General features: G+C 53.6%; 50 protein-coding genes (2 of these 50 running past the window's edge). 35 read left to right on the top strand and 15 right to left on the bottom strand.

Translation table 11 applies throughout. The features are described 5' to 3' along the window. The 6 genes from purT to gyrA all read left to right on the top strand — a co-directional run. Positions 1-285 carry the end of a formate-dependent phosphoribosylglycinamide formyltransferase gene (purT, locus tag F556_RS0108990; protein ID WP_020616605.1) on the top strand. It extends 900 nt beyond the left edge of the window, so 285 of the gene's 1,185 nt are visible here — the last part of the coding sequence; its start codon lies beyond the left edge, outside the window; it ends in the stop codon at positions 283-285. A 168-nt stretch (positions 286-453) separates the two neighbouring features. After that, positions 454-1,365: a GDSL-type esterase/lipase family protein gene (locus F556_RS0108985; protein ID WP_020616604.1), complete on the top strand. Its 912-nt coding sequence runs from the start codon at positions 454-456 to the stop codon at positions 1,363-1,365. Positions 1,366-1,381: 16 nt separating this feature from the next. Beyond that, complete coding sequence (locus tag F556_RS0108980) at positions 1,382-2,341, top strand: ABC transporter ATP-binding protein (RefSeq protein ID WP_020616603.1); 960 nt, start codon at positions 1,382-1,384, stop codon at positions 2,339-2,341. Then, positions 2,334-3,323 (top strand): ABC transporter permease, encoded by a 990-nt coding sequence (locus F556_RS0108975; protein WP_020616602.1) that lies wholly within the window; start codon positions 2,334-2,336, stop codon positions 3,321-3,323. The genes F556_RS0108980 and F556_RS0108975 overlap by 8 nt, the downstream gene beginning before the upstream one ends. A 291-nt stretch (positions 3,324-3,614) precedes the next feature. After that, entirely contained in the window at positions 3,615-5,603 is a 1,989-nt protein-coding gene (gene parE / locus F556_RS0108970; RefSeq protein ID WP_020616601.1) for a DNA topoisomerase IV subunit B, read from the top strand. Beyond that, positions 5,600-8,047, top strand: coding sequence for a DNA gyrase subunit A (gene gyrA, locus F556_RS0108965; RefSeq protein WP_020616600.1), 2,448 nt, complete (start codon positions 5,600-5,602; stop codon positions 8,045-8,047). The genes parE and gyrA overlap by 4 nt, the downstream gene beginning before the upstream one ends. Here gyrA and F556_RS38310 read toward each other — a convergent pair. Continuing rightward, positions 8,038-8,205 carry a hypothetical protein gene (locus tag F556_RS38310; protein ID WP_020616599.1) on the bottom strand — a complete coding sequence of 56 codons (168 nt, stop codon included), beginning with the start codon at positions 8,203-8,205 and terminating at the stop codon, positions 8,038-8,040. The genes gyrA and F556_RS38310 overlap by 10 nt on opposite strands. 176 nt (positions 8,206-8,381) lie before the next feature. On the opposite strand from F556_RS38310, the gene F556_RS0108955 reads away from it, so the two are divergent. After that, positions 8,382-8,828, top strand: a complete 447-nt coding sequence (locus F556_RS0108955) for a MarR family winged helix-turn-helix transcriptional regulator (protein WP_020616598.1) — start codon at positions 8,382-8,384, stop codon at positions 8,826-8,828. 113 nt (positions 8,829-8,941) lie between these two features. Here F556_RS0108955 and F556_RS0108950 read toward each other — a convergent pair whose 3' ends face one another. Further along, the gene (locus F556_RS0108950) at positions 8,942-10,123 is read right to left on the bottom strand and encodes a hypothetical protein (protein ID WP_026297189.1); all 1,182 of its coding nucleotides are present in this window, start codon (positions 10,121-10,123) and stop codon (positions 8,942-8,944) included. A 261-nt stretch (positions 10,124-10,384) separates the two neighbouring features. Between F556_RS0108950 and F556_RS0108945 the strand changes: the two genes are divergently transcribed. Both F556_RS0108945 and F556_RS0108940 read left to right on the top strand, forming a co-directional pair. Next, entirely contained in the window at positions 10,385-11,254 is an 870-nt protein-coding gene (locus F556_RS0108945) for an AraC family transcriptional regulator (protein WP_020616596.1), read from the top strand. A gap of 57 nt (positions 11,255-11,311) precedes the next feature. Beyond that, a complete protein-coding gene (locus F556_RS0108940; protein WP_245583038.1) occupies positions 11,312-11,758 on the top strand; it encodes a GNAT family N-acetyltransferase in 447 nt (148 codons plus the stop codon). 833 nt (positions 11,759-12,591) lie between these two features. Here F556_RS0108940 and F556_RS0108930 read toward each other — a convergent pair. Genes F556_RS0108930 through F556_RS0108920 form a run of 3 tightly spaced genes read right to left on the bottom strand, consistent with a single transcriptional unit; the run spans position 12,592 to position 14,925 of the window. After that, positions 12,592-13,338: an RluA family pseudouridine synthase gene (locus F556_RS0108930; RefSeq protein ID WP_020616593.1), complete on the bottom strand. Its 747-nt coding sequence runs from the start codon at positions 13,336-13,338 to the stop codon at positions 12,592-12,594. After that, the gene (locus tag F556_RS0108925; RefSeq protein ID WP_020616592.1) at positions 13,335-14,207 is read right to left on the bottom strand and encodes a class I SAM-dependent methyltransferase; all 873 of its coding nucleotides are present in this window, start codon (positions 14,205-14,207) and stop codon (positions 13,335-13,337) included. Before F556_RS0108925 ends, F556_RS0108930 begins: the two co-directional genes overlap by 4 nt. Before the next feature lie 4 nt (positions 14,208-14,211). Then, positions 14,212-14,925 carry a response regulator transcription factor gene (locus F556_RS0108920; protein WP_020616591.1) on the bottom strand — a complete coding sequence of 238 codons (714 nt, stop codon included), beginning with the start codon at positions 14,923-14,925 and terminating at the stop codon, positions 14,212-14,214. 80 nt (positions 14,926-15,005) lie between these two features. Between F556_RS0108920 and F556_RS33600 the strand changes: the two genes are divergently transcribed. Continuing rightward, positions 15,006-17,093: a sensor histidine kinase gene (locus tag F556_RS33600; RefSeq protein ID WP_083937936.1), complete on the top strand. Its 2,088-nt coding sequence runs from the start codon at positions 15,006-15,008 to the stop codon at positions 17,091-17,093. Between the two features lie 54 nt (positions 17,094-17,147). Here F556_RS33600 and F556_RS0108910 read toward each other — a convergent pair whose 3' ends face one another. Then, positions 17,148-17,858 (bottom strand): hypothetical protein, encoded by a 711-nt coding sequence (locus F556_RS0108910; RefSeq protein WP_020616589.1) that lies wholly within the window; start codon positions 17,856-17,858, stop codon positions 17,148-17,150. A 126-nt stretch (positions 17,859-17,984) separates the two neighbouring features. Between F556_RS0108910 and F556_RS0108905 the strand changes: the two genes are divergently transcribed. Beyond that, entirely contained in the window at positions 17,985-18,482 is a 498-nt protein-coding gene (locus tag F556_RS0108905; protein ID WP_020616588.1) for a hypothetical protein, read from the top strand. Between the two features lie 18 nt (positions 18,483-18,500). On the opposite strand, the gene F556_RS0108900 is transcribed toward F556_RS0108905, so the two are convergent. Further along, a complete protein-coding gene (locus F556_RS0108900) occupies positions 18,501-18,821 on the bottom strand; it encodes a helix-turn-helix domain-containing protein (RefSeq protein ID WP_020616587.1) in 321 nt (106 codons plus the stop codon). Between the two features lie 174 nt (positions 18,822-18,995). On the opposite strand from F556_RS0108900, the gene F556_RS0108895 reads away from it, so the two are divergent. Next, a complete protein-coding gene (locus F556_RS0108895) occupies positions 18,996-19,202 on the top strand; it encodes a hypothetical protein (RefSeq protein ID WP_020616586.1) in 207 nt (68 codons plus the stop codon). 25 nt (positions 19,203-19,227) lie between these two features. Next, positions 19,228-19,851 (top strand): MBL fold metallo-hydrolase, encoded by a 624-nt coding sequence (locus tag F556_RS0108890; RefSeq protein ID WP_020616585.1) that lies wholly within the window; start codon positions 19,228-19,230, stop codon positions 19,849-19,851. A gap of 460 nt (positions 19,852-20,311) precedes the next feature. On the opposite strand, the gene F556_RS0108885 is transcribed toward F556_RS0108890, so the two are convergent. After that, positions 20,312-21,418, bottom strand: a complete 1,107-nt coding sequence (locus tag F556_RS0108885) for an AI-2E family transporter (RefSeq protein WP_020616584.1) — start codon at positions 21,416-21,418, stop codon at positions 20,312-20,314. Between the two features lie 231 nt (positions 21,419-21,649). On the opposite strand from F556_RS0108885, the gene tnpB reads away from it, so the two are divergent. From tnpB to F556_RS0108825, 12 genes are all read left to right on the top strand, one after another. Then, positions 21,650-22,738, top strand: coding sequence for an IS200/IS605 family element RNA-guided endonuclease TnpB (gene tnpB, locus F556_RS0108880; protein WP_020616583.1), 1,089 nt, complete (start codon positions 21,650-21,652; stop codon positions 22,736-22,738). Positions 22,739-23,295: 557 nt separating this feature from the next. Beyond that, a complete protein-coding gene (locus F556_RS0108875) occupies positions 23,296-24,171 on the top strand; it encodes a fumarylacetoacetate hydrolase family protein (RefSeq protein WP_020616582.1) in 876 nt (291 codons plus the stop codon). Between the two features lie 28 nt (positions 24,172-24,199). After that, positions 24,200-25,660, top strand: a complete 1,461-nt coding sequence (gene gucD, locus F556_RS0108870; protein WP_020616581.1) for an alpha-ketoglutaric semialdehyde dehydrogenase GucD — start codon at positions 24,200-24,202, stop codon at positions 25,658-25,660. A gap of 28 nt (positions 25,661-25,688) precedes the next feature. Further along, entirely contained in the window at positions 25,689-27,713 is a 2,025-nt protein-coding gene (locus F556_RS0108865; protein ID WP_020616580.1) for a YjhG/YagF family D-xylonate dehydratase, read from the top strand. After that, a complete protein-coding gene (locus F556_RS0108860; RefSeq protein WP_020616579.1) occupies positions 27,710-29,281 on the top strand; it encodes a glycoside hydrolase family 43 protein in 1,572 nt (523 codons plus the stop codon). The genes F556_RS0108865 and F556_RS0108860 overlap by 4 nt, the downstream gene beginning before the upstream one ends. Before the next feature lie 211 nt (positions 29,282-29,492). After that, positions 29,493-30,236: a GTP pyrophosphokinase gene (locus tag F556_RS0108855; RefSeq protein ID WP_026297187.1), complete on the top strand. Its 744-nt coding sequence runs from the start codon at positions 29,493-29,495 to the stop codon at positions 30,234-30,236. A 25-nt stretch (positions 30,237-30,261) separates the two neighbouring features. Then, entirely contained in the window at positions 30,262-31,104 is an 843-nt protein-coding gene (locus F556_RS0108850) for an STM4015 family protein (protein ID WP_020616577.1), read from the top strand. A gap of 3 nt (positions 31,105-31,107) precedes the next feature. Further along, positions 31,108-32,343: an STM4014 family protein gene (locus F556_RS0108845; RefSeq protein ID WP_020616576.1), complete on the top strand. Its 1,236-nt coding sequence runs from the start codon at positions 31,108-31,110 to the stop codon at positions 32,341-32,343. Then, the gene (locus F556_RS0108840; protein ID WP_020616575.1) at positions 32,331-33,116 is read left to right on the top strand and encodes an STM4013/SEN3800 family hydrolase; all 786 of its coding nucleotides are present in this window, start codon (positions 32,331-32,333) and stop codon (positions 33,114-33,116) included. Before F556_RS0108845 ends, F556_RS0108840 begins: the two co-directional genes overlap by 13 nt. A 222-nt stretch (positions 33,117-33,338) precedes the next feature. Next, on the top strand, positions 33,339-34,712 hold the full coding sequence (locus F556_RS0108835; protein WP_020616574.1) for an STM4012 family radical SAM protein: 1,374 nt from the start codon (positions 33,339-33,341) through the stop codon (positions 34,710-34,712). Further along, positions 34,709-35,581 (top strand): STM4011 family radical SAM protein, encoded by an 873-nt coding sequence (locus tag F556_RS0108830; protein ID WP_020616573.1) that lies wholly within the window; start codon positions 34,709-34,711, stop codon positions 35,579-35,581. Before F556_RS0108835 ends, F556_RS0108830 begins: the two co-directional genes overlap by 4 nt. 1,080 nt (positions 35,582-36,661) lie before the next feature. Continuing rightward, positions 36,662-36,850 (top strand): hypothetical protein, encoded by a 189-nt coding sequence (locus F556_RS0108825; RefSeq protein ID WP_020616572.1) that lies wholly within the window; start codon positions 36,662-36,664, stop codon positions 36,848-36,850. 109 nt (positions 36,851-36,959) lie between these two features. Here the strand turns inward: F556_RS0108825 and F556_RS0108820 are convergent, their stop codons facing one another. Together F556_RS0108820 and F556_RS0108815 are read right to left on the bottom strand one after the other, a co-directional pair. After that, entirely contained in the window at positions 36,960-38,147 is a 1,188-nt protein-coding gene (locus F556_RS0108820) for an anti sigma factor C-terminal domain-containing protein (protein WP_020616571.1), read from the bottom strand. Further along, a complete protein-coding gene (locus F556_RS0108815; RefSeq protein ID WP_020616570.1) occupies positions 38,144-38,716 on the bottom strand; it encodes a sigma-70 family RNA polymerase sigma factor in 573 nt (190 codons plus the stop codon). The genes F556_RS0108820 and F556_RS0108815 overlap by 4 nt, the downstream gene beginning before the upstream one ends. A 210-nt stretch (positions 38,717-38,926) precedes the next feature. Here F556_RS0108815 and F556_RS0108810 point away from each other — a divergent pair, with 210 nt between their 5' ends. Together F556_RS0108810 and F556_RS0108805 are read left to right on the top strand one after the other, a co-directional pair. Further along, the gene (locus F556_RS0108810) at positions 38,927-40,645 is read left to right on the top strand and encodes an ABC transporter ATP-binding protein (RefSeq protein WP_020616569.1); all 1,719 of its coding nucleotides are present in this window, start codon (positions 38,927-38,929) and stop codon (positions 40,643-40,645) included. 137 nt (positions 40,646-40,782) lie between these two features. Then, complete coding sequence (locus F556_RS0108805; RefSeq protein WP_020616568.1) at positions 40,783-42,618, top strand: glycoside hydrolase family 9 protein; 1,836 nt, start codon at positions 40,783-40,785, stop codon at positions 42,616-42,618. Between the two features lie 102 nt (positions 42,619-42,720). Here F556_RS0108805 and F556_RS0108800 read toward each other — a convergent pair whose 3' ends face one another. Next, positions 42,721-43,125, bottom strand: coding sequence for a CBS domain-containing protein (locus tag F556_RS0108800; RefSeq protein ID WP_020616567.1), 405 nt, complete (start codon positions 43,123-43,125; stop codon positions 42,721-42,723). A gap of 209 nt (positions 43,126-43,334) precedes the next feature. On the opposite strand from F556_RS0108800, the gene F556_RS0108795 reads away from it, so the two are divergent. Then, positions 43,335-44,864 (top strand): FAD-dependent oxidoreductase, encoded by a 1,530-nt coding sequence (locus tag F556_RS0108795; protein WP_020616566.1) that lies wholly within the window; start codon positions 43,335-43,337, stop codon positions 44,862-44,864. Between the two features lie 40 nt (positions 44,865-44,904). On the opposite strand, the gene F556_RS0108790 is transcribed toward F556_RS0108795, so the two are convergent. Beyond that, positions 44,905-46,017 carry a DUF1648 domain-containing protein gene (locus F556_RS0108790; protein ID WP_020616565.1) on the bottom strand — a complete coding sequence of 371 codons (1,113 nt, stop codon included), beginning with the start codon at positions 46,015-46,017 and terminating at the stop codon, positions 44,905-44,907. 46 nt (positions 46,018-46,063) lie between these two features. Next, a complete protein-coding gene (locus F556_RS0108785; protein ID WP_020616564.1) occupies positions 46,064-46,447 on the bottom strand; it encodes a GntR family transcriptional regulator in 384 nt (127 codons plus the stop codon). A gap of 172 nt (positions 46,448-46,619) precedes the next feature. Here F556_RS0108785 and F556_RS0108780 point away from each other — a divergent pair, with 172 nt between their 5' ends. From F556_RS0108780 to F556_RS33595, 5 genes are all read left to right on the top strand, one after another. Further along, positions 46,620-48,674 (top strand): molybdopterin-containing oxidoreductase family protein, encoded by a 2,055-nt coding sequence (locus tag F556_RS0108780; RefSeq protein WP_020616563.1) that lies wholly within the window; start codon positions 46,620-46,622, stop codon positions 48,672-48,674. Between the two features lie 201 nt (positions 48,675-48,875). Continuing rightward, positions 48,876-51,197: a glycoside hydrolase family 95 protein gene (locus F556_RS0108775; protein ID WP_020616562.1), complete on the top strand. Its 2,322-nt coding sequence runs from the start codon at positions 48,876-48,878 to the stop codon at positions 51,195-51,197. A 38-nt stretch (positions 51,198-51,235) separates the two neighbouring features. Further along, on the top strand, positions 51,236-51,595 hold the full coding sequence (locus F556_RS38540) for a hypothetical protein (RefSeq protein WP_157272685.1): 360 nt from the start codon (positions 51,236-51,238) through the stop codon (positions 51,593-51,595). A gap of 82 nt (positions 51,596-51,677) precedes the next feature. Next, entirely contained in the window at positions 51,678-52,478 is an 801-nt protein-coding gene (locus F556_RS0108765) for an IclR family transcriptional regulator (protein ID WP_020616560.1), read from the top strand. 140 nt (positions 52,479-52,618) lie between these two features. Further along, positions 52,619-54,742, top strand: coding sequence for an alpha-amylase family protein (locus tag F556_RS33595; protein ID WP_020616559.1), 2,124 nt, complete (start codon positions 52,619-52,621; stop codon positions 54,740-54,742). 86 nt (positions 54,743-54,828) lie between these two features. On the opposite strand, the gene sigJ is transcribed toward F556_RS33595, so the two are convergent. Then, positions 54,829-55,692: an RNA polymerase sigma factor SigJ gene (sigJ, locus tag F556_RS0108755; protein WP_020616558.1), complete on the bottom strand. Its 864-nt coding sequence runs from the start codon at positions 55,690-55,692 to the stop codon at positions 54,829-54,831. 134 nt (positions 55,693-55,826) lie between these two features. Between sigJ and F556_RS0108750 the strand changes: the two genes are divergently transcribed. Continuing rightward, positions 55,827-56,372 carry a cupin domain-containing protein gene (locus F556_RS0108750; protein WP_020616557.1) on the top strand — a complete coding sequence of 182 codons (546 nt, stop codon included), beginning with the start codon at positions 55,827-55,829 and terminating at the stop codon, positions 56,370-56,372. Here the strand turns inward: F556_RS0108750 and F556_RS0108745 are convergent. Beyond that, the gene (locus F556_RS0108745) at positions 56,369-57,532 is read right to left on the bottom strand and encodes a pectin acetylesterase-family hydrolase (protein ID WP_020616556.1); all 1,164 of its coding nucleotides are present in this window, start codon (positions 57,530-57,532) and stop codon (positions 56,369-56,371) included. The two genes, F556_RS0108750 and F556_RS0108745, sit on opposite strands and share 4 nt — an antisense overlap. Positions 57,533-57,646: 114 nt before the next feature. Here F556_RS0108745 and F556_RS0108740 point away from each other — a divergent pair, with 114 nt between their 5' ends. Beyond that, positions 57,647-57,671, top strand: the 5' end (the start) of a protein-coding gene (locus tag F556_RS0108740; protein WP_020616555.1) for an RNA polymerase sigma factor. Its footprint extends 470 nt past the window's final position; the window shows 25 of its 495 coding nt (coding positions 1-25); the start codon lies at positions 57,647-57,649; its stop codon lies off the right edge, out of view.

Genomic DNA, 57,671 nt, shown 5'->3' with positions numbered 1-57,671 from the left:
CTCCACGCCCGCGCAATTCTGGGATTGCCAATTCCGTCAATCCGTCAGCTCGGTCCGGGCGCTTCGTACACGTTGAAGGCAGACCGTGAGAGCGACCGCTTCCAAATCGCAGGCGTAGGAGATGCATTGGCGCTCCCGGATACGCAGGTGCGCTTGTTCGGCAAGCCACAGACCCGCGTCGGTCGCCGGATGGCCGTGGCGCTCAGCCGTGCCGATGATGTAGGCCAGGCTAGAGAAAATGCCCGGCGGGCGGCACAATCGCTGAGCATCGTATACGAGGAGTAGAAGCAATCCGCAAAGCAACGCATGATGGTGCGTTCTTTGCGGATTTTTTGCGGTCAACTGCGCTCTGAATTTGCAAAATCAGGCCGGAAGATTTATTTTAAAGGATAAGTGTGCAAGAATAAGAGGATGTAAGAGAAGCGGACCGAGCGGAAGGGAGCGGGCGATTGGATGGACAAGCAGCGTATGGCGGAACGGCAAGGATCAAAAGGATTATGGCGGGGCATTGCTCTGGTGGCAACTGCGGCGACGCTGCTGCTGCTGGCGGGATTCGTCTATGCAGTCAGCGATGTCATGGGATTGGGTGGTCCCCGCAATACCCTTCTGCCTCCAGAGCAGACACCGGGGCAGTCGGAGCGCCAGGAGCTGCGCATTACTGCACTGGGCGATTCGCTTACGCGCGGGGTCGGTGACGCCAATGGCAGAGGGTATGTGAATTTGGTGCTGGAGGGACTGGAAGAGAAGCTAGATGTGCCGGTCCGTCTGAACAATAATCTTGCGGTCGGGGGCATGAGAGCCGATGAGCTGGCAGACAAGCTGGAGAGTGACAGCGGGTACCAGTATGCGATTCGGCAGGCAGACCTGATCCTGCTCACCATCGGCGGCAATGATCTGTTTCAGTTCGCGCGCTACCAGGAGGAAGCGCCGTCAGTCGAAGGTGCATTACCTGAGGGAGAGGGAGCGCTGCCTCAAGACTCCGGCACTGCAGACACGCCTTCCGTCGGCGGAGTACCGGGTGAGCTCAGCATTGAAGCGCTCGGTGAGCGGATTGAGACGGCGCTGGACCGGTTTCGGCTCGTAGCGGAGCGTATTCACACGCTTAATCCGGAAGCTAGGCTGATCTATGTTGGGCTATATAATCCATTCTATGATGTACCGGAGCTGCGCCCAGCGAGTCTGCTCGTTCAGCAGTGGAATAATGGCGTCTATACGATTCTGCAATCGTATCCGGACATGCAGATGGTACCCGCCTATGATTTGTTCGAAGCGACGATTAACAGCTATCTGTCGGGTGACCGGTTCCACCCCAACGGGGCAGGGTACGAGCAGATTGCCGAGCGGATTATTCAGATCATTGAATAGACAGGGAGGGAAAGCGATGGCGGAGCAAGAGGTTATCCTGTCCGTTCAGGGACTGAAGAAGACGATACGACGCAAGCCGATTATTCACGATGTCAGCTTCGACGTGCGCAAGGGCGAGATTTTTGGCTTTCTCGGTCCCAACGGGTCTGGCAAAACAACGACGATTCGCATGCTCGTTGATCTGATTAAGCCTACCGCCGGTACGGTCAAAGTGGGCGGCTACGATGTTCAGCGCCAGCCGGAGCAGGCTCTCCGCCATATCGGCTGTATTGTCGAGAATCCAGAGCTCTATCCATACTTGAGCGGGTGGGAGAACCTGGAGCATTTTGCCCGCATGCTGCCTGATGTTGACCAGGACCGGATTCGCGAAGTGGTGACAATCGTGGGCATGCAGCAGCGGATTATGGACAAAGTGCGGACTTACTCGCTCGGGATGCGCCAGCGTCTGGGTATCGCCCAGGCATTGCTTGGCCGCCCGAAGCTGCTCATTCTAGACGAGCCGACCAATGGACTCGACCCCAAAGGCATCAAGGAGCTGCGTGAATTCATCCGCATGCTAGCCGCGCAAGGGATGAGTCTGTTCGTCTCCAGCCACCTGCTCAGCGAAATTCAACTGATGTGCGATCGCGTCGCGATTATTAGCAGAGGACGGGTGCTGGCCGTCGGCGGGGTCGATGAGCTGGTGAGCCAGGCGGGCGGGTATGTGCTGTGGCAGGCAAGCGATACGGATAAAGCACGAGCGCTGCTGGCTGGCGATCCGCAAGTAGAGTTGGTTAGCGATAGCGACCATGCGATCGATGAGACCATTATCTCGGCACTGCCTGATGCCATCGTGACCGTCATTGAAGCTGATCATATTGCGGAGGTGCTTCGCAGATTAGTGGAAGCGGGTATTTCTGTGACCGGCATGCAGAAGGTATCGCCTTCCCTGGAGGAGTTATTCTTGAAGCTGACGGAGGGTGAGGGGATTGACTAAACAACTGCTGTCGCTCATACAGAATGAGACGCTGAAGATTTGGAAGAAAAAACGATTCTACGTCATCCTTATCATCCTGGCCATCCTTGTTCCTATTTTTACATATGCCCAAAGCGTAATGTCCTCCAGAAGCGCGGACCGCTTCGATGACTGGCGCAACCAGTTGCAAGAACAAATCACGGACTATGAGAATACGCTCTCCAGCAATCGGATTCCGGAGGAATGGAAGCAGTTCCGCCGGGTCATGGTGCAGCAGCTGACTTATTATCTGGAGCAGGACGTGAACCCCAATGCGCCCAATGCCGTCACGTTCACCCGTGGCTTCATGAGCAATGCGGTGACGTTGTTCATTCCGCTCATGGTCCTGGCGATTGCCTCGGATCTGGTATCGGGCGAGCGATCTGCGGGAACAATCAAGATGCTGCTGACACGTCCTGTCAGGCGATGGAAAATTCTTTTTAGCAAGCTGGTGGCACTCACTTTCTATGTCTCTCTGACGATTATCGCGATGGCTGTGATCTGTTATTTGATTTCCGGTCTCGCGTTTGGTTATGGAGGCTGGGGCTTGCCCGTCTTCACGGGATTTGTCATTAATGGCTCGGATGTCGACACCACCAATGTGCATGCAGTTCCGCAGTGGCAATATGTGCTGATGCAGTCCGGCCTGATCTGGTTCGCGGCTATGGTCGTGGCCATGCTGTCGCTGATGGTTTCGGTACTCTTGCGCAGTACGGCTGCCAGTATCGTCACCATGATGGCCGCGATCATCTCTGGAACGATTCTCTCGAACATGGCTTCTGCCTGGGAGGGAGCCAAATATATCTTCTCCGTCAACCTGCAATTAACGACGTATCTGGAGGGAACCCCGCCGCCGATCGAGGGCATGAACCTGATGTTTTCGCTCCTAGTTCTCGCGGCTTGGTCGGTCGGTTCACTCGTTGTCTCGTTTGCCGTCTTTACTAAACAGGACATCTTGAATTAAAATAGCTGAAGTGATCAAGGTTCGGTTTTGATCACGAAGTTATACATTGACGTGTATTCGACATCGAATCTTGAACGCAGTCGGAACTAAGAGGATGCTTACGATGCCAGTTTCCTCCGGAAACTCTTAGGTGCTCACGTAGTCTCCACTACGCTCCGCTCCTCATTTCCTCCTGCCTTCAACCTTCTCGGTGCTGAAAACCGAACGTTTATAATATTTAAATGTTATATTGATGCGGGGGCAGGCCTGGTGCCTGGGCTCCGTTGCTTTAGATAGCCAAGGGGGACGCTTATGACCGAGCAAGTGAATAAACTAGCCACTACCGCGTCGGTACAGGAACGGGGATACGACGCTGAAGATATTCAAATTCTGGAGGGCCTGACGGCTGTCCGCAAGCGGCCGGGGATGTATATCGGCAGCACGACAACTTCGGGTCTGCATCATCTGGTCTGGGAAATCGTCGACAATGCGGTGGACGAGCATCTGGCCAAATTCTGTACGGAGATCGATGTCATCATACATAAGGACCAGTCGGTCACGGTCAGAGATAATGGCCGCGGCATTCCGACCGGAATGCATAAGACCGGTATTCCCACGCCGCAGGTTGTCTTCACGATCCTGCATGCTGGCGGTAAATTTGGCGGTGGCGGATATAAGAAGTCCGGTGGTCTGCATGGCGTCGGCGCTTCGGTAACCAACGCGTTATCGGAATGGCTCGAAGTCGAGATTGCAAGGGACGGGAAGCTGCACAAGCAACGGTTCGCCTATTGGGTGGATGACGTGGGCGCCGAGCATGTGGGCGAGCCGGAGACAACGTTGGAAGTGATCGGCAAGACGAATCGTACAGGTACCAAGGTTACCTTCAAGCCGGATGCACGGGTGTTCCATGGCAATATCACCATTAATTTTGATACCTTGTCTGAGCGTCTGCAGGAGATTGCTTTCCTGAACTCCGGCCTCAAGGTAGCGGTCAAGGACGAGCGGGCCGACAAGTACGAGGTGTTTCATTACGAGGGGGGCGCACGGCAGTTTGTGCAGTTCCTGAATGAAGACAAGGCTGTACTGCATGATGTAATTCACTTTGCTGCGGAGCGGGACGAGATTGAGGTTGAAGTAGCGATGCAATATAACGATGGCTACACTGAGACCATTGCATCGTTCGTCAACTCGATTCCAACCCGTGGCGGCGGTACGCACGAAACAGGCTTCAAGACGGCCTATACCCGTGCGATGAACGAATATGCCCGCAAGACTGCGCTGCTCAAGGAAAAAGATAAAAACCTCGATGGCACCGATCTGCGGGAAGGCATGATGGCGGTTATTAACATCAAGATGGCTGAGGTCGAATTTGTTGGTCAGACGAAGGACCAGCTCGGCAGTGCCTCCGCCCGGAGTGCGGTTGATGGGATCGTGTCCGATAAGATGCAGGTATTCCTGGAGGAAAATCCACAGGTTGGCCAGCAGCTGATCAAAAAAGCGGTACAGGCCAGCCGAGCCCGCGAAGCGGCGCGCAAGGCACGTGATGAGATCCGCAGTGGCAAAAAACGCAGCGAAAGCTCCAATCTCGGCGGCAAGCTGACGCCAGCGCAATCCAAGGATTACACGCGCAACGAGCTGTTCATCGTCGAGGGCGATTCTGCGGGAGGCTCCGCCAAGCAGGGACGGGACTCCAAGCATCAGGCGATTCTGCCGCTTAAGGGCAAGCCGATGAATCCGGAGAAAGCGAAGCTGGCAGACATTCTGAAAAACGACGAGTACAAGGCAATTATCGCTGCAATCGGCGCAGGGGTCGGTCCAGAGTTCGAGGCGTCCGAAGGCAATTACAACAAAATTATTATTATGACGGACGCGGATACGGACGGCGCGCATATTCAGGTGTTGCTGCTGACCTTTTTCTACCGCTATATGAAGCCTCTGATCGACGCTGGCAAGGTGTATATTGCTCAGCCGCCGCTCTACAAAATTTCCAGCAAGTCCGGCAAGCATACAACGATCCGCTATGCGTTTACGGACGAGCAGCTGCAGAACTATCTCAAAGAGTTCAAATCCTATGAGCTGCAGCGTTATAAAGGTCTCGGCGAGATGAATCCTGACCAGCTGTGGGAGACGACGATGGACCCTGAAACCCGCACGCTGCTGCAGGTGCAGATTGAGGATGCCGCCAAGGCCGAGAAGCGCGTATCGACGTTGATGGGCGACAAGGTGGAGCCGCGTAAACGCTGGATCGTGGAGAATGTGGACTTTATGGAATATGAGGATGCGGAGGGGATCGAACAGTGAGCAGCCAAGGTACCGAACAATTTCTCCCGGCTTTCCTTGAAGAGGTGGTCGGCGACCGCTTCGGCAGATATTCAAAATATATTATCCAGGACCGTGCCATTCCAGATGTGCGTGACGGCCTGAAGCCGGTACAGCGCCGTATCCTGTACGCCATGTACGATGCGGGCAACACCCCGGACAAGCCTTACCGCAAATCGGCCAAAACCGTAGGTGACGTCATGGGTAATTATCATCCGCACGGCGATTCCTCGATCTACGAGGGCATGGTGCGGATGGCTCAGCCTTGGAAGATGGGGCATATGCTCGTTGACGGTCACGGCAACTGGGGCTCGCAGGATGACGATCCGGCAGCGGCAATGCGTTATACGGAAGCTCGTCTGTCGACGATTGCGATGGAGCTTCTGCGCGATATCGAGAAGCGGACGGTTCTGTTCAAGGACAACTTTGACAATACGGCCAAGGAGCCGGTCGTGCTGCCGGCGCGTTTCCCCAATCTGTTGGTCAACGGGGTCAGCGGGATTTCCTCCGGCTTCGCCACCGAGATTCCACCGCATAATCTTCGTGAAGTGATTGACGCCTGCATTGCACTGATGGCTCAGCCCAACATGACGCTGGAAGACGTCATGGGAATCGTGCGCGGTCCTGACTTTCCGACAGGCGGGATGATTATGGGCGAAGAGGGGATCAAAGAGGCGTACCGCAGCGGCAAGGGGCGCATCTACTTGCGTTCCCGCACAGCCATCGAGGATCTCCGTGGGGGCAAGCAGCAGATCGTCATTACCGAGATTCCATATCAGGTGGTCAAGTCTCGTCTGGTGACGGCGATGGAGAACATTCGGCTGGAGAAAAAGGTGGAAGGCATCGCGGAGGTGCGGGACGAGAGCGGCCGCAACGGTCTGCGTATCGTCGTCGAGCTGCGCAAGGATGCAGATGCCCAGGGGATCCTGGCCTATCTGCTCAAGAAGACCGACCTTCAAGTGACCTACAACTTCAACATGGTAGCCATCGTCAACAAGGCGCCGCAGCAGCTGGGCTTGCTGGCTATGCTTCAGGCATATATTGCCCATCAGAAGGAAGTCGTCACCCACCGGATTCGCTATGAGCTGGAGAAGGCGGAAGACCGTGCGCATGTCCTCGAAGGACTGGTGAAGGCGCTCAACGTACTGGATGAGGTCATTGCAGTCATCAAGGCGTCGAAAAACCGTCAGGATGCGCAGAAGAATCTGATCGACAGGTTCGGGTTCACAGAGCGTCAGGCGGACGCGATCCTTACCTTGCAGCTCTACCGGCTGACCAATCTTGAGATTACGACGCTGGAGAAAGAGCTGAAGGATATTGCCAAGCGGATCAGCGGCTATCGGGCGATTCTCGGCAGCGATAAGAAGCTGGTTCAGGTTATTACCGGCGAGCTTCAGGAAATTCGGGACAAATACGGCATTGACCGCCGCAGTGAGATCAAGGGCGAGGTCGAAGAGCTCAAGGTCAATCTGGAGGTATTGGTGACTCCTGAGGATGTGCTGGTTACACTCAGTCAGGAAGGCTATATCAAGCGGACATCCATGCTGTCGTTCACCCGCTCTGGGGGCGAGCTGGAGAGCGCTGGAGTCAAGGAAGGCGATATGATCCGGCACCTGCTGCCCGTCAATACGATCGAATCGCTGCTCCTCTTTACCAAGAAGGGCTCCTATTTCCTGCTGCCTGTCCACCAGATTCCGGAGTTCAAGTGGAAGGACAATGGTACGGCTGTCGTCAACCTGGTGCCCCTGCCCAAGGATGATGGGATCATCAGTGTTATTCCGATCAAGGACTTCAATCAACCGGAGCAATCGCTGGTCTTCGTCACCCGCCGCGGTCAGGTGAAGCGTACAGAGCTCAAAGATTATATGACCTCTCGCTCCACAGCCATTGCCGCGTGCAAGGTTGGCGCGGGTGATGAAGTGATGTCGGTGGAGCTCAGCGACAACACCAAGGAATTGCTGCTCGTCAGCAAGCTCGGCATGAGTATTCGGTTCCGAGAGAACGAAGTGAACCCGATGGGCCGCGTATCGACCGGTGTCAAGGGGATTCAAATGCGTGAAGGGGACGAGGTTGTCGCTTCGCTGCGAGTTGAGGGCGATGAGGGCGAGGTGCTCGTCATCAGTGAGTTAGGGTATGCCAAACGATCACTGCTGCTGGATTACCCAGTTCAAGGGCGTGGCGGCAAGGGCGTCGCAACATTTGAGTTCAAGGAAGGCAAGCGGGTTCGCTCCAACGGGGAGCAGCTGATTGGCGCGCTCTGGTGTAAGCATGAGCAGCAAGTTACCCTGGTGACGGTGAGCGGTGCACAGCATCTGTTCTCTACCGAGAAGGCTCCAATCGATGAGCGCAAGGCGACAGGGAAATCCATTGCACCCGCAGACAAAAAGGATCCTGGCATCCTGCTGCTCGTTCGGGGTCAGTCGTAAGGACGACCGACCGGTTCCATTTTGTCCTGCAGATTCAATAAGACTTCCAGCACGACCCACAGGGGCGCCGGCTCAAGCAGCCGGTCCAGCCACTGTGGGTCTTTGAGCAGGCCGGATGTTCGGATCCGCCGGAGCAGCTCGGCATCGGGTTCATGCATTGTCATCCCTCCGTTCATACAAGATGTGCCATAACGCCTTTTCTCTAGGCTACAGTCTATGTCAGAAGCTGTCATAATGTTCGGCTATTTAGCGCTTCCACCCGGTAATTATTAATTGCGTTAACCTTTTATTCGACATGGGCGACTGCTATACTTGTAGATAGGAGGTGGAGAACATGCACGCCGCAGAGTTCACTCGATTATGGACGAAGTTCTCAAAGGAATGGAAGCTGTATCTGGAGGATGCCCTGGCGCCTCACCTGACAGAAGGCCAGTTAAATGTGCTGGAGTTAATGCTGCAGCACGAGCCGATGAAGCCTTCAGATCTGTTGCAATACCTGAATACGACACCCGCCGCAATCACTACACTGCTGGACCGGATGGAGCGGGGCGGCCTCATCACGCGCAGCCGGGATCAGGCAGACCGCCGGATCGTCTGGGTAACCGTGACTGAGAAGGGTCACCGGGAGGCCAAGCGAGGTATGGATTTGAGAGAGGCTTACATTAACGATGCGTTGGACGGGTTGTCAGTACACAATCAACAGCTGCTTGTTTATCTGCTCGGCAAGGTTGTCTATGCTGACGAGTCTCGCGCCAAGGCTCAGATCAACTCTGCCGTTTAAGGGCGGATCGTCGAAGACTGCATCGTCTCCTGTGGGGGACAAGCCATTGCACATATAGAAAGTCCGCCGCGGACCCGTTGCTATCGTAGCAACGGGTCCGCGGCGGTTAAGGGTTACTGCTTCATAATATGCAAGGTGGATTCGTTGCCTTCGCCTCGGATGACATAAGCGATCGTCGAACCGTCCGCGCTCACCGTAAACCCGGAGATACGATCATCGTCTGTCAACTCGGGCGTATGGACCGTATCCAGCTCGCCAGTAGCCGGATCATATCGATGGAACACCTCATCGTAATCCACCAGCATAACCCTTCCGTCTTGTAGCGGGTAAGTGGTAATGCCCATCCCGATCTCAGCGGATTCGCCGGTTTCCAGGTCGAACGCGTGCTGCGTCATCTGATCCTCCTCATCGAATGTTGCGTACAGAACATAACGATCGTCAGGAGTCAAAACTCGGGTTTGGGATTTCTCGTTATTTGCGAATATATTATCTGTGGTATAGACAAACTCGGCTTCTTCCGTTTCGAGATTATAGCGGAATATGCCTACGTCAAACGCCAACCCGATCAATTCGGTTTGATCCTTGGTAATGGCAAGCCTTGGGTAGGAGAGGAGTTCTTCTTCGGTTTCGGTGCGTACCAACTCTGTCAGGTCGATGTCTCTCACCTCATCCGTTGCCAGATCCCAATAAAAGACAACCAACTGCTCATCTGAATTTTCCAGTGTTGAATAGTACATATGTGGTTCCTCCATATAATTGGAACGTGCAGGTGTGATCACCTTATCCCAATCATTGTTCATGACGTATTCGACCGTCTCGCCGGTTGCCGGATCGTATTCGAGAATGGCGTGCCGTTCTTCGACGGGCAGGTCCCAGTCGGCTTTGCCACGTACTAATTTGCCATTATTCGAGATCGACATGTAGTCCAGATTGTTATCAGGCAAGTCGAGCTCTTCATGAGCGCCATCCATCCAGAGCTTGATGCGGGAGGCGTTGTCGAACCTTTTGTCTTGTTCCCCCCATACGAGCGTGTTACCATCAGCGGACATAGTGAAAACCGTAGAGGAGAGGTGGCCGTCTATAGGAATGGCTTCTACTTCACTGTAGTTCCCCCCGGAGCCAGTTGATTCGTTAGTCTCGTTATCGGCTGGGCTAGCATTTTCGGTTGAATTGTCAGGAGTGGGAGTGTTCACGCTGGTGTTTTCTGCATCGACTGGATTCGTTGCATTGTCGTTCCCGCAGGCGGCGACTAACAATGCGGCAAGAGTGAGTGGAATGAGTGCTGTTTTTTTCATCTGAACTCTCCTTACGTGTAGGTATTCGGCCTTTTCCAAGGCTCATCTAGAAAACTCTCGTATACATAACCTTAATTTGCTACATTAAAACGAAGGGGCAACTGGTGTGAAAGCGCTTGATGCATCGTCATTATGGCGCGCAAAGGCATTTAAAATTTTTTATCCATAATAGACAAAACATAGCACTCCCGGTCAGGAAGCTCAGGTCTAGTTCTTCTACACTGGAAAAGAAAGGAGTGGAGCGGAATAGAGGCGCTGAGAATGCTTAAGCAAGCTATCGATTACGTCGAAAGGCATATCGAATCGAATATGACTATGGATGAGATTGCCAAGGCAGCGATGTCATCTAAGTATCATTTCCAAAGGATGTTTCATGCTCTAACTGGGTTTACCGTATCTGCCTATATACGCAACCGCAGACTGACGCTTGCCGCAGAGGCCTTGGCGGGAGGCGACGCTAAAGTTATCGATATTGCGCTAAAGTATGGTTACGAGAGTCCTGAGGCATTTGCCAAAGCCTTTCAGCGGATGCATGGTGTGACACCGACTGCTGCTAAAAAAGGAAATGTGAAGCTCAAAGCGTTTCCGCGTCTCTCCTTTCAAATCCAGATCAAAGGAGATACCGAAATGAATTTACGCATGGTAGAGAGCGTTCCTGCACAGGTGGTAGGCAAAGATGTCCTTATTGAGCATGATCCCTATTCGGAAATTCCGACTTTTGTAGAGCGTATTTGGCGGGACGGTACGATTGCTGCAATAAACAAAGCGCTGGGCCGAGAAAGCGACGCCTTGCTGAATGGTTACCATTATGACTTCCGTGAAGAGGGGAGCAGGCGTTATCTGATGGGGGCGCAAATAAAAGAAGAGAGTAAGGCGTTCCCGGGCCTGACCACGCTCCAGTTACCTGCGCAGACCTATGCGGTTTTTGAAAGCCGTGAGAAAGCTCTGGAAGACGATGAACTTGGCTTAGAAATCACCAAGGTGTGGCATCGCATATATGCGGAGTGGTTCCCTTCGGCCAGTTTTGAGCAAGTAGAAGGGCCTTGTATGGAGAAGTATTATTGGACAGATGAAACAAAGACAGAATCCATCTGTGAAGTGTGGATTCCCGTACGACAGAAGGCGGATTAGATACTTCGGCGTGCATGTGGTTGTTAGAGGGAGCGGTGAACAATGGTATCGATACGGTTGGCTAGTTTAAGGGACGTGGATGATCTGGTTGAAATGCGATGGGATTTCTCCCACGAGGATAACCAAGACCAAGCGTCGGAGTTTGAGACATTTCATGCAACATGCAAGACGTTTCTGGTAGAAGCACTGGCTGGCGGGAATTGGCACATTTTTGTTGCGGAGGAGGATGGCATGCTGGTGTCCCATATGTATTTGCAGTTGATTCATAAGGTGCCCAGACCTGGCAAATCGCCTGATCCTTACTTTGGCTATGTGACCAACGTGTATACGCGTCCGGCCTTCCGGGGCCAAGGCATCGGCAGTCGTCTGCAGCAAGCAATGGAGACGTGGTCCAAGGATCAGGAAGTGGAGTTTCTACTCGTGTGGCCGAGCAGCACAAGTGTGGATTTTTACGAACGCAACGGATTTTCTCGATGCGACGAGGCAATGGAGAAGCACTGGTAGCGGGGTTAGTTGTTTGAGTAGTTGAATGAGGGGCGTACCGGAAAGTCAGAGTTAGCTGACGAACTGGCTGCCCCTTTTTGCGTTTTCTATATGCCGACTTGCGGCTGCAAGGCAAGTTTCTTTCGTTGGAGCAGTGTGAGGTGCATGCTCGGGGTCTGCAAGGCAAGTTTCTTTCGTTGGAGCGGCATGAGGTGCCTGTTCGGGGGCTGTAAGGCAAGTTTCTTTCGTTGGAGCGGCGTGAAGTGTATGTTTGGAGTCTGTAAGGCAAGTTTCTTTCGTTGGAGCAGTGTGAGGTGCCTGTTCGGGGGCTGTAAGGCAAGTTTCTTTCGTTGGAGCGGCGTGAAGTGTATGTTCGGAGTCTGCAAGGCAAGTTTCTTTCGTTGGAGCAGCATGAGGTGCTCGGGACCGTCCTGGTGTTGGCTGCAAGCATAGAAAGTTTACTTAGAGGTGCCTGGGATCGGCTTGGCGATAGCTGTAAGTATAGAAAACTTACTTAGAAGCAGCTGGGACCGTCCTGGTGGTGGCTGCAAGTATAGAAAGTTTACTTAGAGGTGGCTGGGATCGGCTTGGCGGTGGCTGTAAGTATAGAAAACTTACTTAGAAGCGGCTACAACTGCCCTGATGGTGGCTGTAAGTATATAAAGTTTACTCGGAGGGGCGTACGGCACGGTGGGTGGTGCTATAGCGAAACGTTTCTTTCGTTGGAGCAGGGTGAGGCGCCCAGCCGGGGCATGCCAAGGAAGCTCGGACACGCTCGGCTAGTGCCTTGATGCCCTTGATGCAGAAAAGAGCACGGCCCGAGGGATCATCTCTGGCCGTGCTCGGTAGTCTGCTCAGGGCAGGTAGTGCTCGGAGGCCCTAGTCAACTGCTCCGGGGACCAGAGCGTCCAGGCGCCATTCTGGGGCGGCTGGGAGCGAATCACTAGTGGCTCCCTGGTCACCGGGTGAGCGACGCTGATCGAGGTCGACCAGAGGGCAATCTCGGGCACGACCGCGTTGCCCCCGCCGGAGGATCCGCCATACTTGCGATCCCCGGCGAGCGGGCAGCCGAGCTGAGCCATCTGGACGCGGATCTGGTGGGACCGCCCTGTGTGGAGACGGACAGCTGCCAGCGCGCAGCCTGAACCGGCGGCCACCACCGTGTAATCCAGCAAGGCCTCCTTGGCTCCGGCAACCGGGCGGTCAAACGCCCGCACGGTATTCGTGCTCTTGTCCTTGAGCAAATAATGCCGCAAGCTGCCGCTAGTCGAGGCGGGTACGCCAGCCAGCACAGCGGCATAGGTCTTGCCGAAGCTGCGACTGCGGACCGCATCGGACAAACGAGAAGCCGCCTTGGAGGTCTTGGCGAACAGCATCGCTCCGCCAACCGGACGATCCAGGCGATGCACCAGGCCCAAGAAGACGTTGCCGGGCTTGTTGTAGCGCTCCTTAAGATCGGCCTTGAGCAGGGTCAGCATGTCCGGATCTCCGCTCTCATCCTCCTGTGAGGGAATACCGGGCGGCTTGCTCACGACAAGCAGATGGTTATCTTCGTAGAGCACCTGGATGTCCGTACCGGCATCTCCTTGATATCCGCTCAACGATCCTTCGCCTCCCAGCGGCCCAGAATACCGCACGGCAGGTGAAGCCCCGAGTGTGTGATCGGCAGTCCGATCTCACCGCAATGAATCTCCCCGCCGTGCTGGCGGCTGACAGTCATGTGCAGCAGATTGTGGAGCACCGACGGAGACAAGCCAGTTGTATAGGAGTTAATTAGAATAAACAGCGGATTTGGCGACAGGATGCTCATGCATGACTCCAAAAACGGGTAGAGGTTCTGCTCCAGCTTCCAGGTCTCACCATTGGGGCCGCGTCCATAGGACGGGGGATCCATAATGATGGCATCGTACTGACGACCACGCCGCTGCTCCTTCTGCACGAACTTGAAGACGTCATCGGTAATGTAGCGCACGGGCTTGTCCGCCAGACCCGACAGGCGAGCGTTGTCTTTGGCCCATTGGACCATTCCCTTGGCCGCGTCCACATGGCAGACCTCCGCTCCGGCGGCTGCGGCGGCAGCTGTCGCGCCGCCGGTGTAGGCAAACAAGTTCAGTACGCGGATCGGGCGGCCGGCTTGCCGAATCTTCTCCATCATCCAGCTCCAGTTGACCGCTTGCTCGGGAAACAGTCCGGTATGCTTGAAGTTGGTTGGTTGAATACGGAAACGCAGCGGACCATACGAGATCGTCCAGGATTCGGGCAGCTGCTTGCGGAAACTCCACTGGCCTCCGCCGGCAGAGCTCCGGTGATAGTGGCCGTCGGCCTGCTTCCACGGTGCGCTCTCCTTGGCCAGCGGCCAAATGATCTGTGGGTCCGGGCGTCTGAGGATAATATCTCCCCAACGCTCCAGTTTTTCTCCGCCGCCAGTATCCAGCAGCTCATAATCCGTCCATTGATTAGCAATATACATGTGTCTATCCTTCCTTGCCGATGAATTTGTAGCCGACACCGCGTACCGTCACGATATAGATGGGATTGGCCGGGTCGGGTTCGATCTTTTTGCGCAGGTTGCTGATATGTACCATAATGGTACGCGTATCCCCGGCACTATCCGTACCCCAGATCAGCTCATAGAGGTGGTCCAGGTGAAAGGCTTTGTTCGGATGCTGTACAAAATGGGTGAGCAGATGAAACTCCTTGGTGGAGAGATTCACCGGCTTACCATTGATATGGGTAGTGTGAGCTTCCAAATCAATAGACAGGTCGCCATGCATTAACACCGAGTCACGGGTGGCAGCTTCTTCGGCATGGCCGTTATGGAAAGCCTGACGCCTCAATTGAGCCTTGACCCTGGCTACCAGCTGCCGGGGACTGAAGGGCTTGGTGATATAATCATCGCCGCCAATAGATAATCCGTGTATAATGTCGGTATCGTCGCTTTTACAGCTGACAAAGATAATCGGTACGGAAGAAAAATGCCGGATCTCCCTGCAAATTTGCAGGCCATCAAATGGTTTGATCTGGATGTCGAGCAGCACAAGATCAGGTTGCAGCGCCCCGGCTTGAGTCAGGGCGTCCGTTCCGTTGTCCACCGTATGCACTTCATACCCTTCACGGGTCAGATAGAGTTCGATTAACTCGGTAATGTCGGGTTCATCGTCAACGACAAGAATACGCGCGTTGCTCACGATTCGTTCCCCTCACTTTCTCTACGCTATTATAACGAATGCAGTGATCACGAAGCAATCGCTTTTGGAGGTCGTTTTACGTGGTATTACGAAGAATATGGAGCTCGGTTGCGTTAGTCCTGGTCATTATGAGTCTCGCGGGCTGCATGCACCTCTCCGAAAAAGCCGACTTAAAGGCAGTTGAAGGACGTGCTGATCTGACGGGCTTGTTCGCAAGCGGTCATGAGCTGTCCAGCCTTGGCGGAGTATGGGAGTTCTACAGTCATCGTCTGATTGAACCTGGCGCAGACTGGAATAGTCACAACAAACAGCTGGTTCAGGTGCCCGGATCGTGGAACAGTTATAAATCGGAAAACGACCTTCATGACGGTCAAGGCTATGGTACATACCGCTTGCAGTTTACGACGACGCTGGACCAGGATATTCTGGCCTTGCGCGTCCCTAATGTGTTTAGCTCCTATAAGCTGTGGGTTGATGGAAAGCTGTTGGCAGAGCGCGGACAAGTCGGTCAGAGCAGGGAGGAGGCTGTTCCTGAGCAATATCCGGGTCTGGTCATGTTCGTGAATGATCGGGAAGAGCATGAACTCGTCATCCAGATCGCTAATTATCATCACCGCAAAGGCGGCATCTGGGTTGATTTTCTCATTGGCGGCAGTGAGGAAATCATGCGCTATCAGACGATGGATACCGTCAATCATATGATTATTTTCGGCAGTCTGGCCATGGTGGGTTTTTATCATCTCGGTCTTTATGCTCTACGGCGGCAGGAGAAGTTCACGTTGTACTTCGGCCTCTTATGTCTGCTGGTGGGCATGCGCATGATCGTTACCGGCAACGCCTATCTGATGCAATGGTTCCCGTCAATTAGCTGGGAGACTGGCATGAAGATGGAATATTCCGCGTTTGCCTTGTCAGCACTGTCCAGCTATTTATATGTGTATTATCTGTTTCCAAAGGAATCCTCAACCCGGTTTCTCAAATGGCTGATCGGCTGCGCGGTTCTGCTATGTTCGACGGTGCTGTTTTCCTCAGCATTGCTCTATACCCGTCTGTTGCCCGTCTTTCAGCTGCTGGTCGTTTTTGTCTCGCTATATATTCTGTATGTCCTGCTCCAGGCGGTTCGCAACAAGCGCGCTGGTGCGGTGTACGTGTTAATTGGCATCACCGTATTCGTTCTGACCATACTCAACGACATGGCGTTTTATAATGAATGGTCCAAGGTGAGCGATCTGGTACCGGTGGGGTTGTTCTTCGTCATCATGATGCAGTCCTTCATCATCTCCACCCGATTCTCCAATGCCTTGTCGAGAGTGGAGCATGTATCCGCTGAAGTCAAATCACTTAATGCCAGTCTGGAGGAGCGGATCGTCGAGCGTACAGAGGAGCTGCAGGCGTCCCACGCCAAGCTGGAGAAGACACATCAGGAGCTTGAGAAAATGGAAACCTCCCGTACCCGGTTATTGAGTAATATCTCGCATGATCTCCGTACACCGATGACGCTGATTCAAGGCTATCTGGAAGCCATGCAAGACGGAGTGGTAACCGAGCCCGAGCAACGGGATCGCTATGTACGCATGATGCTAAGCAAGGTCGGTGGTTTGAACCGGCTCATTCATGAACTATTCGAGTTATCGAAGTTCGAAGCGGGCGTCGTGCAATTTCACAAAGAACAACTGACATTAGCCAAATGGATCGATGAGTTGGTTGAGCTGTATCAGCTGGATGTCGAGAGCAGGGGGATCGGCTTCGAGTGCTCGGTGCTGCTGGAACAGCAGGATCATACGGCGGATAGCGAGCACATCCTGCTCTTGCTCGACCGTTTTCGGATGGAGCAGGTCATGTCCAACTTGATCTATAATGCACTGGGCCATATGCAGGACCGCGGCACGCTCCAGCTCAGCTTTCAATATGCAGCGGAGCAATCCTCCCTGATTGTAGGGGTGCAGGATACGGGCCCCGGCATTCCGGAAGAAGATGTGCCGCATATTTTTGAACGGTTTTTCAGTACTGGCCGACATGCCGGCAATCGTCAAGGAAGCGGCATTGGGCTGGCCATTGTCAAAGAAATTATTGATGCGCATGACGGCGTCATTAGTGTAGAGAGCACAATGGGCGTCGGCACGAAGTTCGTCATCGAGCTGCCTGCAGCAGAGTGGATGAGCATCTAACCATGGCGAAGACCCTCAGCCCGGAATACAGGCATGAGGGTCTTGGGTCCAGCATTAAGATTGCTGGTCGTGAATAATTGCCGCGAGCGCATGATCAGGACCGATTTTCTCGAATACTAGCCGGATTAGGCTCGAGCCGTCAGCAGCATAGTATTCCACATAAGAGTATTCATCTGCCGGGTATACCTCCAGCAAGTTGCCGATCGAATCGGCTTGGGTTTCGTTTTCAGTAGGCTCAACCGCCTCATAATCTTTGTCATAGACATATTGCTCATGATACTCGGCATAGGTCATTTCAATAGCATCCTGACCATCGCCAGCGCTGCTCCAGACCCTGGTCTCATCATCAGACATCAGGCCGGCAAGTTCATCAGCGTCAATATTCTGGTCTGTCTCCACATTCACCGTGCCATGAGGCGAGAAGCGCACGCCTTTATCTTTGTGAGCCCAATTCGCTACCGTCTCCATGTTCCCGCTCTTTAGTGCTCTCAATACCGTTGTGGCTGACTCCAGAGCGGTTGGAGGCATACCTTCATCGCCCCAATCCGGTTCTTCGCCATTGGTGTCATCGACTGGATCGGTTGCTTCATTCGGTGCCTCGTTCCCATTGTCTGCTGGTGGCTCTTCCTGATTCACCGGGGGATTCGTGGGCGTATTGCCTGCTCCGCTGGATTCACCTGCTGGTGCTTCATTTTGACCGCATGCCGCCAGCATGACGGACATGAGGAGGATTGCTGCTCCAAACTTCAGTTTTCTTTTGTTCATCGGTACCACTCCTTTGTCTGTGTATATGGATTAGACAAGGAAGACCCGGAATGAGTTCCATTTATTTGTTGAATCGTTACAAGGACGTGTATAATCGCTCATACCAGCCGAACAGGAGGGAAAATAATGAAGATGGGTCGATGGTTAATCCTTGCGTTAAGTATGTTGTTGCTGTTGGGAGCTTGTAGTGGAGAGGAAGAGGGCTCAACTGAGGAGAACAAACCGACCAATGAGGAATGGTCAACGTACAGCAATAGCCGATTCGGATTTACGGTGGATTACCCGGCAGCGTGGGAGCTCGGCAAGGAATCGGACAACGGCGACGGCGTTCAGATCACGCATGGGGACGAAGTTACCGTGCTCGCCTATGCCTCTCTTTTTAATGAAGAAATGGCGCCCGATTTGTCACAGTCCGAGCCTACTACGCTGGATAATGACCGAGACGCCAATCTATTCGTAACGAAGGATAACAATACGACTAATCTACAGGTAGTATTTATCCTGGATGACCGGATACAGTATAATTTGGATATAACGGCATCTACGGCATATTACGAGACGAATCGGGATCAAGTGGACCGAATGATCGCCAGTCTCGACTTCTTTGAAGGCACAGAGGGCTGAGTGATCGCATGATGCCGACTATTCATTCTGGGCAATCAACTCGCGCATTCTGCTAATCGATTGTTTGCGCTGATCCTTGTTCATCGTATTGAAGAGCTGGATGACCTCCAGGGTATCGGCGGTCATCTGTTCTTCCCGGATCGATTCACCACCGATGATGTAATCAAGCGATACCTGAAAGAATACCGACAGCTTGATCAAGGTCTCGTAAACAGGCTGACGATTATTAATCTCATAGTGGCTGTATGCGGAGCGTGTAATACCGATGTGCCGGGCCACTTCCTCCTGTGACAGCTTTTTGCGTAACCTCAACTCTCTCAAACGATCTCCCATCGTCATATCGGCGGACTCCTTACCTACTGTCGGATAGTGATGCTTGATCAACCCCCAGGGGGTCGAAATGAAACGATTACTTTTAATTTATGATACAAATTGTATCATTGTCAAGCCCTGCCTGCCAGGGAAGTCGAAAATACGACCAAATAGATGAAAATAGAAGGAGGAGAATGCTAGATGAAACTGAATTTTGTATGCGATTGCGGCAACCAGGTTGCCTTTTTCGGGACAGGCATGAATGATGACCAAGAGCGGGAAATTATGGAGCCGGAGGATGACGACAGACTGCAAGTGATGGTGCTGGACAGCGGATTGGTACTGACGTGCCGCTTTTGTAAACAAGGATACCGTCTGCCTAATCAATCTTCCGATTTCGCGTACTGATAAACGAAAGTGAGGGATATCCATCATGCATGAATACGACTATAACCTATTGATTACCGGCCAGTTATCCACGAACAAGTTCCGTTATCCGGATGAGAAGCGGGACATCATATGCTCGACTACGCTGCTCAGTGGTCACGGCTTGCAGGTACTGATTGATCCAGGTTGGCGAGAGACTCTACTGATGGATGCCTTGAAGGAGGCAGCAGTCGAACCAGATGATATCCATATCGTCTATGTGACGCATCTGCATCCCGATCATTATCGCAATATCCGGCGCTTCCCTAACGCGCGCTGGCTTGTGCCGGAGCAGGAGCTGACCAATTGGAAGGAGCGCGTCCCGGCAGTGGACGAGGATATTTTTGAACAGTTTGTCCCGATAGAGGCGGCCGAGATTGCTCCGGGTTTACAAATCGTGCAGACCCCAGGTCATACACTTGGCCATACATCTGTTCTATTCCGGCAAGCCGGTTCTGGTCAAAGGGTGCTCATTGCGGCGGACGCAGTGCTGGCACGGGAATATTACGCGCACGGTGAAGTACATCCCATCTCAGAGAATCAGGAACTGGCGAAGCAGACGATTGAAGAGGTCAAGAGGCTCGCGCCGGACCTTATTATTCCCGGTCATGATGAACCTTTTGCAGGCTGACTGATACGACCACGTCCCAAGTCTTGACATATTCCTTTCAGTTATGCTATGATTATACGGATGAATGTTAGGCATTTTCTTTTGGTCTACATTCCTACTGCTTGCATTGAATAATCGTTACGAACTTTGGATATATATAGTGGATGGATATATACATGCCTGATTCTCACTGGCGCGGTCTTCGGAGCCGCAAGGATGGAAGAGAGGAAGGGCTTTCGTTGTTTTAGGTTTTTCAATGATTTCGTGTTAGCTTTAGACGCAAGACTTAGCTTCTACTGAGGTTATTCTGCAAGTAGTCCACCGGAGATCCACTCCGGTGAGCGAGCGCGGCATTAGCACGCGCTGAATATAACCGGCCTTTCGCATATGTGCGGAAGGCCGGTTTTTGTATGCGGACATAAGATAGGGCTGACCCTTGGCATTATGCCGTGTGGTCAGCCCTCATAGACATTAAAGTTTCTTAAGTCGGTGCCGAAGGTGGATCTGATCCTTCAGGTAGTCGGTCTCGCCGATGAATCAGAAAGTTGTATAGTTTCTTGGCAAGTACTTTGGTGATCATATACAGCGGAATAGCAGTCATGATCCCGACAATGCCGCCAATCGACCCAGCAATCAGAATCGTCAGAATGGTCGTGACAGGATGAATGTCCAGCTTGCGTCCGTAAATATGCGGTCCCAGCAGATTGCTCTCGACGTTCTGGGCAATGAGATTGATGAGCAGTACCCAAATCACGGTGGTCGGCGAATCGATAAAGGCAACGATAACGACAGGCACCATTCCGATAAGCTGACCGATATAAGGAATCAGGTTGACGATTGCGGCAAAGATGGCCAGCAGTAAGGAGTAACGCAGACCAACAAGCAGGAATCCTCCATACATCATCGCTCCCAAGAGGAAGCAGAGCAGTACCCGTCCCAAGATGAATTCGCTTAGGATGCGGTCGATCTCCAGCAGTGTCTTGCGTGCCTCGTGACGCCAGTTTCTCGGCATGCTCCGAATCAGCTTGCGGCAGCCTGCGCGATCCTGCTTCAGCATGTAGTAGAGCAGAATCGGGGCGGTACCGATCACAATCGCGAATGTCGTAATAAAAGACACAGCACCGGATATGTAATCCGAGACGTAATTAATCGCGTCTGACAGGTAATCCGTCAATCGGTCGGTCAATGAAGAGTCATTGAGATTTACGCCTTGGAACAGCTCCTGATCTTGCAGCTGGTTGATCTGCTGACGCACATCATTTGCCAGCTGAGGCAGACTGTTCACGAAGTCATACGTCTGCTTCTGCAACGTTGGCCATACCAGGAAGAAGAACAATACCAGAAGGCCCGCGAGTACTGCATAAATCAAAAGTATCCCGACTGCACGGGGCACTTTCCACTTTTGCAGCCGTCCAACGATCGGACGCAGAAGATAATAGAAGAAAATGGAGAACAGGATCGGCATAAGCACGATATTAAATGCCAGCACAAGCGGTTCAAACAAAAATTGAACTTTATGCAGCAGATAGATGATGAGCAGGATCAGAATAATACTGATGCATGCGCGATAAAACGTTCCGACTTGCATCCAGAGTCCTCCCATTCCTCCATAGTGCATACGTAATGCTTTATATCCAAGTAATAACCCGAACACCTCAAAACCAAACTCGTGCAAGCTTGTTTTTGTTTTATCAGTAATGCCGAGAATACTCCCGTCTTCTAAAAGCGGGGGATGAATCGGTGCTTTTTGTTGTATTCGAATAGGAACGTATGTGCTATAATTGGGGTATAGACTTTTGGTAAAGGGCGGTGTCGGGCCATGCTAAGACATAAAGCATATAAGTTTCGGCTCTATCCCTCGCCAGAGCAAGAAACGCAGATGCGGAGAACGTTGGGATTCGCTCGCTTTGTCTTTAATCATTTCCTTGCCGCGTGGAAGGAAACGTATGAAACGACGGGCAAGGGGTTGTCCTACAACGCTTGTGCTACGCAGCTCCCAGGGCTCAAGCAAGCCTTGCCCTGGCTCAAAGAAGTGGACAGCATCGCCTTACAATCTTCCGTTCGCCACGTGGCAGACGGCTTTCAGCGTTTCTTCAAGAAGCAGAATCAGGCCCCGCGTTTCAAGAGTCGGAAGCATCCGGTTCAAAGCTACACCACAAGATATACGAACGGGAATATCGCGGTCAAAGGAAACACGATTCAACTTCCCAAGCTGGGTGCGGTCCGATTTGCCAAGTCACGCGAGGTGGAGGGCCGTCTGCTCTCAGCTACGGTGCGTCTTGCCCCCAGTGGCAAATGGTTCGTCTCGCTCGTAAGTGAAGTAGACATCCAGCCGCTACCGGTCTGTGAGCAAGCGGTGGGAATCGATGTCGGCATCAAGCACCTGGCCGTTACCTCCGATGACGTAGTGATTGATAATCCTCGGCATACGCGCCGCTATGAAAAGCAATTGGCGATCTGGCAACGCCGGATGGCCCGCCGCACAAGAGGCGGTAGCAACTGGAACCATGCGAAGCGCAAGGTGGCTCGCCTTCATGAGAAGATACGGAACAGTCGTCACGATGCGCTGCACAAGCATACGACGAAGTGGATACGTGAAAACCAAACGATCTGCCTCGAAGACTTGCGCATTATGAGTATGATGAAGAACCGGAAGCTGGCAAAGCATATCGCAGACGCACCATGGGGTGAGATGAGTCGACAGTTGCATTACAAGGCTGAGTGGTATGGACGCACGATCAAGGAAGTGCCCACCTTCGTCCCAACGAGCCAAACCTGTCACATCTGCGGGGCCATCCATACAGCGGTTAGAGACCTGAGCGTCCGCGAATGGGAATGCGGCGGCTGCCAGACCTGGCACGACCGGGATGGGAATGCCGCGCAGAATATTAAAGAAATGGCCGTCTAGTCTCGGCCTCCGAATAGAACTGCGGGAACCGCAGGGATCGCTTGGTCATCTTTGCTCCAGAAGGAGCAACAACCCAAGAATCCCCCACCTCAGCCTTTAGGCAGGTGGCGGGAGTGTTCAAGGGGTAGACTTCCAATCATGTTTTTGCTATTATCTATCTGTATAATACAGAACATCGTTTTATAATATAAAACAAAAATTGAGAAAGGAATATGTAATAGGTTATTCACTTAGCTAACCTGGTCGTTATGAAAGCGCTATGATTATTAGATTCAAATATATCTCAGGCATTTGAAAAATGGCCGGAGAGGCACGGAATCGAATCTGGTCAACGCTTTCTGAAAGAAAGCGACTTCGGAAGCATAAGCTGCGTAACGTTCGCCTGAAAGCTTTTCACAGAAAAGCTAACTTCGAAAGCATATGCTTCCCCGGATTTCACCCCTTAAAGGGTAAGAATCAAAGAAACCTGGGGACAACAGCGATCGGAAGATCGATCCGTGACTGTAGGCTTTTCTCTTCAACAGCCTGAAACTTTTACTTAGAAGGAGCGATATCCCATGAGAATTATTCGTTACCGCGACGGCTCAGCCGTTCGTTTGGCTGCCGTAACCGATGAAGACGCCCTGTATCCGATCAAGGATTCAGACTTTATATCTTTTGTAAACAGAGCCCGTGAGGAGGGCGTAACGCCACTTCAAGCCGCGGAGCAGCTGGTCCAGAGCTCGACACCGCAAGCCGTTGACTGGAAGACACTTGAGCTGCTGGTACCGATTGAAGCTCCAGAGGTATGGGCAGCAGGTGTAACGTACCAACGCAGCAAGGAAGCGAGAAATTACGAGGCGACAGGCGGCAAATTAGACGCTTCAACCTTTTATGACAAAGTATATGATGCGGAGCGGCCAGAATTGTTCATGAAGTCTACCGCTGCTCGGACGGTGGGACCGGGGGATGCAGTCTGCTTGCGCAATGATTCCAAATGGCAGGTTCCCGAGCCTGAGCTTGGTCTGGTACTGAATCGGGAAGGCGAGATCCTGGGATATACGGTAGGCAACGATATGAGCTGTCGGGACATTGAAGGCGAGAATCCGCTTTACCTGCCACAGGCCAAGGTATGGAAGCAATCCTGTTCCATCGGCCCCGCTATCCGTCTGGCAGATGCGACGCAGGACCCGTATCAGTTGGAGATCAGCTGCCGAATTTTCCGTAACGGGGAGAAAGTGGTGGATGAATCAGCAAGCACCGGTCAACTGAAGCGCAAACTGGAGGAACTGGCATCTTATCTGCACCGGGATAATGTGGTTTTCGACGGAACTGTCCTGCTGACCGGTACATGTGTTGTGCCTCCGAATCAATTTACACTGGATGAGAATGATGTGATCGAGATTGAAATTACAGACATCGGAACGTTGACTAATACTGCCAAATGGGCATAACCATAAACGGATAGAAAGGATGATCAAAATGGCAAACGAAAACACGCCAACCTATGGTAACTTTATTAATGGGGAGTGGAGCACTCCACAGAACGGTACACAGACAAGCATCAACCCGGCTAACCGGCAGGAGATTGTGGGGCTGATCCCTAATTCATCAAAAGAAGATTTGGATGCAGCGGTCGCCGCTGCAAAATCTGCTCAGCGGGCTTGGCGGAAGCTGGCGGGTTCGCAGCGCGGGGCACTGTTATTCAAAGCGGCAGATATTCTGGAGAGCCGCACCGACGAGATCGGTGAAACGATGACGCGTGAGATGGGCAAAACGCTGCCAGAAGCGAAGGGCGAGACCGCACGCGGCGTAGCGATTCTTCGTTATTATGCCGGTGAGGGCATGCGCAAAGTGGGCGACGTCATCCCTGCAACCGATGCGGAAGCCTTCATGTATACGACGCGTTCACCGCTGGGTACTGTCGGCGTCATCTCCCCATGGAACTTCCCGGTAGCCATTCCCATCTGGAAGATGGCACCAGCTCTTATCTACGGCAATACAGTCGTATGGAAGCCAGCTACGGAAACGTCGGTGACTGCAGCCAAAATTGCCCAATGCTTCCATGACGCCGGATTCCCCCCAGGTGTGCTGAACATGGTGGTTGGCAGCGGCTCTGTTATTGGCCAGGGCATTGCCGAGCATCCGGATATCAACGGCATTACCTTCACAGGGTCGAATGGCGTGGGCAAGCAGGTTGGTCAGGCGGCGCTGGCGAGAGGGGCCAAATATCAGCTGGAGATGGGCGGCAAGAACCCGATTATCATTGCGGAGGATGCTAATCTTGAGCTGGCAGTGGATGCGACAATTAGCGGCGGACTCAAATCGACAGGCCAGAAGTGCACGGCCACCAGCCGGGTTATCGTGGTCAAGGGAATCTATGAAGCGTTCAAAACGAGATTGCTCGAGAAGGTCGCGGAGCTGAAGGTCGGCGATGGTCTGGCGGCTGACACCTGGCTCGGACCGTGCGCGAATGAGAAACAAATGGAAACGGTATTATCCTATATCCAAAAAGGTGTAGACGAAGGCGCTGTTCTGCTGCATGGCGGGGAGCGATTGGAGCAGGGCGAGCTGTCCAACGGCTTCTATGTGACGCCTGCCATTTTTGACGGCGTTACCTCTCGCATGTCCATTGCCCAGGAAGAAATCTTTGGCCCGGTTCTGGCGCTGATTGAAGCACAGGACATCGACGAGGCGATTGAACTGGCCAACGATACAGACTATGGCCTGAGCGCGTCCATCTATACGCAGAACATCGGCAATGTGCTCGCCTTTGTTCAGGATATGGATGCCGGACTGGTACGCGTCAACGCCGAGACGGCAGGAGTCGAGCTGCAGGCGCCGTTTGGCGGCATGAAGCAGTCCAGCTCTCATTCCAGAGAACAGGGACAGGCCGCCATCGAATTCTACACCTCCATTAAAACTGTGTTCATCAAGCCTTAAATCGCATTCGAGAGAGGAAGGGGCAGGCATGAATACCGCATTTGCAACAATTATGGGTGACAGCAACGACAAGGACTATTTCAATATTTATACCCATGCTCCCGGGCCAAGCGGTTCGCTGCCGCTGACCCCGGAGATGCTGACGGATGCGCCAAGCGGCGATCTGTTTGGATTATCACAAAATGTAGGCATGGGCTGGGACCCTGGCAAGCTGCTCGGCCGGCAGGTTCTGATCCTGGGCACCCAGGGCGGCATCCGTGATGAGGATGGCTCCCCGGTGGCCCTCGGCTATCATACCGGACACTGGGAGGTCGGCTTGCTAATGAAAGCCGCCGCAGAGGAAATTAGCGGCAGCGGCGATATCCCGTTTGCAGGGTTTGTCAGCGATCCGTGTGACGGCCGTTCGCAGGGTACGACAGGCATGTTCGATTCGCTGCCTTACCGCAATGACGCTGCGATGGTGCTGCGACGGCTCATTCGCTCTTTGCCCCTGCGCTCGGCTGTTCTCGGAGTGGGGACCTGCGACAAGGGCTTGCCGGCCATGATGATTGCACTGGCGGGGATGACGAATTTGCCTGGCATAATCGTGCCAGGCGGTGTCACGCTGCCGCCGACCAATGGCGAGGATGCGGGCAAAATCCAGACGATCGGCGCGCGTTATACGAATGGCGAGCTGACGCTGGAGGAAGCCGCAGACCTGGGATGCCGGGCTTGTGCAACACCTGGCGGCGGATGCCAGTTCCTTGGCACGGCCGGCACAGCTCAAGTAGTAGCTGAGGCACTGGGTATGACCGTACCGCATGCGGCACTTGCGCCTTCGGGACAGCCGGTCTGGGAAGAAATGGCGCGCCAATCCGCTCGAGCAGCGCTGCATATGGCGGAGCAAGGGATCACCACGGGACAGATCATCACGGATCAGGCCATCCGCAATGCGATGGCGGTTCATGCTGCTTTTGGCGGCTCAACCAATCTGCTGCTGCATATCCCTGCCATTGCTCATGCTGCGGGCAGACATATGCCTACAGTAGCGGATTGGGCGGAAGTGAATCGTGAGGTACCGCGTCTTGTAAGTGTTCTTCCGAACGGGCCGGAGCCTCATCCTACCGTACGTGCCTTTTTGGCAGGTGGTGTACCCGAGGTCATGCTGCATATGAGGAAGTTGGGTGTGCTGGAAGAGAGAGCGCTTACGGTTACGGGCCAGACTATTGGCGAGACACTGGATTGGTGGGAAAACTCGGAACGCCGCCATCGGATGCGTAAGCACCTGCTGGAACAGGAAGGCGTCGACCCGGATCGCATCATCTTTAGCCCCGAGCGTGCTCGGGTGGCGGGTCTCACTTCTACCGTTACCTTCCCGGTAGGTAACATCACGCCAGAGGGCTCGGTGATCAAGTCAACGGCGATCGATCCCTCAATGGTGGATGAGAGCGGTGTGTACCGCCATGTCGGCCGGGCGAAGGTGTTCACGACGGAGAAAGCCGCAATACGTGCGATCAAAACTAAAGGCATTGCGGCCGGAGATGTTCTGGTACTGATTGGGCGCGGGCCATCCGGCACGGGCATGGAAGAGACGTATCAGCTGACATCCGCACTGAAGCATTTGTCTTACGGCAAGCAAGTCTCCCTGCTCACGGATGCACGTTTCTCGGGCGTATCCACTGGCGCATGTATCGGCCATATCGGACCCGAAGCGCTCGCTGGCGGACCGGTGGGCAAGCTTCGAGACGGGGATTGGATCGATATCCACATCGATCTGCTGAAGCTGGAAGGCCGCGTCGATATGGTAGGCAGCGGCGAGCAGCCAGAGGATGCTGCCCAGGGCAGCCTGGAGCTCGCCTTGCGTACGCCGCATCCTGGCTTGGCCAAGGATCCCGACCTGCCTGATGATACGCGGCTCTGGGCAGCTCTGCAAGCAGCGAGCGGCGGCACATGGCGGGGCTGTGTGTACGATGTGGACCGGATTGTCGGGTTGTTGGAAGCGGGGATGCGTACCCCAGAGGGACAAACGATTATGAGCGGCCTACCTGAGCCGGGAGGAGTGAAACGGACGTGATTCAGAATCCGATCTTGAGGGGATTTCATCCTGACCCATCCATTATTCGCGTAGAGGATGATTATTACATTGCCACCTCCACCTTTGAGTGGTTTCCCGGCGTACTCATTCATCATTCCAAGGATTTGGTCAACTGGCGGCCGCTGACATACGCACTGACGCGCAGCTCGCATATTCAGCTGGCCGGCACGATTGACTCCGGAGGCGTATGGGCACCTTGTCTGAGCTATCATGATGGAATCTTCTATCTCATCTATACTGACGTCAAGAGCCGTATGGGCAAGTTCAAGGACACCCACAATTATCTGGTGACGGCCAGCGATATTATGGGCCCTTGGTCTGAGCCAATCTACCTGAACAGCAGCGGCTTTGACCCCTCCCTGTTTCATGATGAGGACGGGCGCAAATGGCTGCTTAACATGAGGTGGGATCACCGGCAGGGCAATCACCCGTTCGGAGGTATTCTGCTGCAGGAATACTCGGTGGAAGAAGGCAAACTGATCGGTCCGGTCCGCAATATTTTTGAGGGGACCGCGAGCGGCTTGACCGAAGGGCCGCATGTGTACAAACGGGACGGGTATTACTATCTGTTAACGGCCGAAGGGGGAACCCGTTATGATCATCAGGTAACGATGGCGCGCTCACGGAACCTCGAGGGGCCCTACGAGATTGATCCCGAGAATCCGATTCTGACCTCCTCGGGCAAGCCTGAATTGACATTGCAAAAGGCGGGTCATGCCGATCTGGTGGAGACGCAAAGTGGGGAATGGTACATGGTTCATCTGGTCGGCCGTCCGGTGAAGGACCAGTTGTGCATGCTGGGCAGGGAGACAGCGATCCAACGCTGCTACTGGACAGAGGATGGCTGGCTGCGTGTCGAAGGCGACGACGCTTCACCGAAGCTGGAGGTGCAGCCGCCTGATCTGCCGCTCCATCCGTTCCCAAAGGAGCCTGACACCGATGACTTCGACGCTCACACATTGGGACTGCAATGGAATACCTTGCGGATTCCTGCATCACCTGATTGGCTGTCACTAACCGAACGCCCTGGATATTTGAGACTGTATGGTCAAGAGTCGCCGATTTCGATTAACCGCCAGAGCATCGTTGCGCGCAGGCAACAGGCCATGGCTTGTGAAGCCGAGACCTCGGTCGAATTTCAGCCGTCTCATTATCCTCAGATGGCGGGTCTGATTCTATATTACGATACCAAGGATTATGTCTATCTCAGAGTGAGTCGGGATGATGAACTTGGCCGCTGCCTGAACATCTTCCAATCTGTGAACGGCACTTGCGAGGAAATCATGAGCCCAGAGGTCTCGATCGCAGAGGCAGGAGCTTGCCGGCTGAAGGTCGTGATTCAGCGGCATATCGCACAATTCTTTTATGCAGAGGAAGGGTCGGTGGATTGGACAGCAATCGGTCCGGAACTGGATGTGAGCCATCTTAGCGATGAAGCGGATTATATCCGGTTTACAGGCAATTACATTGGCATCTGCGTGCAGGATACGACGGGTACCCGGTTGCATGCCGATTTCGATTATTTCCGTTACACAGAGCTGGAATAGGGCAGAGCACTATACAAGCAAACAGCAGCAAAGCGCGAGAATCGCTCTGCTGCTATTTGCGTTTTTCGGTACATGAGGACGTACATTTGATTCTACTCTATGTTTATATTAAGCTTGAATGTATAAGATTCGGTCTATGCCCGCGGCGTGATGCTCCGGGCAGACAGCGTTACCACTATACGATCCAGGTTAGGATGGGACTAAGATGATGATGAATGGCTTGCAGATTGAGCAGATCAAATCGATACGCAATGAATTGACGCGCTTTATGATGATGTATAAGTTTGCACTCGATGCGATGGAGACACGTGTGGAGATTCTGAAGGAAGAATTTCATTTGCTGCATGATTACAATCCGATCGAGCATACGAAGAGCCGGGTCAAATCGCCGGAGAGCATTATCAAGAAGCTGTACCGCAAAGGTTTTGATATCTCATTGCCAAGCATCAAGGAGAACATCAAGGATATCGCCGGATTCCGCATCACCTGCTCGTTCATCTCGGATATTTACCGCATCCATGATATGTTGAAGAGCCAGCATGACCTAATCATTCTGGAGACAAAGGATTACATCCAGGAACCGAAGCCCAATGGCTACCAAAGTCTGCATCTGCTGGTGGAAGTTCCGGTGTTTATGTCCGATCGCCAGGAGAGAGTGTGCATTGAGATTCAAATTCGCACGATTGCCATGGATTTCTGGGCAAGCCTCGAACACAAGATTTATTACAAATACAATGAATCCGTACCCCCGTCCCTACTGGCAGAGCTAAAAGAAGCTGCGGATTCGGCTGCAAAGCTCGACCTCAAGATGGAGCAACTCCACAAAGAAGTCGAGGTCATCAAGGAAGCGCATGAGGGGCTACAGGAAAATGAATTGAAGCAGATCATTATCAATAAACAGCAATTCCAGCTGCCGGCCGCACTGCTGGAGCTGCTGACAGACGGCAAGGGATAAGAGAAACCATTCGGGAGGGAAAAGGATGTCGGAGATCAAGTTAGTGGTGGATTATGAAGCGTATGAAGCGGGCGAGACGATGGAGGACAAGCTCAAGGAGCTGGTTGCATCCGGGCAGAGCAGTACGCTCACAAGCCTGATCATCGGCGATTGGGGCGGCGCCTATGAGAATGATTCCAGCGGAATCGTGGAGACACTTGTGCAGCTCAAAGACTCGTTTCCGGCCCTGCGCAAGCTGTATATCGGCGAGATGACCTTCGAAGAATGCGAGATGTCCTGGATTATGCAATCGAACATGGCGCCACTGCTCCAGGCCTACCCGGAGCTGCAATCCCTGACCGTACAAGGCGGTACTGATCTGGCCATTGATCCGCTAGCCCATGAGAAGCTGGAGGAGCTGAGGGTCATTACTGGCGGCCTGAGCAAAGCAGTGCTTGCCAGTATTGCGGGAGGTGCTCTGCCCAATCTGCGCAAGCTGGAGCTCTACCTCGGCGTCGATGATTACGGATTTGACGGCGGGCTGGAGGATATTCTTCCTTTCCTGGAAAAAGACCGCTTCCCCAATCTGACTTATCTTGGTCTGAAGAACAGCGAGATTCAAGACGACATCGCGATTGCCGCATCGGATGCGCCCGTGCTTCTGCAGCTGCAGGTCCTCGATCTGTCGCTGGGTACGCTGACAGACAAAGGTTCGGAAGCCCTGATCGCCAGTGCAGGCGTGCGTCGTCTCGATAAACTGGATTTGAGCTATCATTATATGTCGGATGAGATGATGAAACGCTGGGTGGCGTCAGGCATGAATGTAGATATATCTGACAAGCAAAAGGACGATGACGAAGACTACCGCTTTCCCTCGATTACCGAATAACCGATGCGCATGCTTCTAATCGGCAATCCCGGCAACAAGAGGACAGCTGGGCTCCAAGCGGCGCGCAATCGGCTCGGGCTGCCCCCGGCGACAGTCATCTCGTACGAGGCTTTGCTGCAGGGACACTCGCTAAGTGAGTTGACGGGTGAAGGTGAAGCGCCTGCCCTGCTGCGGTTGGATGCTCCGGGCGAGCTGTTCGGAGTAGAGCGGCAATTGATTGCTCTTGGCGCCCCCGATGCAGCGGTGGAGGTGGACGGGGACCGGCTGCTGGATCCTGATCTGGAGCCGCCTGGATCTGGACCAAGGCCAATTCTCCAGCAAGCAGCTTTGCAACTGGATGAACGAAGAGGAGAGCTCGTTCATCCCTCGCAATGGTTTCGCGGGTATGTCCGGCTGCTGGCACGACTGGAGCGGGAGGTGGCGGAGCTCTGGCCACAAGCGAAATGGGTTCATGCTCCGGCGTCCGTCGCTCTGATGTTCGATAAGCGGCGCAGTCATGAGCTCCTGAGTGAAGGTGGCGTTGTGGTGCCGCCGCGGCTGGCGGATCCCCGGACGCTGTCCTGCTACGAGGATGTCCGTGAAGCGATGCGGCGAGAGCGCATGCCGCGAATTTTCCTGAAGCTTGCCAGTGGATCGGGAGCGAGTGGCGTGCTGGCGTATCAGACTCATCCCACTACGGGAGCTGAGGTCGTATTGACGACACTCGGCGTCGAGAATTACGTGACTCGTCCGCCTGTTTATTACAACAGCCGCAAGCTGCTCCGGTATACGGACCCGCGGCAGATCCGACAGTTGATAGATTGGGTGCTGCGTCACGGCGCACACGCAGAGCGCTGGATCGCCAAGGCATCGGCAGGGAACGGTGTATATGATATCCGGCAGCTTGTAGTAGACGGCCTGGCCGGTCATAGCATTGCCCGGATCAGCCGGACGCCTATTACCAATCTGCATTTACGCAATGAGCGGCTGAGCCTTGATGAGCTCGGCATGGCTCCGGAGCTCCGTCAAGAGGTGGCGCAGGCAGCGGAGCAGGCAATGGACTGCTTCCCAAATGTTCGGACTGCTGGCGTCGATGTGATGGTCAGCCGGACCGGCCGGGTCTATGTACTGGAGGTCAATCCGTTTGGCGATTTGCTCTATTATGTATTGCATGATGGGGTGGATCCCTATGAATGGCAGCTGCGCCGATTCATGAGTAGTGAAGCAAGGGAAGGGGAGCATGGTGCATGCCCAACATGAATGAAATCATCGGCAGCCATGATCTCCTGATGATTACGCTGGACACGCTGCGGTACGACGCAGCTGTGCTGGAGGAAGGCAACTGCCCTAACTTGTGTGGCAGCGGGAGGTGGGAGAAGCGGCATACGCCGGGCAGCTTTACGTATGCTGCGCATCATGCGTTTTTTGGCGGCTTCCTGCCCACGCCTGCGACGACAGACAAGTCCTCCCATGTCCGGCTGTTCCACTCCAAGCATACCGGTCTCAAGACCCATCCGGACACCTGGCTCTTCGATACCCCGGATATGGTGTCAGGATTGCAGGAGGCCGGCTACCGCACGATTTGTATCGGCGGTGTGATCTTTTTTACGAAGAAGATTGCTTTGGCGAAGGTGTTACCCGGATATTTTCAGGAGAGCTATTGGCGCATGACCTTTGGGGTTACCAATCCGCGCTCGACGGAGCACCAAGTCAACCATGCTATTCGTCTGCTGGATAAGACCGAAGAGGAGCAAAAGCTGTTCTTGTTTCTGAATGTGTCAGCCATCCATGGGCCCAATCATTATCATATCCCAGGGGCCAAGTGGGATTCCGTCGACACGCAGCGAGCAGCGTTGCGCTATGTAGATGGCGAACTTGGCCGTCTGTTTGACCGGCTGCGCCAGCGCCAGCGTCCGGTGTTCTGCCTAGTCTTCTCCGACCACGGTACAGCTTATGGAGAAGACGGCTATGAGGGTCACCGGTTGGCGCATGAGGTGGTATGGAATGTACCATATCGCGAATTTATTTTATAGTCGCAGTTGATCACGAAGTGATTCAGGAAGCGTATTCGACGTCGAATCTTGCGTTCACCTTCGAAAAGTATCGCTTACGATGCTAGTTTACTTCGGAAACTCTTAGGTGCTTATGTAGGCTTACCTACATTCCGCTCCTCCTTCTTCAGGTTCTCGCAACCTTCTCGGTGCTGAACTCCGACATTAATAGACACATACTTATAGAGAAAGGTGTGATGCCGCATGAGACCAATCGTGCATGATAGCAATGCGGCTCATGAATCGACATCCTTTATATCAGGCTGGAAGGAGAAGCTGAAGGCAGATCCTTACCGGTCTTACTTGTATTCCTACCCGCACAAAACCGCGTATCGCCAGCTGGAGCCTGCACTGCCGTTGGCTGATCTGTGGGCGAAGGAACCGGCCGAAACTTATTTTCTCTACATGCATATTCCGTTTTGCGGTGCCCGCTGTGGCTTCTGCAATTTGTTCACCCTGCCAGACGGCCGGACGTCGGTGCATGAGCAGTACATCGACGCCCTGGAGCGGCAAGCCAACCAATTGGCGCCGATTGTCGGTGGCAAGCCATTTGCCCGTTTTGCCTTGGGCGGTGGGACGCCAACGCTGCTGGCCCCGAACCAGTTGGAACGTCTCTTCCTAATTGCCCAAGAGGTGATGGGATTAGATCCGGAGCAGGCTTCTATCTCCGTCGAGACCTCGCCAGATACCGTGACGGCGGAGCGTCTGGATATCCTTAGCAAGTACCGGGTGGACCGTGTGAGTATGGGCATTCAAAGCTTCGTGGAGGCGGAGGCCAACGCTGTCTACCGACCACAAAAGCCGGCCGAGGTCGAGCGTGCCTTGCAGCTGCTGGAGACGTATCATTTTCCGGTGCTGAACCTGGATCTGATCTACGGGCTGCCGGGTCAGACGGTGGATTCCTGGCTGTACTCTGTAGACCGCGCACTTGCTTATGCGCCGCAGGAGCTTTTTATCTATCCGCTCTACACCCGGGAGCATACGATCGTCAAGCCGGGAGACGTAACACGCAGCGGCGAGGATATCCGACTCACCTGCTACGAAGCAGCTAGGGAACGACTGCTTGCTGCAGGGTATGTCCAGTATTCCATGCGGCGCTTCGCCAAACCGGATGCTGGTGGAAGCAAGCAGCTGCTGCCTTATGGCTGTCAGGAAGAAGGGATGGTTGGACTCGGGTGCGGCGCCAGATCCTATACCCATGCCGTCCATTATGCATCCCCTTATGGGGTAAGTCGCCGGGCAACCGCCAGCATTATCTCTGATTATGTGCACGCTGAGGATCACACTGTGGCCGAGTATGGCTATGTTCTGTCAGAGGCTGAGCAGAGCCGCCGTTATGTACTGAAGGGCATCCTCCACCGGGAGGGTCTGGATCTAGCAGCTTACCGGGAGCGCTTTGCGGCCGAGGCGCTGGAGGTGCATGGGGAGCTGAAATTGCTGCTTCAGACGGGCCTGGCAGAGCTGCAGCAGGGTGTGTATCGGTTGACTGACGAAGGTCTGGCCTATTCTGATGCAATCGGCGATTGGCTGATCTCGCCTGAGGTCCGCGAGCGAATGGAGGCGTATGAGCTGCGATGAGAGCGACCCTGTACTATCGAGGCAAGCTGGCATCCTGCAATTATGCCTGTCCCTATTGTCCCTTCAGCAAGCGGGTTGATGATGCAGCGACACTGGCGTTGGATCAGGCTCAGCTGGAGCGCTTCATCGATTGGGTGGAGCAGCAGGGCTTGGCGGGCCATCAGTTATCGATTTTCTTCAATCCCTACGGGGAGGCGCTCACCCATCGGTGGTACCGCGAAGGTATCCTCAAGCTAAGCCGGATGGAGCATGTCGAGCGCATTGCCATTCAGACTAATCTGTCTGCCAAGATGGAGTGGACCAGTCATCTGGAGCAGGGCAAGCTGTCCATTTGGGCTACATACCATCCGGGGCAAATTCCTGAGCATGCGTTCTTGGGGCGCTGCCAGGAGCTGCTTGAACGGGATATCGCTTTTAGTGTGGGTACCGTTGGCGTGCGAGAGGCATTTGAAGCGATCGCTTCGATGCGGAAGCTGCTGCCTCGTGAGGTCTACTTGTGGATTAATGCGTACAAGGACCGGCCAGCATACTATACCGCTGAGGAGCGCTCGTGGCTCTCGTCGATTGACCCCTTGTTTGAATACAACCTGTCGGATTACGAGAGCAGGGGCAAATACTGCAAGGCAGGGGACGAGGTGTTCTATGTGCAAGGAGACGGGAAGGTCAAGCGCTGTTACAAAGACCGGCAAGTCATTGGCGATTTATACCGCGATGGCCTGGAGGGGCTGGCTGCGCCCCGCCTCTGCAGGATGGAAGCCTGCGACTGCTACATCGGCTATATCCATCTGCCAGGCGCCCTGCCTGACGGCTTATACGGCTCACAGAAGCTGGAGCGGATCGCAGCAGAGCGCGCCTTTACACTGACCTAAACAATTGGCATGATCGGAAGGCTGTAGTGTGTGGCGAAAGGCGAGGCTGGTGTTCAATAGAGTAAGAAAGGTGCGTTACAGTAGGTGATGGGCGATACTGCTTGTCTGGAGAGGTAGCGCACCCGAGCGACTTTCTTTGGTTAGAGCTCGGATTTGCGCCGGATTGGCCGCCTGTAACGAAAGTTTCTTTACTTAGAGCTCGGATCTGCGCCGAGTGGCCGCCTGTAACGAAACATTCTTTACTTAGAGCACCGATCCGCGCCGAGTGGCCGCCTGTAACGAAAGTTTCTTTACTTGGAGCTCGGATCTGCGCCGATTGACCGCCTGTAACGAAAGTTTCTTTACTTAGAGCACCGATTTGCGTCGAGTGGCCACCTGTAACGAAAGTTTCTTTACTTAGAGCACCGATTCGCGCCGAGTGGACGCCTGTAACGGAACTTTCTTTACTTAGAGCACCGATATTCGCCGAGTGGCCGCCTGTAACGAAAGTTTCTTTACTTGGAGCTCGGATCTGCGCCGAGTGGCCGCCTGTAACGAAAGTTTCTTTACTTGGAGCTCGGATCTGCGCCGAGTGGCCACCTGTAACGAAAGTTTCTTTACTTGGAGCTCCGATTTGCGCCGACCAACCGCCTGTAACGAAACTTTCTTTACTTAGAGCTACCGAGCCGTGCCGAACAACCGCCTCCTCCAACATCAGTATCAACCCGCTTGCCTTGAGGCCAGCGGGTTTTCTGGCGTAATCGCGATCAAGCCTCGTTCGCGGACCACTATTTCCGCCAACGTGCTCGTCAATTTGCCGGGACGGGCAGGGGAGGTGGGACATACCCTGTAGCAATCACATGTTCGAAGGAGGGATCTCCTATTCGCCGTTCCCGTATCCGGACGTATACGTACAAAGCCGGAAAAAACCTGTACATTGTCATTAAGATCCAGCAGCTCGCCAGCGCCCGGGCGCAGGTTGGCAACGTGTTGGCCAGCAACGCCGTGAATCTGCAGATTTACAAGGCAAAGGGTAACAGACGGTAACGTGACAACGAACATACGGTCAGGTACATCCATTTTTGAAGGGGAGGCACTTCTATGGGAAAACGTAAAAAACGGAGCGGCAAGTCGACCCGTCAGACAAATATCGTTGGTTCGGACAGCAGCAACACGAGATTCCGGGCAAAGCAGAGCGCCAGTGCAACTGTCGGTCAGGGCGGGAACGCCTTTGCCATCAATAGCAATGAGTTGGGTGTCATCCGGGTACGTGCTGGCCAGCAGGGCTGAGTACATCCAGTGAATCCAGCGAAAAAAACGGACAAGTGACCGATTGGCTCACATGTCCGTTTTTCATTTCACGTGTTCGAGTTATAGTATAGTTTTCAGGTAATCGCGCCTAATACTGCACACTGCTGAAGTTAGGCTGATACCAGTTCCACCAGTCGGTCTCACCGAGCGCCGGTCGGGTGACATGGGGGTGCTCACTTAGCTTGAGGAGCTCCTTGGTTGGACCAGTTACGATAAGACCATAAGAACGCACGCCATGCTCGCTTACATAATCGATTCTCTCCTGCAGTTGGGGCTGTCTTACCACCTTGCGCACCCACCGCTCATTTTGCTGCAAATCTTCAAGTGCCCGAAGAAAGGCCTGTTCCTTGGCTGGACCATCGCCCCATACTTGAAGGCTATTGTTGTCTGCGTACTCCAGCATCAGACGATCGCTCATCCCCCACAAGCCATTGCCGTCATAGAGATAACTGCCTAGATTGGCGACTCTCTCCTCGTCTCCAGTATCAAATGCATACCATACAATATCCATGTCATAGCCTTCGAATAGGTCATAAATTTCCTGGAGCGAGTAAAGTGCGTCCAGTGAAAAAGCCAGCTCCGAAACCGTACCTTCGGGCAGCATCTCCAGGGCATGCCAGACTTCGCCGTCTGACTCCGATGCATATTGACGTTGTTCTTCGTTCAGTTCCTCTCCAACAGTAGGGTACTCGAAGAACAGGTTGCTCTGATAAGCGCCGCCCGACCATTCCCGGTTTACCTGCAACAGGTGAAACCGCATATCGCCCTGGAGTCGACCGAGGATCTGGTCGCGGTAGCCAACCCGCTTGGTCAGTGAATAGTCCATGGAGAGGTTAAAATAGAAACCACTGTTGATGCCGCCGCTGTTGACATTGACGTTAGGCGTTGTCATACCGACGGCTGCAGAGATGACCTTGGGCAGCCGGTTCATCGTACTGTCGGAGCCGCCCAGTCCATACAGCAAACCGGTTATGATGCCTGAAACAATCGAGAACAGGATGAAGGCGCAGAACAGGTTGAATACCGTCCCCAATCGGTTTCGCCACTTGGCCCGCCGCATCCACCGCTGCTGCTCCCCTCCAGATGGCGGAGCTGGCTCGGGCGGCACAGGGGGGACAAGGGCAGCCTGGGCAGCAAGGGCTTGCTCCAACCGCTGCTGGCATGCAGGGCAATGCTCCAGATGGGCCTCGACCTGTTGCTCCTCCTCCGGAGTGCAGGACCCGTCCAAATAACGGTCCCACAGTTCATCGATTTCTTTGCAGCTATATGTGGTCATCGGTAATCGCCTCCATAGGTTTGCTGAATCAGTTGTCTAAGCTCCTCACGCCCGCGATGAATATTGATCTTCACGCTAGCCAGCGACAGTCCTGTAATATCTGCAATCTCCTGGTAGGAGAGTTGATGATGGTCGCGCAGCAGTACCGCGTGGCGTTTGTTGATGGTCAGCTTGCCCAGCAAACGGAACCAGCTCTGTGCTTCCTCACGTGCCAACGCTTCCTGCTCGGCGCTCTTTGCAGCCGGACCGGCTGCTGCTGTCTGTTCCATCCAGGCCGGCTCATAAGGGCTGCTTCGGCGTTCTTTGCGCTGCCAATCAATGAAGGCATGGTAAGCGACCTTGAACAGCCAGGGCTTGATGCGTTCATTGTCATAACTGTCAAGATAGACATAAGCCTTGTAGAACGTATCCTGCATCAGATCCTCGGCAGCCTGGGGACTTGCAGCCAGGGAGAATAAATAACGGTATAAGTCGGCACCATAGGTCCGATAGATATGATCCAGTGCATGTGTTTCGACCGTGCATCCCCCTTTTCTGCGAGTGTAGCCGCCTTGTTCTGCTGTATCCACGTTTCAGTATATAAGAAGTTACACGCCCTGCAAAAAAGTTCAGCGAAAGAAAAAAGAAATAGCATAAATAAATAAAGAAATAGATGAGAAGAATTATCATTCTCAAAAAATGTCTTGACTTTATGTGAGGTTCACCATACATTTGTATACATATATGATGCTAAAGTAGCGGACAACTTCTTAGCTGACAGATGTGGAGTGTGATTATTCGTGTTGCGTCGTTTTTTTGGGTATTACAAGCCTTACAAAGGGTTATTTTTCCTTGATTTCTCCTGCGCCGTTATCGCGGGACTGCTCGAGCTGGCTTTTCCTTTGGCAGTCAAAGTATTCACCGATGACTTGCTGCCTAGCGGTAACATGTCACTGATCGTGTGGTCTTGTGTAGGATTGCTGGCCATTTATGTGCTCAATATGGTCTTGAATTACGTGGTTACGTATTGGGGCCATATGTTGGGGATCAATATTGAAACCGATATGAGGCGTAATCTGTTCAGCCATATTCAGAAGCTATCGTTTCGTTTCTTCGATAATTACAAGACCGGTCACCTGATGGGCCGGATGACGAATGACCTGAATGACATTGGTGAGGTGGCGCATCACGGACCCGAGGATGTCTTCATCGCAGTGATGACATTGGTTGGTTCCTTCTCTCTGATGGCCTATATTAATCTGGAGCTGGCCCTGATTACCTTCATCATCATTCCAGTGATGGCTTGGCTCATTATCGTATTTGGCGGCAAAATGACCAAGACGTATCAGCGGCTATTCGGGGATGTAGGGAACTTTAACGCTCGCATTGAAGAGAATGTCGGCGGCATCCGGGTCGTCCAATCGTTTGCTAACGAAGCCCATGAGAAAAAGCTGTTTGCCGTAGATAACAAGAATTTCCGTGAAACCAAGCTGATGGCCTACAAGACGATGGCCAAGAGCATCTCCATCAACTATATGATGATGCGACTGGTCACGATCTTCGTAATGATTGCCGGCGCATGGTTCTTCGTACAAGAACGCATTGAATTGGGGGATTTCCTGGCCTTCATCCTGCTTTCAACAACGTTCTTCCGGCCAATTGAGAAGATCAATGCTGTAATCGAGACCTATCCAAAAGGGATCGCCGGCTTCCGCCGCTATCTGGAAATCATGGACACGGAGCCGGAAATTGCTGACCGCCCGGATGCAGTATCCGTGGAGAAGGTCAAGGGAGATATCCGGTTCAACCATGTGACGTTCGGCTATGAACAGGGACGGACGATTCTGAATAACATTGATCTCACCATTAAAGCGGGAGAAACGCTCGCGTTCGTCGGTCCTTCAGGCGCTGGTAAAACGACAATCTGCAGCCTGCTGCCACGCTTCTATGAGGTTCAGGAGGGCAGCATTACGATTGATGGCATGGACATCCGTCAGCTGAAACTGAACTCGCTGCGCAAGCATATCGGTATTGTGCAGCAGGATGTATTCCTGTTCTCCGGTTCGATCCGGGAGAACATTGCCTATGGGCAATTGGATGCGACAGATGAGCAGATCTGGGAAGCGGCACGGCGCGCTTCACTGGACGAGATGATTAACAGGATGCCTGAGGGCATGAATACGATAATCGGTGAACGCGGCGTCAAGCTCTCCGGTGGCCAGAAGCAGCGGCTCTCGATTGCCCGTATGTTCTTGAAGAATCCGCCAATCCTCATCCTGGACGAAGCAACTTCCGCGCTAGATACCGAGACGGAAGCGCTCATCCAGCAATCGCTGGCCGAACTGTCCGTTGGCCGCACCACGCTCGTCATCGCGCACCGTCTGACGACGATCAAGAATGCCGACCGGATCATCGTTGTCAACGAGAGCGGCATTGCTGAGCAGGGCAGCCATCACGAGCTGGTAGCCTCCGGCGGGATTTACAGCCGGCTGCATGATGCGCAGTACAGCAAGGTATAACGAACAGGCCATAGTGCCCGGCAGTCAGTTGTTCTGATTGTCAGGGGCTATGGCTTTTTTTTGAAAAAAAACCACATTGAAAAAACTGGGAGTTAAGGTACAATGACACTAGAAGGCTACGGGAGGTGTGCGGGTTTATGAAAACGATATCAAATTCAGGGTTACCGTACGTTACAATGGTGTTGACCGTGATGCTTATGCTAGTGATGGCGGGCTGCAGCAATGACCCATCGCCTCCCGTGCCGCCACCAGACAATGAACGAGTAAATGAGACAACTGATTCCGACGAGAGCGAGGAGATCCAGGTGAACGAGAATTCCGTAGATGAGCGTATCAAGGTGAATCAGGTTGGTTATTTTCCCGGTGCGATCAACCGGGCGATGCTCGCTGGAGAGGAGGGGGGCGAGCGCTTCCGTGTAGTTAATCTTGCGGACGGCCAAGTCGTTTACGAAGGCTCCCTATCTCAGCCTGTACAGGACAGTGATGCCGGCGAGCTTGTGCGGGAAATGGATTTTTCCGAGCTGGGGCAGGAGGGGGAGTACCGGATTGATGTGGACGGGGTTGGTTATTCGCATCCATTCCGAATCAGCAGCAACGTATATGAGGATGTATTTGCAGAGCTGACTCGCTCCTATACGCTCGGTCGATCAGGGGTTCCGATGAATGATCCCGTGACGGGCCTGCAGCATCCAGGCGGTCATCTGCAGGATGCGCATGCGGAGCTGGACCCTGATTTCCCAGAGGCAGGAGACGGCCAGCCAATCGATGTCAGCGGCGGTTGGTATGATGCGGGGGATTATGGCAAATATACTTCGCCTGCCGCCATTACCGTGGCCCAACTGCTGCTATCCTATGAGCTCTACCCGCAGGCCTATACGAAGCAGAACCTGCAGATTCCAGCCGACATTGCTGACCCGGCAGCCGCGTCGTGGCCCGATGTACTGGAGGAGGTTAAGTTTGAGCTGGACTGGATGCTCAAGATGCAGCGAGCGGACGGTGCTGTCTATCACAAATTGGCGGGTATGCAATGGCCTGGCATGATCCGGCCGGAGCAGGATACGCAGCCGCGGTACATTTTTGGCTTATCTACATATGGGACAGCCATGTATGCTGGTGCATTGGCCATTGCAGCCAGGGTATACGAGCCGTTCGACAAGGCGTATGCAGAGCAGTTGCTGGCCAGCAGCCAAGCGGCCCAGGCCTATCTGGAGAAGCAGACGAATCCGCTATTCATCAAGACGCAGAGGCAGGATAATGGCTCCGGCGGGTATGAGAAATCAGGGGACTGGGGAGAGCGGTACTGGGCGGCTGCAGAGCTCCTCAAAACGACAAGTGATGCCCACTATGCATCGGTTCTGGAAGATTTACTATCTCAGCAATCGCCTGCTGCAGCGGAGGCAATCGGCTGGGGCTCCGGGTTATCATTGGGTCACTTCGCTCTGGCTACGGCAGCCGGTGCTCCGGAGCATCGGCGGGCCACAGCGAGTTCGCTGCTCGTAGACAAAGCGCAGGCCATCGTGTCGCGCTCGGACGCCAACGGTTATCGTTACGCCCTGGAGTCTGACGAGTACACCTGGGCTTCTGCCAAGAAGGGAATGGCATTAGCCCAGCTGCTCCTGCTCGCACAAGAACTGGAGCCGCAAGATGTATTCGTCTCCGTGGCGCTGGAGCAGCTGCATTATACCCTCGGACGTAATACGCTGGGGACTACGTATGTGACGGGAGCCGGAGCCGTGATGCCCATGCATCCGCATCATCGAATTATGGTCAGCACAGGCGTCTATGTCCCGGGTCTGGTCGTAGGCGGACCTAATCGGTATGGCGGCGATCCTGCAATCGATAAGCTGCTCCAAGAGCAGTCGCCCCCACCGGCCAAATCCTATATTGACCATGTCGACTCCTACTCGACCAATGAATATGCGATTGATTATAATGCCCCTCTGGTTTTTGTACTGGCTGCACTAAACAGGTAGAGCAGACACCCATGCAAAAAAAAGAAACCGTTCCTGGCATTCGGCAGGGCTGCATCAGCCACTAACCCAGGAACGGTTTCTTTTGCAGACTGTAGGATGCATTCAGTCTGTGATATTGCGCGTATAATACTCAATAATGTCCTTGCGCCTGATGATGCCCAGGAACACACCATGATGATCGGTTACGGGCACGAAGTTTTGATCGGCCGCAAGGGTCAGCATATCCTCCATATGTGCGTCGATCACAACAGATTCGTTGAAGACGCGTTTTCTCATCTTGCTGACCGGCACCTGCTCCATCGTTTCGAACGTCAGGCCGGGAGTATCCTTCATCTTCCACAGCAGATCTCCCTCTGAAAGCGTACCGATATACTTGCCCTCATCATCGATGATAGGGATAGCCGTATATTTTTGATGTTCCAATTTATGCATGGCAACGGCCATGGAATCTGAGGCCAACACATAGGTGACCTTTTCTTTAGGCAGCAAAAACGACGAAATCTGCATGCCAGTCACTCCTTTCCGCAAAAGAGACGCCCAATTGGGCCCTATTCTCTATTAAAACATATTGCGCAAGGGAAAGGAAGGGAAAGCCCCTGTCCTGCAAGCTTCTTCCAGTGTCATCCAGCGAATTAACGGGTAAAAGCTCACTGCTTGGCATAATTTCCCGTTCATGAGGCACAATATACTGGAGACCAGTGATGAGGTGACAAGGAATGGACAACCCAACAGGCTTGCCGCAATTTCCGGAATCGTATTGGACAGCTTCGACCGAAATTCCTACATTCAGCGCGCTTGATCGCGATCTGCAGACGGAGGTCGTGGTCGTTGGCGGCGGCATAACCGGTATTACAGCTGCTTATCTGCTTGCCCGCGAGGGCGTGAAGGTCGTCTTAATCGATGGTGGCAGACTGCTTAATGGTACCACCGCGCATACGACGGCCAAAGTGACGGCCCAGCATGATCTCATTTATGATGAGCTGATCCGATCGGAGGGTGAAGAACAAGCCAAGCTGTTCTACCAGTCCCAACAAGAGGCGCTTGATTTCGTCAGAGCAACTGTCGAACAGGAGAATATCTCTTGTGGGTGGGAAAATCACGACGCTTATGTGTATACGAATACAGAATCCCAGGTAAGCAAACTGAAGGACGAATATGAGGCGTATGTGAAGCTTGGCATTCCCGGCGCTTACGTAGACGATATTCCGCTCGATGTGGCCGCGATTGGTGCGGTGGTGATGAATCATCAAGCACAGTTCCATCCACTTGAATATTTGAAAGGTTTACTGAAGGATTTCACGGAGCGTGGCGGCCAGGTATTCGAGGAGACGACAGCATCGGATCTTGATCATGATGAGACACCAACCGTATTCACAGCAAGCGGCAATCGAATCGATGCCAAGTATGTCATCCAAGCCACACACTTTCCATACCATGACAGTCTGGGCTTCTACTTCGCTCGGATGCATGCGGAACGGTCCTATGTGCTGGGCTTGAAGGCGAAGCAGCCTTATCCCGGCGGGATGTACATTACGGCCGAAGAGCCCAAACGCTCCATCCGGAATGCCCGGCAGGCGGACGGCTCGGAATTGATCATCCTGGGCGGTCAGAGTCATAAGACCGGACAAGGGATCTGTACGATCAATCACTACGAAGAGCTGCAGATGTATGCCAAGAACGCGCTGGAGCTGGATGAGATCGCGTACCGCTGGTCAGCGCAGGATCTGATAACAGGGGACAAGCTGCCCTACATCGGTCGTGCAACGGCCTCCCACGACAACATTTTTGTGGCCACAGGCTTTCGCAAATGGGGCATGACGAACGGTACAGCAGCAGCCTTACTGCTAACCGACCTCATTCTGGACAGAGCTAATCGATACGAAGAGCTGTTCTCACCTTCACGAGGCACATCAGGCAAAATGCTCGGTTCTCTGATTAAGGACAACGCAGATGTAGCCAAGCACTTAATCGGAGGCAAGCTGGACTTTGGCAGCAAGCGCGCCGAGGAGCTGAGCCCCGACGAAGGGAGCGTCATAAGGTTCAATGGCAAACGTGCTGGCGCCTATCGTGATGAAGAGGGCAAGCTCTACCTCGTAGATACGACATGCACTCACATGGGCTGCGAAGTAGAATGGAACAATGGCGAGCGGAGCTGGGATTGCCCGTGCCATGGCTCGCGCTTCTCCATCACTGGGGAGGTTATGGAAGGTCCGGCGGAGAAGCCGCTTAAACGACTAACCCCCTGAATTCAGGGGGGTTTTTCATTTGCGATGGGTCTAGCCAAGATCACTTGGGAACTAGCCAAATGACAAGAGCGACGATGACGAGTGGCAGGATGGCAAGCAGCATGCCGAGCGGACGTCCCATATTCATGGTCCAGCCTACGCCGAACCGCTTCTCCAGGAACAGCGCGGGATCAGCCGGGTTGTAATAAAAGATGCCAAGCTTCCAATGCTTGTCGTCATCGGAAGGTCCCGTACCGGTAGCGGCAGCACCAGCGGGTACATGCTTCAGCCGGCTTCCTCCTTGACCGACCCTTACGGAGAGCCAGATACTGCCACCCAAGATGACGCCGGTGATGAGCAGAGGGACAAGGGTCATCACAAATGGCGGAATCCCAAGCAGATCGGTCATAATCATGAACGAGAACAGGAGGGTAAGCAAAAATCCAGTGATGACAATCATGATGGACCAGCTCCGACGAAAGACCAGGCTGCGTTCTGTAGAAGCGGCAGCGTCTGATTTGTCCAGCTGTTGTTTACTAATGGAGATAATCGTATTGGTCAGCATGAGCATAGCAATCATGAGCAGCTGGAATCCTACCGGGAGCAGGAGGCTAAAGTAGGATTTGTCAACCGAACGGGTGACCTGGCCTTGAAAGTCATACTGCATCGCAATGGTCTCCGGGAACTTATCGTACATAAGAAAGACAATGACAAATGTGGCGGCAGATACGACAAGATGAGGAACAAAACAAAAGTTCGATAACGTAGGTTTGCGTGACCGAAAACGAGTGTCGATAACCGCTCGTTGCATATCGGGCTGTTGCCAGCCATGCTGCTCTTTAAGCTGCTTCATCCGGTTATGATTGTACAGATAGAGCAGGAAGGATGCGATGCCCGCTACGCTCACGTAGCCAACCATGAGATACGGCATCGACTGCTCATCCTGGAGTGGAAAAATCAGCAGCGCCGCTGCCAATAATCCGGCACATAGCACCCCTAGTGTAATTGCATAACGGCTGCGGATTCGCTTGAGCGTATCACTGAGGTAGACTTCCTCCGTGATGCCTATGCCGAAGCTCTCGGTACGTCGGGTCAAGTAAGGTGTCGCAATCATCATAAATGTAACTGGCAACACTATGACGGCTAGCAATAACCAAAGTGTCCATTGTTCCATCGTTACCACTCCTGTTCTTCTTAAGCTAGTTGTAGTCGTTCTTCCATTAAGAATCGGTCTGTATTTGACGGAAGAGGCTGCGGCACAGATTAAGCAGTTCTTCCTCGCTGAGCTTGCGGCATATCGATTCGCTGATGAGTGGACGCAGTTTCTCTTCCAGAGAAGTGCGATAAGCTGCATCGGCAACAGGAAGGTCATGCTGGATGACAACGCCTTTCTGGCGATGAATCTCCACAAAGCCATCTTGCTTGAGAATGGCATAAGCTTTGTTAACCGTGTGCATGTTAATGCCCAGATCAGAGGAGAGCGACCGCACGGAAGGCAGCGATTCACCGGGAGCAAGACGACCGCTGGCAATGCCTTCAATGATCTGGTTGGTTAATTGCGTGTACAGCGGAACATCGGACTGCAGGTTCACGGAAATCAACATTTGCACCACCTCCTGTGTGTTTACTGTTCTATTTGTATTATAACAGTTGATTTGGAGATTATGCAATAGTTAAAAAACCAACGGCAGAACATACCACCATTTAAATAGCTTTGCGTCCATAGGGGGTCATCGTTTAAAATAGGCCCATGAGCGTAAGGAGGGAACATGGGCAATGAATAGCTATATTGAACAAGAAAACGGCGTGGTGCCGGCAGTCTGCTCCCTGGACTGTCCGGACCAATGTGGATTGCTTCTGCATAAGGAAGAGGGGCGTATCGTCAAAGTGACCGGCGATCCGGAGCATCCGGTGACGCGCGGTAATATTTGCAACAAAGTTCGCAAGATGACAGACAGACTCTATGACCCGGAGCGGCTACAGTATCCCATGCGAAGAATTGGCGCAAAGGGGGAGCGGCGCTTCGAGAGAATCAGCTGGGACGAAGCGATCCAGACCATCGCAGAGCGTTGGAAGGCGCTGGTGGCTGAACATGGCTCGGAGAGCATCCTGCCTTACAGCTACTACGGCAATATGGGCAATATCACGGCAGAGGGAATGGACCGCCGGTTTTTTAACCGGCTGGGGGCCAGCTTGCTGGATCAAACCATTTGCAATGCTGCTGGCGCTGCGGGATATCGCTACACGATGGGCGGCAGCTACGGGACCGATCCCGAGACGATGGATCAGACGAAGCTCTTCATTATGTGGGGGATCAATACGGTTAGTACCAACATGCATCAGGTCTCGATCGCCGAACAAGCCCGCAAGCAGGGAGCCAAGGTCGTCGTGATTGATGTACACAAAAATCAGACTGGCCGCTGGGCGGACTGGTTCGTGCCGATCCAGCCAGGTACGGATACGATGCTGGCGCTCGGCATCATGCATCTGTTGTTTGCTGAAGGGTTGACAGATGATGCTTTTTTGGCTGCCTATACGGTTGGAGTGGAAGAGCTGCGTGAGCATGTCAAGACGTATACGCCTGCGCGCGTATCAGAGGTCACTGGCGTACCGGAGGCAGACATTCGGGAGTTGGCACGTCTATACGGAGAGACGACACCTTCCTGTATCCGGATCGGCAACGGCTTGCAGCATCATGATAACGGCGGGATGTGCATCCGGGCAATTGCTTGTCTGCCGGCCCTCACCGGGCAGTGGCAGTATCCAGGTGGTGGAGCGCTCAAGGGCAATTCAGGTTTTCTCGCATTCGATGCTGCTGCCCTGCAGCGTCCAGATCTGCGTTCGAACCCCAATGCTCGCGTCATCAACATGAATCAGATCGGCCGTGCATTGCTTCAAGCCGAAGCGCCGATCCGCTCCATGTTCGTCTATGGCAGCAATCCTGCAGTTGTTGCACCGGACAGTGAGAAGGTGCAGCAGGGACTGGAACGGGAGGATCTGTTCACGGTCGTGCATGATCTGTTCCTGACAGAAACCGCAGCCTATGCAGATATTGTGCTGCCTGCGACGTCCTCCTATGAGAATACGGACTTCTATACCTCTTACTGGCATCATTACATTCAACTGCAGCAGCCAGTAATCCAGCCCTACGGCGAGTCCAAGTCCAATACGGAGGTCTTCCGATTGCTGGCGCGAGCGATGGGCTACGATGAGCCTGAGCTGCAGGCAAGCGATGCCGAGTTGATTGGTGCAGCACTGGACGACGCACCCAATCCGTATATTGAGGAAGTGACGTATGACCGGCTGGCCGAACGGGGATACATGCGGGCCAACCGCAGCGAGCCGCTCTTCCCGGGCAAGCTCCCGACGCCAAGCGGCAAGATTGAGCTCTATTCCAAGCGGATGCTGGCGGACGGTCACCCGCCGCTGCCAACGTACGTGCCGCTGCCGTTGGATGAAGAGCCGTATCCGCTGCGCTTCATTCCGGGACCGAACCATAACTTCCTGAATTCGACGTTCTCGAATAATGCCACGCATCAGAAGCTGGAGAAGCAGCCACGGGTGTTCCTCCATCCGGCAGATGCGGAGCCGCGCGGCATCGCCAGCGGGGACAAGGTACGGCTATGGAACCACCGGGGCGAATGCGTCCTCGAAGCAGTTGTCGGAGATCAGGTTGTTCAGGGGGCAGTCGTGAGCCAGGGACTCTGGTCTGCCGAACCAGGTACCAAGCGGCTCGTCAATGCACTCACGCCCGACCGGCTCTCCGACATGGGCGGCGGTGCAACATTCTTCTCCGGTCGGGTTGAGGTGGAGCGCATCCAAGCACCTTAATTCATGTTGTACATGATGGCCCTGACGATCCCAGTCAGGGCTTTTTTCTTGAGACGTGATTAAGGAAACCATTAAATTTTGACGGTCCAATCTAAAGAATGAACGGTTGTGATGGTGTTATGAAAGCGTTATAGTAGATGCTAGATTCAACCAATTGAGAATGGATCATATACATGTGCTAAGCAGGGAGGATGTACCCTAATGAAACATAAGTTGTGGTTTAAGAAACCGGCCGCCGTCTGGGACGAAGCGCTACCGGTAGGCAACGGCAAGCTGGGCGGTATGGTATTCGGCCAGGTAGCCAAGGAACGAATTCAACTCAATGAGGATACAATCTGGCATGGAGGTCCCCGAGACCGCAACAACCCGGATGCCAAAGCGCATCTAGAAGAGATGCGTCAGCTGCTCTTCGAAGGAAGACTGAAGGAGGCGCATCAACTGGCGGTTACCGCATTCTCTGGTACACCGAACAGTCAGCGGCATTATAATCCGGCAGGAGATCTGTTCATGTTCTTTGATCTGGACGGGGAGCCTGAACAGTATCAGCGTTCCCTGGATCTGGACCGGGCAGTAGCGGAGACGTCATTCACGGTCAAAGGACACCAGTATAAACGCGAAGTATTCGCTAGCTACCCCGATAACGTCATCGTGGTCCGGCTAACGACTGATGCGCCGCAAGGGCTGAGCTTCCATGCCCGGCTGGAACGGTTCGGCAGCAATTTTGCTGACCATGCCTCCAAGTTCGGCACCGATACGATTGCTCTGCACGGGCGTTGCTACAATCTTCAGGACGACGAATATATGTTGGCCGTTCGTGCGCAAGCGGAAGGCGGCAGCGTCAAGACGATTGGCGAGCATGTGATTGTTGCTGGCGCCCAAGCAGTAACGTTGCTGCTCAGTGCTGCCACGACGTATCGTCATGAGGACCCGAAGGCGACAGCGCTCAGCATGCTGGATCAGGCAGCTGCCTTCACCTACGACGAGCTGCTGCAGCGTCACGCGGACGATTATCAGCCCTTCTTCCAGCGTGTTGCGCTGCAGTTGGGATCGCGGGAAGATTCGCTTGATTCGCTCGCCTCGCTGGATACTGCTGAGCGGCTGGAGCGTGTTAAGGCTGGTGGAGAGGATCTAGAGCTGCAGTCACTGTATTTCCAATTCGGCCGGTATCTTCTGCTGGCCAGCAGCCGGCCAGGCTCATTGCCGGCTAACCTGCAGGGCATTTGGAATCATCATATTAACCCGCCATGGGGAAGTAAGTACACGATTAACATTAACCTTCAGATGAATTATTGGCTGGCGGAGAGCTGTAACCTGACAGAGTGCCACGAGCCGCTCTTTGAGCATCTGGAGCGGATGCGGGTTCCCGGACGGATCACGGCAGAGAAGATGTATGGCTGTCGCGGCTTCGTCGCTCACCACAATACGGATCTGTGGGCGGATACCGCTCCGCAGGATATTTACTTGCCGGCGACCTATTGGACGACTAGCGTCGCTTGGCTCTCTCTGCATATGTGGGAGCACTATCTGTTCACGCGCGATGCGGCCTTCCTGGCGAGAGCGTATGAGACGATGCGCGAGGCGTCGCTATTCTTTGCGGATTTCCTGGTGAAGGAGCCTGGAGGTTACCTCGTCACATCGCCATCGGTGTCGCCTGAGAATACGTATCGCCTGCCTAACGGCGAGTCAGGTACGCTCTGCTACGGGCCAGCAATGGATAACCAGATACTCTCGGAATTATTCGCTGCGTGTATCGCAGCCTCGGAACAGCTGGGTACGGATGCAGATTATCGTGAGGAGTTACGGGGAATGCTGGCTCAACTGCCGCCGACGGTAATCGGCAAGCATGGTCAGATCCAAGAGTGGATGGAGGACCATGAAGAGCTGGAGCCTGGTCATCGGCATATCTCTCATTTGTTCGCGCTGCATCCTGGTTCAGCTATTGCACCTGGCTCTACACCGGAATTGGCTGAGGCGGCCAGGGTTACGTTGGAGCGACGCTTGGCGAGTGGTGGCGGGCATACGGGGTGGAGTCGTGCGTGGATTATCAACTTCTATGCGCGTCTGCTCGATGGCGAAGCAGCCTATGACCACCTGACAGCCATTCTGGAGCATTCCACCTTGTCCAACCTGTTCGACAACCATCCACCGTTCCAGATCGACGGGAATTTCGGGGCGGCGGCAGCGGTTGCTGAGATGCTGGTTCAGAGCCATCTTGACCATATTCATGTGCTGCCGGCGCTCCCATCGGCGTGGGGCACAGGTGAGATTCGCGGTCTCCGGGCAAGAGGCGGCTATGAGCTGGCGCTGGCTTGGCAAGACGGCAAGCTGACTTCGCTGGAAGTACAAGCCGATCACGAGGGTGAATGCCGGGTTCGTTCGGCCGCCCCGCTGCAGACGGACGGTTCCTCCAATATCCAGAGCGTCGGGGACGAAGCTGGACTCTATCTCACGAGCATCCGGCTTGCTGCCGGCGAGACGGCCAAGCTGGTACCATCGGACGCGGTATCTGCCGCCAAGTCCTGAGCAGGCTCTTTAATCAACAGCAGTCATCATCGAACAAGGTGATGGCTGCTGTTTTTTTGGAAATAGATGATTGTGGAATCAAGAGGCACGCCTCCATCACTTGGCCGCCAGCCTGTGGAAGTTGGGTTGAGGATGGCGGAAGTGGTGGAAGTGGGGGCGGGGCTGGGGATGTGAGGCGTGCTATGCTAAAGACAAAAATGCAGTTAAAACCAGCCTTTGTGATGAAAATCCGGCTCGTAACGACAAAAATACAATTAGTTGCTTGGAAATATCCAAATATTACCGAAAACGAGCGAATTAATTGTACTTTTGACTTTAAGATTATCATGTCGCTGGTATATGAGTTTTTAATTGTATTTTTGTCTTTAAGGGCATTTATGAGGGGCCGAACCTCCTAAGTTACAAGCCTGGGGTGGAGATCGCGTGTTGAAGCGTGTACAATAGTATCATCCAATACAACGAACGGTGGGAGCAGCCATCATGCACAATATGCCGGACGATTCATCAGCAAGTCAGAACAAGAAATATCGGGTGCCAGCTCTCGATAAAGCGCATCGCATCATACACCTAATCAGTCAGGAGCCCCACACCTATACGTTAAGCGATCTTGCGAAAAAACTGGCCATCAGCAAAAGCTCCATGTTTTCGCTGCTCCATACGATGGAGGATTTGGGCTGGTTGGCGAAGGATGAGAAGGACACCTACAGTCTAGGGCTTCATTTTGGCTTGCTGGGCAATGCCTTCTTTGCCCGGTACGATATCGTTGACCTCTTCCACCAGGAAGCCGCCAAGACGAGAGCGCAGCTCGATGAATCGATTCATCTGGCCCGCTTGATCGGCACAGAGGTGCTCCATCTTGCAAAAGAGACTTCTTCGTCGGTGGTACAGATGGTCTCGGGTCCGGGCGCTACCTTTGCTGCACATGCTACAGGCCTGGGCAAAATACTACTCGCCGCCTTGAGCAATTCGGAGGTCGAAGCGCTCTATCCGCAAGAGTCATTGCCAGCATTGACGCCTAACACGATCAGCTCTCGAGAGGCGCTGTTGCGAGAGCTAGAGGAGATTCGGACCAGGGGCTATAGCGAGGATTTGGAAGAGGGGCTAATGGGTTTCAACTGTGTAGCGGCCCTTCTGGTGATGAAGGACGGGACCCACGCGGCCGTCAGCATGTCCATCCCTGTCCATAAGTGGGAGGACAAGAAGAGCCTAGCCCGGGAAGCGATAACGAGGCTGGCGGGACAGTTGACTCTGGATCCGGAGAATCATGCGTTAGTTAACTAATCTTAAGGAGGGAGCGTTCAGGATTTTCGACGCTGCTTCTTTTTTTTTTGCCCGCTAACCCTTTGAAATATGGTACAATTAATTATATGGAACTGTGTTCAATATAATGAACAACAATTGTTGGAAGAGGTGTTTGTTGGATGATGAAAGATGATCGACCATGGTATCAGAGGACGCACCGTTGGGGACAGACCAATCTCACGGAGCGGGATGCAGGCGGCTATAACCTTGATGAATGGAAAGCATATTGGCAGGCCACACGTGTTCAGGGACTGATTATTAATGCGGGTGGCATTGTCGCTTATTATCCGAGCTCGCTTGACTTGCAATATAAAGCAGAGGGACTGGGGAATCATGATCTGTTCGGCGAATTCTCGGCCGCGGCGCGAAGCGAGGGGCTGACGGTGATTGCCAGAATGGATGTGAACCGGGCAGCCAAAGAATTCTATTCGGCGCATCCAGACTGGTTCGTGGTCAATGAAGAGGGAGAGCCGCTCCTGTCAAACGGCCGATATTTTTCCTGTGTGAACAGTGATTATTACAAGGAATATATTCCGAAGGTGCTGGAGGAAATCATCGATCGCTACCAGCCGGATGGATTTGCGGACAATAGCTGGACAGGCGTTCCACGCAGCAAGATCTGTTATTGTATAAACTGCCGGGATAAGTTCAAACGGGACAGCGGTTATGAGCTTCCGAAGAAAACTGATTTTGATGATCCGGTCTATCGTACGTGGATGCGATGGAGCTATGACTGCCGGACGGCCAACTGGGACCTATTCAACAAGGTCACAAATGAGGCAGGCGGGGAGGATTGCCTGTGGATTGGGATGGTGCATGGAACGCCGATTAACACGTACTCTTTTGGCAGTCTGAAGGCGATCGCGGAACGTTCCAAAATCATTCTGTGCGATCAACAGTCCCGAAATCACGAACAAGGATTTGAACAGAACGGATTGACCGGCGCTCTAATTCACCAGTTGGCTGGTTGGGACACCCTTGTTGCCGAGAGCATGGCGAACTATGTGACGGGCAGACAAATGTTCCGCAAAGCCAGCAATCCGCCAAAAGAAACGCAAATGTGGATGGTGGAAGGCATTTCGGGAGGGATCTCGCCTTGGTATCACCACATTGGCGCGATTCATGAAGACAAGCGTCAGTTCGGCAACTCCCCGCCCATCATGCAGTGGCACGAAGTGAACGACGCCTATCTCTACAACCGTCAGCCAGCGGCCACGATTGGCCTGGTATGGAGCGAGGAGAATACGGATTTCTATGGACGGAATGATGCCAAGGAGCGGGTCGCCCTTCCCTGGCAGGGCTTCGTGCGGGCAATGATTCGCGCGCGTATCCCGTTCGTCCCCGTACATGCTGACCATATCGACCGCTCGGCAGAGGGATTGAACGTACTGGTGCTGCCAGATCTGGCGGTCATGTCGGACAGTCAATGCGATGCCGTCCGCCGGTTTGTAGATCAGGGAGGAAGTCTGGTGTTCACAGGTGCCACAGCGACACTGGATGAGTGGGGAGAGCCAAGGAACACCTTTCCACTGGAGTGGACCGGAATCCGTCACGAGAACCGTGTAGACGGTGCGCTCCAAGCCAAGGAATTTAATCTGGAGCTCTATGAGGCGCACAATTATTTGCGAATCGCTCAGGCTGATCATCCAGTAATGCGTACCTTCGAAGATACATCGGTCCTGCCGTTTGGCGGCAAATTGCATCATGTGACAAGCGACAAGACGTTGGAAGCGGTCGCGACCTATATCCCGAGCTTCCCGATTTATCCGCCCGAATTCAGCTGGGTGCGCGAGCCGCACACAGATACACCTGCGATTGTCGCCGGGAAACATCAATCAGGAGGCCGAGTGGTCTATTTTGCGGGGGACGTGGATCGCTGTTATGGCCGCACGCATCTGCCGGACCTTGGTGATCTCCTGTCCAATGCTGTCCGCTGGGCGGCTGAGGAGGGCATTCCTTTGCAGGTAGAGGGTCCGGGCTATCTAGACTGCAAGCTCTATCATCAGCCTGGCCGGATTATCGTTCATATCGTCAATCTCAGTGGAGCGAATCTCACACCGGGGGCGTTGGAAGAGTTCTTGCCTGTAGGTCCCATTCGCGTAGCGATTCGTGTGGATGATTGTCCGGCAGAGACGGTCCGCTTGCAGGTAGCTGAGGTGTCCCATCCAACGGAAGTACGGGATGGCTGGGCGCATGTCGAATTATCTTCTCTCGTTCATCACGAATTAATTGTGTTAGAATAGGTTGATTTCAACACATATAGCACACACGAACAACCTTCACTCGGCGATACGGGAGGAAGGTTGTTCGTGTGTGTGAACACAGGTTCCTAAGCCTGCAGCCTGGACAGCTTATCCGGATTGGCCACAGCATAGATCCCAGCGATTCGGCCATGGACGGCATGGAATGAAAAGACGTACATGACCCGTCCACCACTGCTGAGGACAACTCCCGGCAATCCATTAACTGGAACAAACGAGGTCTTGGCATCCGCTGGTACGAGCGTATTGGTCTTCATCAGAAAGGCAGCGACACGCTCGGCAGATGCGACCGGCACGCGGGACCCTGGCACTTGACCGCCGCTGTCACCTGTGAGCACGACCTTGTCATCAAGGACACGGAGGAGCTGCTGGATATCTCCGGTTTGCAGAGCCTGGACAAATTGCTCAATAAGCGGACCCATCTGTTCGGAAGCCATGGGGGCTTCCCCGGTATGCTGCTGCATGGCAAGACGGGCCCGATGACCAATCTGACGACAATTCGCTTCGGATTTCTCTGTAATATATGCAATCTCTCGATAGCTGAACTGGAGTACCTCCTTGAGCACGAACACCAATCGCTCGGTTTCGGATAACTGCTGCAGCAAGAGCAGGTAGGCCGTGGCAAGTGATTCCCGATGCATGTAATCACTGGAAGGGTCCGTGCCATATTCGACCAGTGGCTCAGGAAGCCATGGGCCGATATAGGCCTCACGTTCACGAATGAGGCGTTGCAGACGGGCGCCGCATTTGTTGCTGGCGATTTTGCAGGCATATCCCTTCGGATTGTCGATGGTTTCCGGTGCTTCATGCCGGCTCAGATCAAGGAAGGTCTCCTGCACGATGTCTTCGGCCTCGGCCATGGAACCAAGCATCCGGTAAGCCAGCGCGAACAGTAGGGGCCGCAGCGAAGGGTAGAGAGCAGCTAAATCCATGTGAGCCTCCTATGAGTGATCGTTTTTTTGGGGCTTGGTGTCACAAAATCGCTGGCACTTGACACTATAGGGTAAGCAGGCTTCTCCAAGCAGGGCAAGACTGCAACCAAGATACGGCAAGGAGCGGGAATTCTATGACAACCAATTCGTTAAATGAAATGCAGAAGGGTACGCGGCTCGTTCATCCGAGCGGACAAATCGTGACGTTCGTCGACCATGGAACGGATCACCAAGGCGATTATGTAACGGTCGAGCATCAGGTGCCACGGCAAGGACCGCTGAACGGACCGCATTGGCATCCTGAGTTGACAGAATCGTTCACGGTGGTCGAAGGCAGCATGCGGTTCCTGGTGGATGGCAAGGAGCATATTCTCCATGCAGGCGAACGGATTACCGTGCTGCCAAGGCAGGTCCATCAATTCTGGAACACCAGTGAAAAGGGACTGACGGCTATTCATGAGATCCGGCCGCCTGGCCGGCATTGGCAGATGTTTCAGGTAGTGCACAAGCTGGAGAGCGAAGGGAAAATGTCGCCTGGCGGCATTCCGCGCAACCCGCTGTGGCTGGGTGTGGCCTGGTCGTGCATTGATGGCTATCTGGCAGGTCCGCCCAAGCTACTGCAGCGCATCGTGCTGGGCGGCCTGGCGAAGCTGGCGCGGGCGCTGGGGTACAAAATCTAGCGATATCCGTCCAGGAAGGACTCTCCTACAGAGTAATGCTGGTTTCCATTAATCACATCGTCCAGCCATTTCAGCAACGGGATGCCGTCCTGTTCGGTCTCATACAATACACTACGGGTTGCATACGTATGCGGCGTCATGCCGGATTCCGGGTCCCGGTCCTGATCTGTCAGGTAATAGGAGTAGTTAGGTAAAGCGGTGTCCATCGCAGCTATCGATTCACGCAATTGAGCGGACCAGGCTTCGGGTGTCAGCGATTCGTCGCCGCCCAGCTTGCGCTGGTATCGAATCAGCACTTCATCGTAGAGCGAATAGGATTGCAGCACAACCGCCTCGCCTCCCGAGACCCTTCCATTATGGCGGGTGATGGAACCGATCAGGTCGGCTTCCGGCTGGAAGCCGATCCGTTCCTCGGTCATCGCCTGCCACTCTTCCTTAATAATCTGTGGCCAGCGCTCGGAATAGAGGAAGGCGCTGTCTGAATATTGATATACAGCTGAATCTCGGTAATGACTCGCGATCTCTTCTGCCCAGAATGCCGCTCCGAATGCGCCAGCGCTCTCTCCTGCAACGAGTAGTTTCTCTGGAGCTTCCGCATGCTCATAGAGCCAGGCCAGTGCGGCCTGCACATTATGCCTCCCGTTATACCGCATCGTGAAGGTCTTTCCATCGGTTCCCTCGTACAATGCTACCCGATCGCCAATATGCAGATCTCCTGTAGAATAGGGGATGTAGACCACATTCCAATCGCGAAACGGATTATCCTCCCGGTCATGCGCCAACAACCCATCCAGCATCGTTAGCATATAGAATGGAATATTGGCAAAATAATTGCCCGGCTCGCTTCCAATTAGCATATTGGTAATTCGTATCGGCTCTGCTGCACTTGCAGCATCCCAGGCCATACCGCCGCCCGAGAAGAATACAATCCAATTCGGCTGTTCTCCCTTGCGGGCCCATACATAATAAGGCGAACCGTCACTGGATACGGTCCCGATGTTCAAATTGATTTTGTTCCACTGATAAGGCTCTATGACCGTAAGCGGCACGTTGTCCGCTGGTTTCTCCACGATAAACAAGTAGATCCCTAGTGCACTCAAACCGATTAGTACACAGAGTCCGGCTGTGCCAATCAGCAGTCGTCGAAGCCATTTTCGCATGATGGCATCCCTCCTGACTCTCACTATACCGAAGTTTTTCCGTTAATCCCAGAACAAAATGTGACCAAATGCCGTCCTTATGAGTGTAAAAGGTATAAAGGAGGGCAGACCACCATGCAGCGATCCATACCCCGGCCGG

This window comes from Paenibacillus daejeonensis DSM 15491, assembly GCF_000378385.1.
GTDB classification, from domain to species: Bacteria; Bacillota; Bacilli; order Paenibacillales; family Paenibacillaceae; genus Paenibacillus_D; species Paenibacillus_D daejeonensis.
Note: the sequence above shows the minus strand (reverse complement) of the source record. Positions and strands in the feature narration are given on the sequence as shown.

What these genes read in the sequence shown, in the direction of transcription:
- F556_RS0108850 (WP_020616577.1), top strand. Translation starts at nt 30,262, where the DNA reads ATGTCGGAGATCAAGTTAGTGGTGGATTATGAAGCGTATGAAGCGGGC.
- F556_RS0108745 (WP_020616556.1), bottom strand. Translation starts at nt 57,532, where the DNA reads ATGCGAAAATGGCTTCGACGACTGCTGATTGGCACAGCCGGACTCTGT.
- F556_RS0108765 (WP_020616560.1), top strand. Translation starts at nt 51,678, where the DNA reads ATGCACAATATGCCGGACGATTCATCAGCAAGTCAGAACAAGAAATAT.
- parE (WP_020616601.1), top strand. Translation starts at nt 3,615, where the DNA reads ATGACCGAGCAAGTGAATAAACTAGCCACTACCGCGTCGGTACAGGAA.
- F556_RS38310 (WP_020616599.1), bottom strand. Translation starts at nt 8,205, where the DNA reads ATGCATGAACCCGATGCCGAGCTGCTCCGGCGGATCCGAACATCCGGC.
- F556_RS0108875 (WP_020616582.1), top strand. Translation starts at nt 23,296, where the DNA reads ATGAGAATTATTCGTTACCGCGACGGCTCAGCCGTTCGTTTGGCTGCC.
- F556_RS0108950 (WP_026297189.1), bottom strand. Translation starts at nt 10,123, where the DNA reads ATGAAAAAAACAGCACTCATTCCACTCACTCTTGCCGCATTGTTAGTC.
- F556_RS0108910 (WP_020616589.1), bottom strand. Translation starts at nt 17,858, where the DNA reads ATGAACAAAAGAAAACTGAAGTTTGGAGCAGCAATCCTCCTCATGTCC.
- F556_RS0108945 (WP_020616596.1), top strand. Translation starts at nt 10,385, where the DNA reads ATGCTTAAGCAAGCTATCGATTACGTCGAAAGGCATATCGAATCGAAT.
- F556_RS0108835 (WP_020616574.1), top strand. Translation starts at nt 33,339, where the DNA reads ATGAGACCAATCGTGCATGATAGCAATGCGGCTCATGAATCGACATCC.
- F556_RS0108905 (WP_020616588.1), top strand. Translation starts at nt 17,985, where the DNA reads ATGAAGATGGGTCGATGGTTAATCCTTGCGTTAAGTATGTTGTTGCTG.
- F556_RS0108825 (WP_020616572.1), top strand. Translation starts at nt 36,662, where the DNA reads ATGGGAAAACGTAAAAAACGGAGCGGCAAGTCGACCCGTCAGACAAAT.
- F556_RS0108800 (WP_020616567.1), bottom strand. Translation starts at nt 43,125, where the DNA reads ATGCAGATTTCGTCGTTTTTGCTGCCTAAAGAAAAGGTCACCTATGTG.
- F556_RS0108980 (WP_020616603.1), top strand. Translation starts at nt 1,382, where the DNA reads ATGGCGGAGCAAGAGGTTATCCTGTCCGTTCAGGGACTGAAGAAGACG.
- F556_RS0108780 (WP_020616563.1), top strand. Translation starts at nt 46,620, where the DNA reads ATGAATAGCTATATTGAACAAGAAAACGGCGTGGTGCCGGCAGTCTGC.
- F556_RS0108750 (WP_020616557.1), top strand. Translation starts at nt 55,827, where the DNA reads ATGACAACCAATTCGTTAAATGAAATGCAGAAGGGTACGCGGCTCGTT.
- F556_RS0108845 (WP_020616576.1), top strand. Translation starts at nt 31,108, where the DNA reads ATGCGCATGCTTCTAATCGGCAATCCCGGCAACAAGAGGACAGCTGGG.
- F556_RS0108955 (WP_020616598.1), top strand. Translation starts at nt 8,382, where the DNA reads ATGCACGCCGCAGAGTTCACTCGATTATGGACGAAGTTCTCAAAGGAA.
- F556_RS0108925 (WP_020616592.1), bottom strand. Translation starts at nt 14,207, where the DNA reads ATGTATATTGCTAATCAATGGACGGATTATGAGCTGCTGGATACTGGC.
- F556_RS0108985 (WP_020616604.1), top strand. Translation starts at nt 454, where the DNA reads ATGGACAAGCAGCGTATGGCGGAACGGCAAGGATCAAAAGGATTATGG.
- F556_RS33595 (WP_020616559.1), top strand. Translation starts at nt 52,619, where the DNA reads ATGATGAAAGATGATCGACCATGGTATCAGAGGACGCACCGTTGGGGA.
- tnpB (WP_020616583.1), top strand. Translation starts at nt 21,650, where the DNA reads ATGCTAAGACATAAAGCATATAAGTTTCGGCTCTATCCCTCGCCAGAG.
- F556_RS0108775 (WP_020616562.1), top strand. Translation starts at nt 48,876, where the DNA reads ATGAAACATAAGTTGTGGTTTAAGAAACCGGCCGCCGTCTGGGACGAA.
- F556_RS0108830 (WP_020616573.1), top strand. Translation starts at nt 34,709, where the DNA reads ATGAGAGCGACCCTGTACTATCGAGGCAAGCTGGCATCCTGCAATTAT.
- F556_RS0108900 (WP_020616587.1), bottom strand. Translation starts at nt 18,821, where the DNA reads ATGACGATGGGAGATCGTTTGAGAGAGTTGAGGTTACGCAAAAAGCTG.
- F556_RS0108785 (WP_020616564.1), bottom strand. Translation starts at nt 46,447, where the DNA reads ATGTTGATTTCCGTGAACCTGCAGTCCGATGTTCCGCTGTACACGCAA.
- F556_RS0108885 (WP_020616584.1), bottom strand. Translation starts at nt 21,418, where the DNA reads ATGCAAGTCGGAACGTTTTATCGCGCATGCATCAGTATTATTCTGATC.
- sigJ (WP_020616558.1), bottom strand. Translation starts at nt 55,692, where the DNA reads ATGGATTTAGCTGCTCTCTACCCTTCGCTGCGGCCCCTACTGTTCGCG.
- F556_RS0108840 (WP_020616575.1), top strand. Translation starts at nt 32,331, where the DNA reads ATGCCCAACATGAATGAAATCATCGGCAGCCATGATCTCCTGATGATT.
- F556_RS0108895 (WP_020616586.1), top strand. Translation starts at nt 18,996, where the DNA reads ATGAAACTGAATTTTGTATGCGATTGCGGCAACCAGGTTGCCTTTTTC.
- F556_RS0108790 (WP_020616565.1), bottom strand. Translation starts at nt 46,017, where the DNA reads ATGGAACAATGGACACTTTGGTTATTGCTAGCCGTCATAGTGTTGCCA.
- F556_RS0108865 (WP_020616580.1), top strand. Translation starts at nt 25,689, where the DNA reads ATGAATACCGCATTTGCAACAATTATGGGTGACAGCAACGACAAGGAC.
- F556_RS0108855 (WP_026297187.1), top strand. Translation starts at nt 29,493, where the DNA reads ATGAATGGCTTGCAGATTGAGCAGATCAAATCGATACGCAATGAATTG.
- F556_RS0108795 (WP_020616566.1), top strand. Translation starts at nt 43,335, where the DNA reads ATGGACAACCCAACAGGCTTGCCGCAATTTCCGGAATCGTATTGGACA.
- F556_RS0108890 (WP_020616585.1), top strand. Translation starts at nt 19,228, where the DNA reads ATGCATGAATACGACTATAACCTATTGATTACCGGCCAGTTATCCACG.
- F556_RS0108805 (WP_020616568.1), top strand. Translation starts at nt 40,783, where the DNA reads ATGAAAACGATATCAAATTCAGGGTTACCGTACGTTACAATGGTGTTG.
- gucD (WP_020616581.1), top strand. Translation starts at nt 24,200, where the DNA reads ATGGCAAACGAAAACACGCCAACCTATGGTAACTTTATTAATGGGGAG.
- F556_RS0108820 (WP_020616571.1), bottom strand. Translation starts at nt 38,147, where the DNA reads ATGACCACATATAGCTGCAAAGAAATCGATGAACTGTGGGACCGTTAT.